A 57,671-nucleotide genomic window follows, 5' to 3' on the forward strand; every position below is an offset into this window, starting at 1 on the left:
CGGTTCCGGCTTAAATCGCCTCCGTTTTCTCTCCGACTGGCCAGGGTCCGGACGTCGGGAACGGCCGGAGGCTGAGAGCGTCGGGAACGCATCTCAGCCGACCCAGGACTGGGAGATAAAACGGAGGTCTGCCGCTTCAGCGGTCGATTTATTTGGCCGGGAGTCCGGGGGCTCGGGGGAATGACGATGATTCTCCCGAGACGTTCACCGGTTCGGTGACTGCATATAAAACAGGGCTGGAAGTGAACGGAACCTTCATCATTTCTTCATAGAGCATCGTGCCGATCTACTCAGCGATAATGTTCCCCAATTTACCCCAGCAGCTTCAACAGCGTTTGCCGCTGCTTCTCGTTAATATCCAGCGGGTTCTGGTAACCGATATTTTCCGTGGCTCGGGTATACAGCGCGACCAGCCAGTCATAAACATAGCTGGCGTTGCCGCGTGTGGGTTGCTCGCCGAGCTGCGTCAGTCGGCGGCTGATATCCGCCTGTGCGGGAGGGGCAAACACCGCCAGGCCCTTGTTCACGCGGCTTGCCGGGCGGCCAGAAACGGGCACGCTGGCGTAGCCCAGCCAGGCAATGAAATCACCCAGCACCGTGCTGGCGCGGGAGATATCCAGTTCAAGCCCTGAATCACCGTTTTGCATACTGCGCTCCAGCATCAGCGGCACATCCAGCCGATAGCTGGCGACGATCAGCACATCGCACAAAGCCTGAAGCTGCACGCTGTCAAGGCCAAACTGGTGCGCGGCCTCGCGGCGATGCCCCAGCAGGCGCAGGTGGTTAACCCAAAGCTGATGCACGGCACGGGCATAGCTAATGCCCTCGCTCTGCGAGGCTTCATGCTCGGTGCCGTCGGCAAACAGGTCTATCTCCAGCGCAAAGCCCTCCGGTTTGGGTTGATGCTGCTGTTGATGCTGTAGCCAGCGCTGCTGCAACGCATCGCGCGATGGCACAAGGCTTGCCAGTAGATTACCGTGCTGGGTCGCTCTGGCCTGCAGGGCGCGTACAAGATCTTCGGCCTGCTGGCGGGCCTGTTGGGGGGGGATTTGGTGTGCGTCACTAAAGCGCTGAAACAGCGCAACGGTCTGTGCATCCAGATCGTTTCGTAGGGCAGTAATGCGTTGCTCACGGCGTGTGGAATTTAGCGCATCCGTCAACCATTCCAGCAGGCGGTGCATATTTCTGCTGTCGAGCGCCTGTAACGTTCCCCAGCGTTTCCCCGGGTAGCCGACCAGTCGCTGTACGCCGTCATCAAGGCTGGCACCAAGGGTAAAGCGGGCGTCGAACGGCGTGATAGCCCAAACCAGCCCGGGTAGCGAGCTGTGCCCGGGACTTTGCGTACTGTCCACCCACCATGCCAGTGCTTTCCCGGTAGGCTGTACTTGACTGCGTTCATTGACGGCGTTGCAAACAAGTAATGTGTCCGGCTGCAGGCGCGTTGTATACCAGGCCAGCCGCTGAGAAGGGATATCCAGTAAATCCACATTCGGCAGCGCGGAAGGCTGACTGAGGGTGAATATGACTTCAGCACACAGTTGCGCCAGGTCTTGTTGCGGCAGGCTTAAGTGTGAGCCTGGAAGATTATCGGACAGCGGGCACACCATTACATCGGCCTGCTCCGGGGCTTCTTCCGGGGCAGCTGGAATTAGAAAACCTTCTGCGGGAAGCAGGAAATTGTCAACGACCAGGCTTGCAGGGGCCAGCACCCGTTCAACGTTGCCAAGATGCTGCAACGCCAGCGCGAGCCGCTTCCAGGTTTCCGTCAGCGCGCTATCTTCACCCCACAACAATGCGAACAGTACAGCCCTGTCTTCTATCGAAAGAGAGGGGGCGAGCTGGGCCATTTGGTAGCATACTCGCTCGTCGAGGTGATTCTGGCGACGCTGCAGGCGGTGGTAACCGTTAAGCAAGTCGGCGATTTGTTCGCTGGTTAACCCCGGCGTCGGCACAGTTTGGCGACGGGACTCCAGTTCGGCCAGGCGCAGGGTGACGGCGCTTGATGTTGCCAGACGAGGGGTTGCGGTTGCGTGGTACTGATTAATAAACTGCTGTGCCAGTTCGGCTTCGCTAAATAGCGTTAACAGCAGTGGATAATTATCCACTTCCGGAGGCAACTGTGAGCTGAAGCGCACGGCCATTGTCACCGGCGTATGGCCGGGGTTAATGTGCGTCAGATAATCCAGACGTTTGTCGCCAAGCTGAATATCAATGCGCCCGTTCGGGCTGCCCTGCAGGGTATTCAACAGGTGATTTTTGCCGTCCAGTGCGTGACCATAAATCCCCAGCGTCAGCGGGGCATCTTCCAATGCGCTGATGCGGCGCTGGCGTTCGCTTAACTGCAGCAGGCGGGCAAGCAGGCTGTCCGCTTCGTTATCCAGCAGCGGGGCATAAGTGCGGGTCATCTGAACCCAGGTCACCAGAGGGGTTAGCGTGGTAGTTAACTGCTTCATTTTTGGTATACGCTCCCGCTATCTATCCAGTAATGCGTCGCCCCGCTGTAGCTTCCTGCGAGGGTATTCAGTTTAAAACTCAGCTGATCGAGAGGGACTTTACTGCCGTCCGACAGCCAGGCTTCGGCCAGCTGGAATGACTCCGCCTCGCGAGTTTGCTTCAGGCGTACGTTCAGCACCCCGTCCCCGGCGATAGATTTCGCCAACTGCGGTGAATTGATCGCCAGGGTATAGAGCGGTGTGGCTGGCCAGCGGGCGTTATCAAGCTGGCGGAAGCCCAGGCAGGCGTTGCCGCGCAGTGGGAAGTGGACTCGGGTGTCCAGGCTTGCCTGCGGGCTGTCGAGATCGATGTCCCGATACCAGACGTTATCCTCCAGCAGGCGGTCATTACCGTCCAGCATCCCCAGGTAGCGCACGGTGGAATAGGCCTGAATATCGGCTGCTTTAAAGTTAAAGCTTGGCAGACGAAGATCCATTGCCAGACTGCACAGCATTGCGCCCACCGCGGCGGTGGATTTCGGGTTGCCGATGCGCCCCTGCTGGCTGAACGGGTACCATTCGTGGGTCTGGTAGTTATCAAGCCAGACGATGCGGTTGACCGGCACCGGCTGCAGGTGGCGCAGCAGCGCCTGCACGCCAGGCAAGCAGCCCGGGCGGCCAGTCACTAACAGCACGTCGCAGCAGTAATGGTTGATAACCTCGCACAGCGCCTGTAGCGGCGCGGTGAGGGTAAACTGGCCCGCCAGCAGCGCATCCTGCAGTGAAGCAATTTCTGCCTGTAGCGGTACGCTCATGATGTCGAACTGCGGCGCGTCGGCTGGCAGCTCATGCTGCACGGCTTGCTGTACATAATTAATCACGTTGCGGGTTGGCATCTGGGTCAGCAGTTCGCCAAAGGTGGCTTCCAGCACCGCATCCGGTTCTTCCGGATCGCTCTCTTCCCAGAATGAAAGTACCGCATGACCGAGTGGAATAAACAGCTGTAACGCGGTTTGCTGGCGCAGCGTGGCGCGCGTGTCCATGCGGCCGGATTCCCCAAACAGCGTAGTCATCAACCCTGGCGCGTCGGCCACGCCCGCTTTGTGGATATGGGCCTGCAAAGCCGGCAGCACGCAGCGCTGGATCACATCCAGCAAAATATCATCCCCGGCGACCTTAAAGCCTTCGCGGAATAGCAGGCGCGGAGCGATTTTCACATTGCTGCCGACGCCGTCGTCCAGCTGGTACTGGGTGATGGCCATATCGGTGGTGCCGCCGCCGATATCAATTGACGCGACGCGCAGCGTTTTGCCTGCGGGTTCGCCCGGCGTCAGGGATCGGTCGGGGCGGGCAAGGCTTTCAAAGAAGCGTCCGGTTTGCCCGGCATAGTTAACCAGCGCTTCGTTATACAGCCAGACCAGTTGGCCACAGGTCGCTTCGTCCCACTCCATCTGTACGTCTGGCACCGGCACGATACTTTTCTTTTTATCGCGTTCGAGGGTGAATCCGTCGTCGGTCGGGTGCCAGTCCATCGCCTTCCACACCAGGCCGACGGCCTCCTGCATACGCTGGCGGAATAGCTCGCGTTCGGGCTTTGGCATGGCGGAAGGCAGCGTCAGGATCAGGTTACGCAGCTGGCGAGGTGAGGTCGGGTGCCCCATGCTCTGGCGGGAACCGATGCTGTTGATTTGCATCAGCGCCTGGGACAGAAGCTCACACAGCATCAGGGTCATCAGCGAGCTGCGGCTGTACTGCGGGGAAAATACCGGCAGACGCTCATCCATTGGCAGGGCGTACAGCGGCTGTCCATCGTCGTTCATCAGGTTCATCAAAGGGAAGGCGGTGGCTAGCGGCTCACGCTGGGTTTTTACGCCCATCTGGCTGAAGCGCCAGTCCTGGCTGGCTGGCGTCACGTCCCACAGGTAGCGACGCGGGCTGGAGATCCCGCTTGCACCTTCGGTACCCAGGCGAGCGCAAGCCATACGACGGGCCTCATCGCCCACGCGGGCAATAGATGGCCAGACGAAGGCGTCGTCACGCCCGCTTTCGACGGAGAAGTGCTGCTTGCCGAACTTTGCCTCGCTGAATTCCAGGCGGCTGGTAAACATTGCGTCGTTGATCAGCTGTGGTTCGCTCAGGGAACGGATTTGCAGCTCTGCGGTCTGGCGCAGGCCGTCGTTCTCTTCACCGTGATCTTCAATCAGGACGCCGCAAGTGTGGGTATTACCCACGTCGAGCACCAAATCAACGTCAATCGGCGGGGATTGCAGGGTCGCCGTGACGATTTTAACTTCCGGCACCGCCAACTGGTTGCCGATAAGCTCAAGAATATTCAGGTAATGCGCCTGGTATTCAAACGCTTTCATCGCCGCCGCGAGGTCGCGCTCGGTGCGCTCTTCAACGCGGGTGGCGAACTGACTAAAGGCTTCACGCAGCCAGCCGTCCACCCAGGTCTGGTCGAGGAACTCTTTGATCTCGTGGTTATGCCAGGCCAGCGCGAAACGGGCACCGTTACGCACGTCGCTTTCCGTTGGCGCAAGGTGTGCAGCAGGGTGGTCATCAGCGTAAATCTTGCTGTCCAGCGCGATGCTGATCCGCACCGTGTTGCCCGCAGAGTCCGGCGTGTCCAGCACACGAACCTGTACGCGCGCCCAGTTATCCGGGCCGCCAACAAAGGTACGAGGCGGGTTAAAGCGCAGAAATGGCAACGGCAGCCAGGTTTTATCCATCACCCGCAGGGAGTGGCCAAGCGTAATGGTGCTTTCGGGTTTCACCACTTCTGGCGCGGTGCCGTTTTCTCCCGGCAGTGTAAATTTACCCGGGACCACATCGTAGTCCAGGCGTAAAAGCGGACCGTTGGCCGTCTGGCGCACAAAGCGCCCGGCATGGGCGGCGTTAGTCTGCGGCGCAAGGCCGAAATCCAGGAACTGAATGCCGCTGTCTTTGATGAGCGTTACGCTCGGCTTGTAGTGAAAAAGAGTCGCCAGCATGATCAGTTACTCACTTTACGGAAGGTCATCGGTATGACTTTGTCGCCGTCGTAGCGGCCGGTACACTCGGCTGCGCCGTTGCTGCCGGTTTTACAGGTCACTTCCGGCATCGGGTAGCGGGTGCCGTCGCTGCAGCGTGCGCTGCCGCGCGATTTAATCATCAACGCGCCAGACTGATGCAGGCCGGAGAACACCTCGGCTTTACAAACAATGTTGTCGCCGTGCACCAGGCGCACCGTGCCTTTATTGTTGGCAATCTGGTAACGCAGGCTTGGCGCTTTACCGGTGATCGGGTCGCTGAAATTAATCTGTGCGCGCCACGTCCCATTAAGGAATTTGGTGGAGCCAATTTTTAGTGCTTCGGCAGGTAAAATTAACGCATTCTTTGGCACGTCTGCCGCGACGGTGACCGGCTCTGGTTCTGGCGCTGCAACCGGTGTGGGCTCAGGTTTTGCCGGGGCTACAACCTCGGCAGGCGTCAGCGGCAGGGTCGTTTTTGCCACGTCTACGGCCTGGATTGGCGCAGGCGCAATAGGCTGAGGCTGGACTTCGGCCTGGGCTGTTACCACGGGGGCATGCTGGTGACCGGTAAACAACAAGTAGCCGACAGGAACCGCCACGGCCACGGCAATGACGGCGGCAACGGGCAATAGCCAGCGGTGGCGCGGTGTCTGCACAACAACAGGTTCGGGACGCGGTGCCGGTTTATCTTCCGTAGCAGACGCGGTTTTGGCGTTGGTCGCCGCGAGGCTATAAACCGGTGAGTCTTCGGAGGCCTCTATAGCCACAGGGGATTCAAGCAGCGGCTTTTCCGGCTCGCTTAACTCAACCGGCAGCGACTCAGGCTCCGGCATGACTTCTTCAGGGATAAAGGCGATTTCCGGTTCGCGCGGCTCAACGATGCGCAGGCATTCCAGCACCTCTTCCCGGGCGCCCTGGTTGAGGTTTACAAAGCCCCAGAAGGTGATAACCGGCTTGCCGTTAACCAGGTAAACGTGTTGGCTGCCCGGGAACTGCAGCGCTTTTTCCAGCAAAGCGCCAAACAGGCGTATCGACGTTTTTTCGGCCTGCTGGCAACGGGCGCTAAGAGAGGCTACGTTAGATAAGCAATTATCCAGATAGCGAAGGGCGGTGCGGCGCTCTTCATCGCTGGCAGCGGCCCAGCTGGTGACGCTGCCTTCCTGAGGCGCGTACCAGTCTACCCGGTCACCTTCGTCGTTAGGCTGGGGAATGGCCAGTGCATCGGCGACCGCCTGCTGTTTACGAAGGCGTAAGGTTTCGCGTATCTGAAACGCTGAATCAAATACCGCCTGACCGTTTTCGCCCAGCGCGAGAAAGTCATCCAGGCATCCGCTGCGCAATAATGTTTTTGCCACGTCATCAATCCTGCTGTTAACGGCTCACCCGAGAGCCATCTTCACGCTTTACATTTTAACGAAACGCCCCTAAGTCAAACGGCTGAAGAGACGGCAAAATGGGTAAATTATCTGGCTATTAGACAAAATAGGGCCGCAAGATGCGGGCTATACTTACCTGCGGGTAAGTCACTTACCGGCAGGTAACTTCTTGACCATAAAGAAAAAGACAGACACGATGAACCCTGTTTTGCGGCCATCAGGCCGGAGCGTTCCCTCTAACCATGTCGAGAAACATTATGGCTAAAATCGTTGTTATTTACTTTTCCGGGTACGGTCACACTAAACGTGTGGCAGAGCACGTTGCCAAAGGGGCAAACGCCGAACTGATTGCCATTGACAGCAATGGTGATATCCAGGAAGCGGACTGGCAAAAACTAAACGATGTCAAAGGTATTATCTTTGGGGCACCGACCTACATGGGCAACGTGCCGTGGCAGTTTAAGAAGTTTGCCGATGCGTCTTCAAAAGTCTGGTTTACCCGCGGCTGGCAGGACAAAGTGTTCGGCGGCTTTACCAACAGCGCCAGCCTGAACGGTGACAAGCAGGTTAGCCTGCAGTGGATGCAAACCCTGGCCTCCCAGCACGGCGGCATCTGGGTGAGTCTGGGCCAGCTGCCTTCTAACACCCTGGCGGCGACCCGTGATGATGTGAACAATCTGGGCGGCTCCGTAGGCCTGCTGGTGCAGTCTCCAGCCGACGCCAGCGCCGAGCAAATTGCCCAGGGCGACCTGGACACCGCCGTGAAGTATGGCGCACGCGTGGCCGACGTAGCCGCTCGCCTGAGCTAACGTCTCTTCTCTTTGCTAAAGCGCCTGCGGGCGCTTGAGACTGCTGACAAAGTTCATTGCTCTAAAAAGTCCGAACCAAGGTCTAATAAAAACAATGAATAATGTTCTCTGGTTTGCCCCAAACAGTCGAAAACCACGTTTTTCGGCTGTTTGTCATCAATCTGAAGCGCCTGCGGGCGCTTTTGTTTTTGCCTCTTCCTCAATAATTACCCCTGGTTATTGTCAGTGGTATTCGCCAAATAAATACTTATCATGATAATTATCTGAGTGACTATTTATCTGGGAAGTACCTCATGCATGACGATAAGTACGACAGCGTCGATTTTCCTGACCGCCCGCTGGGCATGCGCCTGGCGATGCTGGTACGCCTGTGGCGCGGCATCGTGGATGATGCCGTCGCCTTTACCGGCCTGACCCAAAGCAGCTGGACGACGCTGATGCAGCTCAGCGTGGCGGGAGAGAAAATCACCGTCACGGATCTGGCCCGGGCGCAGGGCATCGACCTGCCGCCTCTGACGCGCACGCTGGCACAGCTTGAGACAGAAGGGTATGTCACCCGCACGCCGGACGAAAAAGACAGGCGGGTGAAATTTATCTCGCTGACGCCCGCAGGCCAAAAAGCGATTAAAGCGGTAAGTGAAACGGTGGAGCGCTGCCAGGCGCAGGTCGCGCAGGGCATTCCGGCGCAGCAATTAGAACAGTTCAGCCAGACGGTAAATCTGCTGGCCGCCAACATGATCAAAATTCGGTAGTTTTTTTACGCCTGGTATTCAGGCGTATTTCTCATTTAGCGAGTAGTTATGACCCCTGAACAACGATTTACCCGCTGGGTAAAAGTGACGCTGGCGCTGTTTGCCGCAATGTTTTGCTATTTCCTGGCCGCCGATATCTGGGTGCCGCAAACCCCAGACTCCACCGTGATGCGCGTGGTGACCCCGGTTTCATCCCGCGTGTCGGGCTACGTAACGCATATCTACGTCAGCAACAACAGCGTGGTGAAGAAGGGCGATGTGCTGTTTGAAATCGATAATAAGCCCTACCAAAACCAGCTTGAGCGGGCAGAAATCGCTTACCAACAGGCGATGCTTGATAACCAGCAAATCGATGCCCAAATCAACGCCGCACGGGCGAAAATCAAAGCCGCCCAGTTGGATGCCGACAATGCCGGGCGCAGCTATCACCGTTACAACGGCCTGAGCAGCGGGAATCTGATCTCAAAACAGGATCTGGACGCGGCCTTTACGCGCTGGCAAAGCGCGGTGCAAAACGTTAACAACCTCCAGGCGGCGCTGGCGCAGCTGGTGATTTCGCGGGGTGAACGCGGGGAGCAAAACGTCACGCTGCAAAAATACCGTAACCTGCTGAACGACGCCCGGCTAAACCTGGATTACACCCGCGTGGTGGCCAGCAGCGACGGCATTATCAGTAATTTGCAGCTGAAAGAGGGCTGGTATGCCGGGGCGGGCGCACCCGCGCTGGCGCTGGTGAACGACAGTCTTGATATCGTGGCCGACTTCAGGGAGAAAAGCCTGAGCAAAACCCAGCCAGACACCACGGCAGACATCGTTTTTGACGGGCTTCCAGGGCAGGTTTTTAAAGCGCGTGTAGCCAGTAAGGACGCGGGCGTCCTGCAGGGGCAGCAGGCCATCAACGGGCAGCTCTCCGCCCCGGAAACCTCAAACCGCTGGGTGAGAGACGCGCAGCGTATGCGCATTCATTTGCTGCTTGAAGACGGAAAAACGCCAGATTTGCCGGCGGGCGCGCGGGCCACGGTGCAGCTCTACAATTCTCCATCCGCTTTCGCTTCGTTTATCGGCGGGATGCAAATCAGGCTGGTGAGCTACCTGCACTATGTTTATTAAATTTATTCTTGGCCCGCTGAAGCGTAATGCGCCGACGCCGTTCAGCGGCAATGATTTCCGGCATATGCTGCGCATCGTGATGGCGGGCTGCGTGGGGATGTTTGTCTACAGCTGGGTCAATACGCAGTATGGGGTGTTCTATGTGGTTTACCCCATCATGCTTACCGGCCTGGTGCCTGTTTTCAATGGGCATATCGCCCGCCAGATGATCGCCAATGCGCTGATTAACTGCGTGGAAATGACGTTGCTGTTTGCGGTGCTGGTGAATTACCCGCTGCCGATGACGCTGATTGTCTTCCTGATGTACATGACGCGCTTCTACCTGATGAGCCGGGGGCCACTCTTCCTGTTTGGCTCAATGGGCGTGGTCTGCTTAAGCGTGATGGCAAACTTCCTGAGCTACCCGACCACCGACATGAGCGACCTGATGTTTTCTAACATCATCGGCAGCCTGCTGGCGGTAGGGCTGTCGGCGCTCAGCTGCTATCTGCTGCCGGACGTTGAACCACGCAAGCCGCCGCCTGTGATTCTAAAAGACGGGCCGAGGGTGATGCATGAAACGCTGCTGGCCTCCCTTACCGCGACCATTTTGTTTACCGTCTTCCAGGTCTATACGCTGAATGATTCCCTGGCCGCGCTGATGGCAGGCATCTTCGCGCTGTTTCCGATGCATTTCCGCGGCGCGATTCTTTCATCCTGGTGGCGCATCGTCGGGGTCATTGCCGGATGTCTTTACGCGATACTGGTGCAGCTGGTTATCTACGATTTTAGCCGCCACCTGATCCTACTGATGCCGCTGATTAGCCTCGGCCTGCTGCTGGCCGCGCGAATTCACGTGTTCGAGAAAGTGGGGCCGGGGGTGGGCTTCTCTATCCTGACGACCCTGGCGCTGATGTTCGGGCAATACATGCACCCGAACCAGGATATCGTTTTTAGCGCGCTGTACCGTATTTCGTCGGTATCGGTGGCAATCGTCGGCACGCTGGCCGTCACCTTCATCATTCATAAGGTGCTGAATAACTTCGCCTCAACGCGCTATATCGTGAAATGACGTTAGGCCTGCTCCGGCCAGTCGCGGGTAATGCCCGGCTGGACAGGGCGCTCAAGGTAGGTCGACAGCACAATGTAGGTTCTGGTCGCCACCACGCCGTTAATCTCATACAGATGGGCGAGGAGGGCCTCAAGCGCTCTGGAATCCTCCGTGCGCACCTTGAGCAGCATGGAGGTATCTCCGGCCACGGAATGGATCTCTTCTACCTCCGGGTAGGCGGAAATTCGCAGCAGATCCGGCGTTTTCCCCCAGCCTTTGGTATCAATATGAACAAACGCCAGCAGGGATTTGCTGATAGCCTTCGGGTCGAGCAGCGCCGCCGTCTGCTGGATCACCCCAGAACGCTTAAGACGTTTGACCCTTTCGTGTACTGCCGGGGCGGAAAGCGCGACCTTTTCGCCGAGTTCGGCATAGCTGATGGTCGCATCCTCCACCAGAGCGCCTAATATTCTTCGGTCTGCGGCATCGAGAACTCGTTCTGCCGCACCGTTCTGCTTAATACCGTCTGTTTCTTTTTTCATATTGCCCCTGACTAATGACGCTGAATTTCATTCGGATAAAATTGGTTTTTATCGAATGTAAGTCAAGTTTAATCATTATTCAGGAAGTGAAATGAAAAATAGCCAGTGTCTGGAGCTGCATCCAGAGCCGTCTCTGTCTCCCGCCAAAGCTGTATATGTGTTAACCGGCTGCGTCGGCGTTATCGGCGCTAATTCCATGGTGCTGGGGCCAATTGCCCCCGCGGTGGCGACATCCATAGGTGCGTCCGTGCCCACGGTGATGATGGCCGCAGCCGCCTTCGGGCTCGGCACGGCGACAAGTGCGCTGTTTTTGGCAAGGCTTATCGACTTAGTCGGCTCTGCCCGGATGCTCAAATTCACCATGACGCTGCTGGGCGTGGCGCTGCTGCTTTGCGCGGCTTCGCCTTCCGTGGCGATGTTTATTGCCGCCCAGCTGATTGCCGGGATCGCTTCGGGTATCGCGCTGCCCGCGATTTACGCCAGCGCGGCCGCCATCGCAGAGCCGGGGCGTGAAAGCCGGACCATCGGCAAAGTGCTGACAGGCTGGACGCTGAGCATGGTGGCGGGCGTATCGTTTTCCGTTGTCCTTACCGAATTGATTAGCTGGCGGGCGGTGTATGTTTCGGTCAGCTGTCTCGCCGCTCTGGCGCTGATCGCTTTGTTCAGGCTGAATATGCAGGATCGCCCGGCGGCGGGCATTGCCCCGTCACCGCTTTCTGCGCTGGGCCTGCCGGGGATCAAGTCATTGCTGGTGGTGTGCGGCGCATTTATGACCGCGTTTTACGGCCTGTATGCCTATCTGGGCGACCATCTTCATCAGGATCTCGGTCTGCCGGTCACCGCGAATGGCGGCGTGGCGATTGCCTATGGGGCAGGGTTTGGCTGTGCGGCGCTGCTAAGCGGAATGGTTGACCGGTTTGGCCCTAAACGCCTGATGCCGCTAATTCTGCTGGTGGCGGCGGGCGTTTACCTGGGGCTGGCGCTGTTTGGCAGCGCGCTGGTGGGCGTTATCTTCCTGCTGTTTGTGCTTGGCCTCGTGAACCACCTGGGGGTGAACTTATTGATTCAGCGCCTGACGGCGATCGACCCGGCCAAGCGCGGCACGCTGATGGGATTGAATAGCGCCGTCACTTACCTGGCGGTGTTTGCCGGCAGCAGCAGCTACGGGTCGCTTTATACCGAACATGGTTTTACCGCTATCTCACTGGTCTCCCTGGCGCTGATGGCTATCGCAGTGCTGACCTGCCTGTGGCGTGATTTTGCCGGGCAGGGCGTGAAGGTTGCGGGCTAAAGCTTCTACGTTATCGCTTTTTTATCTGAGACAAGCCGGCTTGCCTGTGCTAATTCTGAAGCCATTATATGGCTGCAGAGGTCTGAAATATGAGTCAAAGATTGCCGGTCTTGTTGGTGCAAATGGGGCGGCCCCCCGAGGAAATACAGCAAGCCGTAGGGGATCAGCCGGCCTGGTTTGAGCAGGCGCTAAAGCACCCTGATGTCGAACTGAACATCGTCAGGCCGTTTCTGGGCGAGCCTTTGCCCGCGCCAGAAAACTTTCAGGCGGCGGTGATTTCGGGTTCATGGTCGATGGTGACGGAGCATGAAGCGTGGAGCGAGCGCACGGCGGAATGGGTTAAAACCGTTGTTGCCGCCGGTACGCCACTGTTCGGCGTGTGCTACGGGCATCAATTGATGGCTTACGCGCTCGGCGGGAAAGTGGATTACCACCCGCAGGGCAGTGAAGTTGGGCAACTGCCGGTGGCGCTGACAGAAGCAGGGCGAGACGATCCGGCGCTCAGTCATCTGCCTGAGTCGTTCCCGGTCTTTTTAAGCCATGCGCAGAGCGTCCTGACGCTGCCGCCCAGGGCCGTTTGTCTGGCGTCGTCGGCCCACGATCCTCATCAAATCATCCGCTACACGCCCAATGCGCTGTCGGTGCAGTTTCACCCGGAATTTACCGCGACGGTGATGAACAAAATTCTCGCCAGCCGCAGCGAGCAGGCGGCGCTGGGGAACGAAAATAAACAGGCATCGCCGAACGATATCAGTGGAACACCCGAGGCCAGAGCAATTTTGCAGCGTTTTGTATTGCCGTCGGCCTGAACCCTCGCCATAACCGCCACTATTGTATAGAAAACGAGACGTTTGCCATTTGCTTGTCGCTAAGGGCTGTGCTGTTATTACCGTGAGAAATAATAAGTAGCTCAACCATTTGGCAAGCAAATAAAAGGCAAACACTATGTCTAAAGGGAAAACACTGCTCGGCCTGCTGCTGAGCGCGCTCCTCCCGGCAGGAAGCGCGATGGCGGCGGCAAACAGCACGCTGGTCTACTGCTCAGAAGCCTCTCCTGAATCCTTTAACCCACAAATTGCCAGCTCCGGCCCAAGCTTTGTCGCCAGCTCGCAAACCCTGTATAACCGCCTGATTGATTTCAACCTGACCGACAACACGCCGGTGCCGTCGCTGGCGACGGAATGGAAAATCAGTCCCGATGGCAAAACATATACTTTTACCCTGCGGCAGGGCGTGAAGTTCAACAGCAACAAGTTCTTTAAGCCCACGCGCGACTTCAACGCCGACGACGTGGTGTTCTCGGTCATGCGCCAGAAAGACGCCAACAACCCTTACCACAAGGTATCGCAGGCGAACTACGAATACTTCAACGACGTGGGCCTCGACAAGCTCATTGTGGACGTTAAAAAGCTGGATGACTATCACGTCCAGTTCACGCTGAGCGAGCCGAATGCGGCGTTTCTCGCCGACTGGGGCATGGACTTTGCCTCTATTCTGTCTGCCGAGTATGCGGATGCGATGCTGAAAGCCGGCACGCCGGAGCGGGTGGACAACAACCCGATCGGCACCGGGCCTTATGCGCTGCAGGACTACAAAATTGACTCCGTGATTCGCTACGTCGCCAACCCAAATTACTGGAAGGGCGAGGTGCCGACCAAACACCTGATCTTCTCTATCACGCCGAATGTGCAAACCCGGCTGGCGAAGCTGCAGAAGAATGAATGCCAGATTATCCCGGCGCCCAGCCCGGTGCAGTTTGACGCCATTAAGGCGGATAAAAACCTGGCGTTGCACAGCATCGACGGCCTGAACGTGGGTTACCTGGCGTTTAACACCAGCAAAAAACCGTTTGATAATGCGCTGGTGCGTCAGGCACTGAACTACGCGGTGGACAAAAAAGCCATCGTTAACGCCATCTTTATGGGCTCCGGCTCGGTGGCAAAATCACCGATCCCGCCGACCATGCTGGGCTACGACAAGGATCTGAAAGATTACGGCTACGATCCGGAAAAAGCTAAAGCGCTGCTGAAGCAGGCCGGGCTGGAGAAGGGCTTTGATACCGATCTCTGGTCCATGCCGGTGCAGCGCCCGTATAACCCGAACTCACGCCGTATAGCGGAGATGATCCAGAGTGACTGGGCGAAAGTGGGCGTGAACGCCAAAATCGTCACCTTTGAGTGGGGCGAATATCTGGCCGGGATGCGCAAAGGGGAGCATTCGTCTGCTCTGTTCGGCTGGATGTCCGATAACGGCGATCCGGACAACTTCGCTGATACCCTGCTGGGCTGTGGCAGCGTCGCCAGCGGGTCGAACGTTGCCCGCTGGTGTGACAAAAACTACGACGCTCTGGTGCAGAAGGCGAAGCTAACCAGCGCCCCGGCCGCCCGCGCGAAGCTCTACGTCCAGGCGCAGGAAATTTACTATCAGCAGGCGCCGTGGATTGCGCTGGCGAACGGTAAAACCTTCTACGCCACCCGCAGCAACGTGAGCGGTTATACCGTTAGCCTCGCCGGGAGTGATTTCTCCAAAGCGAAGCTGGATTAACCAGTACCAACCCTCACCCCGGCCCTCTCCCTGGAAGGGAGAGGGGGGAAGGCGTAAGCCCTCTCTTTTTATTCCTTCTTCCCTCCGGGGAGAGGGTTAGGGTGAGGGGAAAAACATGATAAGGAACACACCATGACCCATCTTGCAGACGTTATCAGCCGCGTAGACGCGGCGATTGCCGCAGACGTCATCACCCACATGAACGAACTGTTGATTGAACTTAGCGACGACGCAGAGCTGACGCGGGAAGACCGCTATGCCCAACAGCAGCGGCTGCGCATCGCCATTGCCCACAAAGGCAATCACCATAGAGAAGAAACAGAAGAACGCCGCGAGCAGTTGACCCGCAGCGGCACCATTATCTAGCCGGGAGTTATTATGCGTATTGGATTTATCGGGCTGGGCGGCATGGGCCAGCCGATGGCAGAAAATCTGCTGAAGGCCGGGCATCAGGTTGCCGTGTGGAACCGTTCTCAGGCCCCTGCGGAAGCCTTGAAAGTGAAAGGGGCGACAATTGTAGCCACCCCGGCTGAGTTTACCGACAGCGAAGTGCTGATAACTATGCTGGCCGACGACGACACCAGTCGCCGCGTGGTGCTCGAGCAGGGGGCGCTTGCCGCGCTGCCGCAGGGCGCAATCTGGATCAACATGGCCACGGTTTCCGTCGCGTTTACCAATGAGATGGCGGAAAAAGCCAGCGCAACCGGGCATCGCTATATTGCCGCGCCGGTACTGGGGCGCGTGGACGTGGCCGCTGCGGGTAACCTCAACATTCTTACCGCCGGGCCAGCGGAACTGCTGGACAGCGTGCAGCCGATCTTTGATGTCCTGGGGCAAAAAACCTGGCGCTTTGGCGACAGGCCGGAGCAGGCGGCGGCGGTGAAGCTGGCGGCTAACTTTATGCTGGCCAGCGCCATCGAAGCGATGGGAGAATCATCCGCTCTGGTCGGGGCTTATGATGTTACGGCGGGGGATTTCCTCGGCATGTTGACCAGCACATTGTTTGCCGCCCCGGCCTATAAAAACTATGGCGCGATGATTGCCGAGTCGCGCTACAGCCCGGCAGGTTTTACCATGAAACTTGGGCTGAAAGACGTGCGTCTGGCGCAGCAGGCGGCAGAAAGTAAAAATGTGCCGATGGGCTTTGCTGGCGTGCTACGGGATAACTACCTTGATGCGCTGGCTCATGGCGATGAGCAGCTCGACTGGGCGGCTTTAGCCACGGTTTCCGCTCGCCGCAGCGGGCAATAGCCTTCCCTGGTGGCGAACGCATTGCATTCGCCGCCAAATATATCCCCTTAATTATTCACTCGCACTAAAATAATGCGCCGCAACGGTGCGTTAAATATAATAAAATCTTATTTATTAATTAAAAACCCTTGCTAATCATGGAGTAAAAAATATGGCATCGTAATTGCTTTATTGATTCCATCTTGTATACCAGGTGGGATGCCAGCTTATGTCAGTCGCTTTATTGTCGCAGTGGATCACCGATTACCAGCCGCAGCCGCATTTGCTGTCGGGCGCTTACCAGCAATTAATGGCCAATATCTCACGGCAGGATAATGCGTGGATATATATCGCCAGCGAACAGCAAATTAATGAGCAAATAAAGGCATTGTTGCAGGTTATTCAGGCCGGGGAAAAAACACCGGCGGATTTCCCGCTATTTGGCGTACCGTTTGCGGTTAAAGATAATATTGATGTGGCCGGAATGCCAACCAGCGCAGCCTGCCCGGTATTTACTTATCATCCCGCTGACGATGCCACGGTCATTGCGCGCCTTCGCGCCGCCGGGGCCATTGTGGTGGGCAAAACGAATCTGGATCAGTTCGCGACTGGTCTGGTCGGCACCCGCTCACCGTATGGCGCGGTGGTGAACAGCTTCAACCCCGACTACGTCAGCGGCGGCTCGAGTTCAGGCTCTGCTTCCGTGGTGGCTCGCGGGCTGGTTGGCTTCTCGTTGGGCACGGATACCGCCGGCTCCGGGCGCGTTCCTGCCGGGTTCAATAATATTGTCGGTTTAAAACCCACCAAAGGCTGGCTCTCAACGGCGGGCGTGGTTCCGGCCTGCCGTCTCAATGACTGTGTTTCGATTTTTGCCCACTCAGCGGCGGATGCAGCCCTGGTTGCCAATGTGGCTGGGGGATACGATCCGCTCGATCCCTATTCCCGCAGCAACCCTAACACCGCCCCGGCTCGCTTTAGCCCACGCCTGCGCTTTGCTATCCCAGACCGCCTGAACTTCTTTGCCGACAAACTCAGCGAAGAGGCTTTTCAGCTGGCGCTGGACAGGCTAATGGCAATGGGTGCGGAGCTGGTCGCCGTGGATTTCACTGATTTCACCCGTCTTGCCGAACAGCTTTATAACGGGGCGTGGGTGGCCGAACGTACCGTCGCGGTGAAAGAGATCCTCGAAAAACATCCTGATGCCATGGATCCCACCGTGCGCGGCATCGCTGCCAGTGGGCTGAGCTTCACGGCCTGCGATGCCTGGCAGGCGGAATATACCCGCGCCGAGCTGGCCCGCCGTATTCAGCAGCAGCTTGCCTCGTTCGATGCCCTTGTGGTGCCGACCTCGCCGACGATTCATACGCTGGCTGAAATGCGCGATGAGCCCGTTCGCTACAACTCCCAGTTTGGTACCTATACCAACTTTACCAACCTTGCTGACCTGAGCGCGCTGGCGCTGCCGGCGGATTTCCGTGCCGATGGCCTGCCAGCGGGAATCACGCTTATCGCACCCGCCTGGCACGATGCCGCGCTCAGCCACTTTGGTGCGCAATGGCAGGCGCAGCTTGATCTGCCCGCCGGTGCTACGTCCCAAAAATTGCCCGCTCAGCAGGCCACGACGCCTGCCGATGGCTTTGTGTGTGTCGCTGTGGTGGGGGCGCATTTACGCGGGATGCCGCTCAATCATCAGTTAACCAGCCGCAATGCCGTGTTCGTTGAAGAAACCCATACCGCGGATACCTATCGCCTGTTTGCCCTGGCCAATACCCTGCCGCCGAAGCCTGGCCTGGTTCGCGCCACGGAAGGGCAGCCGATTGCCGTTGAGCTTTGGGATATCCCGCTCGCACGCTTCGGTGAGTTTGTTGCTGAAATTCCCGCGCCGTTGGGTATCGGCACGCTGGCCTTGCAGGACGGGCGCAGCGTGAAGGGCTTTATTTGTGAACCGTGCGCGACAGAAGGCGCCACGGACATTACCGCGTGGGGCGGCTGGAAAGCCTGGCTTGCTCGTCAACCTGGCGCTTAAGGAGAGGAATATGTTTAGCAAAGTCTTAATTGCCAACCGCGGCGAAATTGCCTGTCGTGCTATGCGCACGCTGAAAAAAATGAACATCACCAGCGTGGCCGTTTATTCCGACGCAGACGCCAGCGCGCAGCACGTCATTGATGCCGACGAGGCGATGGCGCTAGGCGGAGATAAAGCCGGCGACACCTATCTGAATATCGAAAAAATACTGGCGGCGGCACAAGAGAGCGGCGCAGAGGCGATTTTCCCCGGCTACGGTTTTCTTTCCGAACGCGCCGAATTTGCCGAGGCCTGCGAAGCGGCTGGAATCGTATTTATCGGACCCACGGCGCAGCAAATCAGCGATTTCGGCCTCAAGCACCGCGCCCGTGAGCTGGCCTCCGGCGTGGACGTGCCGATGACGCCGGGCACCGGGCTGCTGACATCACTTGCGGAAGCGCGGCTGGCGGCGGCGGAAATCGGCTATCCGGTGATGCTAAAAACCACGGCAGGCGGGGGCGGGATTGGCCTGACCCGCTGCGACAGCGAATCAGCATTGCTTGAAGCTTGGGAAAGCGTGAAACGCATGGGCGCGCAGTTTTTCAGCGACGATGGCGTGTTTATCGAGCGCTTTGTCGACAAAGCGCGCCACCTGGAAGTGCAAATTTTTGGCGACGGGAAGGGCAAGGTGGTGGCCCTGGGAGAGCGTGATTGCTCGCTGCAGCGCCGCAACCAGAAGGTGGTCGAGGAAACGCCCGCGCCTAATCTTCCACAGGCAACTCGTGAGGCGCTGCACCGTGCGGCGGTGGCGCTGGGTGAATCCGTTCATTACCGCAGCGCGGGAACCGTGGAGTTTATCTACGACGCAGCGCGGGATGCGTTCTATTTCCTGGAGGTGAACACTCGCCTGCAGGTTGAGCACCCGGTGACCGAGTGCGTAACCGGTCTGGATTTGATCGAGTGCATGGTGCTGGTGGCGGCAGAGGCTTCCCCGGACTGGCAAAAAATGGCCGCAGCGCCGCAGGGCGCGGCTATCGAAGTTCGCATTTACGCCGAAGACGCGCTGAAAAACTTCCAGCCTTCGCCGGGCGTATTGACCGACGTTTATTTCCCTGAAGGCGTGCGGGTTGACGGCTGGGTCAGCACCGGCAGCGAAGTTAGCGCTTTCTACGATCCGATGATCGCCAAGATCATTGTTTACGGTGCAGACCGCCTGCAGGCGTTAAGTAAACTGAACGACGCGCTGGCGGCCACCCGGCTGCACGGGATCGCCACCAATCTGGACTATCTGCGCCAGATCGTTCGCCTGCCGGAATTTAAGGCCGGGGTGATGTGGACCCGCCTGCTGGATAGCGTGAGCTATCAGGCGCAGGCCGTGGAAGTGCTGGAGCCTGGCACCTGGAGCAGCATTCAGGACAGCCCCGGTCGTCTCGGGTATTGGGATATCGGCGTGCCGCCGTCCGGGCCGATGGATGATTTTGCCTTCCGTCTGGCGAACCGCATCGTCGGTAACCATCCTTCCGCCGCCGGGCTGGAGTTTACTCTGCAGGGGCCGACGCTGCGCTTCCACAGCGAGGCCACCATCGCGCTGACCGGTGCGCCTTGCCCGGCGATGCTGGATGACCAGTCGGTGACTTTCTGGCAGCCCACCGTAGTGAAAGCCGGGCAGATCCTCACTTTGGGCAGAGCGAGCAGCGGCTGCCGCACCTATCTGGCGGTACGCAACGGCTTTGACGTGCCGGTGTATCTCGGCAGCCGTTCCACCTTTGCGCTCGGCCAGTTTGGCGGGCATGCGGGGCGCACATTACGCGTCGCGGACGTGCTGGCCATTTCTCAGCCTTGTCTGCCAGCCTGCACTACACCTGCGCCGATTAGCCTGCCGCAGGCTCCGGAACCCGCGCTGATCCCGCAGTACGGCGAGGTATGGGAGATTGGCGTGCTTTACGGGCCGCACGGCGCGCCGGACTTTTTTACCCCGGAGTCGATGGAAACCTTTTTCAGCGCTGAATGGCAGGTTCATTACAACTCTAACCGCCTCGGGGTGCGCCTTGTGGGGCCGAAGCCGGCGTGGACGCGAGCCGACGGCGGCGAAGCGGGGCTGCATCCTTCCAACGTTCACGACTGTGAATATGCCATCGGTGCGGTGAACTTTACCGGCGACTTCCCGGTGATCCTGACGCGTGACGGCCCAAGCCTGGGCGGGTTCGTCTGCCCGGTGACGATTGCGAAAGCGGAATTGTGGAAAGTCGGGCAGGTGAAGCCGGGCGATCGCATTCGTTTCCACGCCATCAGTTTTGAACACGCGCAGTCGCTGGAGATTGCCCAGCAGGTGGCGGTGACCAATCTGTGTGCCGGAGCCAGCCTGCCGGATTTGCACCCGTCGATTGCGCCAGGCGCGACGACCAGCGCGGCGATCCTGGCGGAAATTCCTGCTCAGGGTGCGCTGCCGGCGGTGGTTTACCGCCAGGCGGGCGACAACTATGTGTTGATCGAATACGGCGATAACGTGCTCGACCTGGCGCTGCGCCTGCGTATTTATCTGCTAATGAAGGCAATTAACCAGGCGGCGCAGGCGGGTATCGAGGAACTCTCTCCTGGCGTGCGTTCGCTGCAAATTCGCTACGACAGTCAGCGTGTTTCCCAGAGCCAGCTGCTGACGCTGCTGCTGTCGATTGAAAAACAGCTTGGCGATGTGACCCGGCTGAAAATTCCTTCACGCATCGTCCACTTACCGCTGGCCTTTGAAGACAGTGCGACGCTGGCCGCGGTGGAGCGTTACCAGCAAACGGTGCGAGAAGACGCGCCGTGGCTGCCGAACAACGTCGATTTTATTCAGCGCACCAACGGGCTGCAAAGCCGTGACGAGGTGAAGCAGATCCTGTTTGATGCCAGCTATCTGGTACTCGGGCTGGGCGATGTCTATCTCGGCGCGCCTTGTGCCGTGCCGCTTGACCCGCGCCACCGCCTGTTGAGTTCGAAGTACAACCCGGCGCGGACCTGGACCGCAGAAGGCACGGTTGGTATCGGCGGGATGTATATGTGCATCTACGGCATGGACTCTCCAGGAGGTTATCAGCTGGTGGGGCGCACGCTGCCTATCTGGAACAAATTCCTCAAAAACGAGCAGTTTGGCGACGAGCCGTGGCTGCTGAAGTTTTTCGACCAGGTGCGGTTCTACCCGGTAAGTGAAGAGGAGTTGATCGCGTTCCGCACGGCGTTTCGTGAAGGGCGTGCTCAGGTTGAAATCGAAGAAGTTGAGTTCGATTTTGCCGAATATAGCCGCTTCCTTGAGGAAAACGCCGACGATATCACCGCATTCCGTAACCGCCAGCAGGAAGCCTTCCTGAGCGAAGTTGCGCACTGGAAAGAGCAGGAAAGCGCGGCGGTGGAGAGCGCCCTGATGGCGGCGGAACTGCCGGCGGAGGAACAGGCCGGCCAGCTCGTCAGCGCCGACCTGAACGGCAATATCTGGAAAATACTCGTTGAGCCGGGCCAGAGCGTAAAGCAGGGCGAACCGCTGATCGTCGTGGAGGCGATGAAGATGGAGCTATTAGTCAGCGCGCCGTGCGACGGCAAAGTCGTGCGCATTCAGTGCCAGCAGGGCCGACCGGTGGGGCCGGGGGATGCGCTGCTGTGGCTGGAGGCGGTGTAGTCCTATGCCAAAGCGACCAGAAGCCGTAGCCGAACGTATCTACCAACAGCTAAAGCAGGAAATCTTCGACTTTCTCCTGCTGCCGGGCGACCGCTTTAGCGAAAACGAAATTGCGGACCGCATGAGCGCCAGCCGCACGCCGGTTCGCCAGGCGCTTTACGCCCTGCAGCAGGAAGGTTATGTCGACGTACAGCCCCGCAGCGGCTGGCAGATCCGGGCGGTGGACTTCGATCATCTCGAAGCGCTTTACGATCTGCGTATTGTGCTGGAGCTGGAGGCGGTGAAGCGACTTTGCCAGCGGGCTGATTCTGTTTTTCCGCTGCCGCTGCAGGCGCTGAAACAGTTCTGGCTGGATGAACCCCCGCTCGACGAGGGCATAAACGTCGCGCCGCACGACGAGACTTTTCATATGACGCTGGTTTCTGCGGCGGGCAACCCTGAAATGGCGAGGGTTCACCGGGAGATCACCGAAAAAATCCGCATTGTTCGCAGGCTGGACTTTACCCGGCAGCCGCGCGTCAGTGCGACGTACGCCGAGCATGGGCAAATTCTGCTCGCCATAGGGAACCGCAACCTGGAGGAGGCACAAACCCGACTACACGACCATATAGCCGCAAGTCAGAAAGAGGTTCGCCAGATAACGCTTCATATGCTGCACCAGGCTCGGCAACTCAAGCTGAGTTAACCATTTATTGTTTCTTCAGGGGAGTCAGACTTATGCAACGTCGTACCTTTGTTAAAGCTTTCGCGCTTTCCGCTTCGGTTCTCAGCTTCGGGTGGGCGTTCGCCGCCCAGGCGGCAGATACCATCAAAGTCGGGATCATGCACTCGCTGTCGGGCACCATGGCCATTTCAGAGACGCCGCTTAAAGACGTAGCGTTGATGACCATCGACGACATTAACGCGAAGGGCGGCGTGCTCGGCAAAAAGCTGGAGCCGGTGGTGGTTGACCCGGCGTCAAACTGGCCGCTGTTCGCCGAAAAAGCCCGCCAGCTGCTGAGCCAGGATAAGGTTGCCGTGGTGTTTGGCTGTTGGACATCCGTGTCGCGTAAATCGGTGCTGCCGGTGTTTGAAGAGCTGAACGGCCTGCTGTTCTACCCGGTGCAGTACGAAGGGGAAGAGATGTCGCCGAACGTGTTTTATACCGGGGCGGCGCCTAACCAGCAGGCAATTCCAGCGGTGGAATACCTGATGAGCGAAGACGGCGGGGCGGCGAAGCGCTTCTTCCTGCTGGGGACGGACTACGTTTATCCGCGTACGACCAATAAGATCCTGCGCGCCTTCCTGCACTCGAAGGGCGTTCAGGATAAAGACATCGAAGAGGTCTACACGCCGTTTGGCCACAGCGACTACCAGACTATTGTGGCCAACATCAAAAAATTCTCCGCTGGCGGTAAGACGGCGGTGATCTCCACCATCAACGGTGACTCCAACGTGCCGTTCTACAAAGAGCTGGCGAACCAGGGGCTGAAAGCGACCGACGTGCCGGTGGTGGCCTTCTCCGTGGGCGAAGAAGAGTTGCGCGGCATCGACACCAAGCCCCTGGTGGGCAATCTCGCGGCCTGGAACTACTTCGAGTCCGTCGATAACCCGACCAACAAGCAGTTTGTCAGCGAGTGGAAGGCCTACGCCAAAGCCCACAACCTGCCGAACGCCAATACCGTGGTGACCAACGACCCAATGGAGGCGACGTACGTCGGCATCCATATGTGGGCGCAGGCCGTTGAGAAAGCGGGGACGACGGACGTGGATAAAGTCCGCGCGGCGATGGCCGGGCAGACCTTCAACGCGCCGTCCGGCTTTACCCTGACGATGGATGCCACTAACCACCACCTGCACAAGCCGGTGATGATCGGCGAGATCGAAAGTAACGGCCAGTTCAACGTGGTGTGGCAGACCGACAAACCTGTGCGCGCCCAGCCGTGGAGTCCGTTTATTCCGGGGAACGATAAGAAATCTGATCTGCCGGTGAAGACCGCCAGCAACTGATTTTTACCCTCAGCTCATTTTTACCCTCACCCCGACCCTCTCCCTCGAAGGGAGAGGGGGAAAAGCGGGAATGCTCTCTTTCTGGAAGGGTGAGGGTTAAATCCTTTATTCCCTCGCCCCTCTGGGGAGAGGGTTAGGGTGAGGGGCAACAGGTTGAAATCAAACAGGAGAACGCCATGACATTAGCAACACTGGCCCGGCTGCTGCTGGTTGTGGCCGCTTTATTGCCGGGGCTTGCCGCCGCCGGTGACGCGGAGACGTTTTCGACCGCGAATCGTACGGCTCAGGCGGAGTTGCTCCAGAACTGGACGCTATCGCCCGATCCTGCTCGTTTACCGCTGCTGAATTCGCTTAAGCAGGAAACGCTGGTCACCGACGGGCATTCGGCTTTTAACCAGACTGGCGCCACGTTGACGCCGTTGGGCGACGAAGCCCAACCACAGGGCGAGACAACAAAGCTGCGCCTGACCAACAGGCTTCGTGTCCTGGTCGCCGGGGCGCTGGCGAGCCATCAATTAATAAGTGACAACGTCACTATGCGTTTAAATGCGGCTAAAGCCTTGCAGAAAGAGGCGCCGCCGGAATTACTCCCGATTCTTCAGCAGCGTATAAACGCAGAAAAAGAGCAAAGCGTGCGGGACGCGCTTGAATTGGCGATTGCACGGCTGGAGCTGACAAGCCCGCAGGCAGAAATTCGCCTGGAGGCGGTTAAGCTGCTCGGCAAGTCCACCGATCCGGATACCGAAGCCTTGCTCAAGCCGTTAACCGACGCGAGCGCGGAGCCGAATGCGGCGGTGCGCCAGGCAGCCGTAGAGGGCCTGCGTAAAATTGAGCATCGCCAGATGCTGGGCGATATCCTCGGCCAGGCGTTTATGGGGCTTTCCCTGGGGTCGATTTTATTGTTGGCCGCGCTGGGCCTGGCGATCACCTATGGCCTGCTGGGCGTTATCAACATGGCGCATGGCGAAATGCTGATGCTGGGCGCGTACTCAGCGTGGGGCGTTCAGACTGCATTCCAGCAGTTCGCCCCGGCGTGGCTGGCGCTTTATCCTTTGGTCGCGCTGTCGGTGGCCTTTGCGATTACTGCCGGGATTGGCATGGCGCTTGAGCGCACGATTATCCGCCATTTGTACGGTCGCCCGCTGGAAACGCTGCTTGCTACATGGGGCATCAGCCTGATGCTGATCCAGATCGTGCGCATGCTGTTTGGCGCTCAGAACGTGGAAGTGGCTAACCCGGCCTGGCTGTCGGGCGGCCTGCAGGTTTTACCGAACCTGATCCTGCCGTGGAACAGGTTGGTGGTGCTGGGCTTTGTGCTGCTGGTGCTGCTGTTTACCTGGCTGTTGCTGAACAAAACGCGGCTGGGGATGAACGTGCGGGCCGTGACGCAAAACCGCGCGATGGCGGCGTGCTGCGGCGTTTCTACCGGGCGTGTGGATATGCTCGCTTTTGGACTTGGGTCTGGCATTGCCGGGTTGGGTGGGGTGGCGCTTTCTCAGCTGGGTAACGTGGGCCCCGAGCTTGGGCAGGGCTATATCATTGACTCCTTCCTGGTGGTGGTGCTGGGCGGCGTCGGGCAGCTTGCCGGGAGCGTGGCCGCGGCGTTCGGGCTCGGCATCTTTAACAAAATCCTCGAGCCGCAAATCGGTGCGGTGCTGGGAAAAATTCTTATTCTGGTGCTGATCGTCCTGTTCATTCAGAAGCGGCCACAGGGGCTGTTTGCGCTCAAAGGGAGGGTCATTGACTGATGAGTATGCCGCTGACTTTAACGCTCGGGCGTAAAGCCCCGCGCCTGACTTTGGTGTTGGGCACCTTGCTGGTTGTATTGCTGCTGACGCTGCCATTCCTGACGCTGCTGCCGGCAGGCAATCCGCTTAGCCTGTCGACCTATAGCATGACGCTTGTCGGCAAGATCCTTTGTTATGCCACCGTCGCGGTAGCGCTGGATCTGGTCTGGGGCTATGCCGGTTTGCTCTCTCTCGGGCATGGGCTGTTTTTTGCCCTCGGTGGTTACGCTATGGGGATGTACCTGATGCGCCAGACCGCGGGTGACGGGCTGCCGGGTTTTATGTCGTTTCTCTCCTGGAGCGAGCTGCCGTGGTACTGGTGGGGCACGCAGCACTTTGCCTGGGCGCTGCTGCTGATTGTCGCGGTGCCGGGCCTGCTGGCGTTTGTCTTCGGGTTCTTCGCCTTCCGCTCAAAGATTAAGGGCGTTTATTTCTCGATCATGACCCAGGCGCTGACCTGGGCGGGGATGCTGCTGTTTTTCCGCAATGAAACCGGCTTTGGCGGCAATAACGGCTTCACCGGGTTTACCACGCTGTTAGGGATGCCGGTGACGGCAACCGGCACGCGTATTGGGCTGTTTATCGCCACCGTTTTGCTTTTGGTAGCAAGCGTTGGGCTTGGCTTCTGGCTGGCGCGGAGCAAGTTTGGCCGCATTCTGACGGCAGTCCGTGATGCAGAGAACCGCCTGACTTACTGTGGCTACGATCCGCGAGGCTTCAAGCTGCTGGTATGGACGCTGTCTGCGGTGCTGTGCGGCTTAGCCGGGGCGCTGTACGTGCCGCAGGTCGGCATCATTAACCCTGGTGAAATGTCACCGACCAACTCTATCGAGGCCGCTATTTGGGTGGCGCTGGGCGGACGCGGGACGCTGATCGGCCCGGTATTGGGCGCAGGGCTGGTGAACGGGGCTAAAAGCTACTTCACGATGGCGGTGCCGGAGTACTGGCAGCTGTTTCTCGGCCTGATTTTTATTCTGGTGACGCTGTTTTTACCGCGCGGGGTGATTGGCCTGCTGCGCAGAGGAGAGAAATGATGCAGCCTGCCGAATCTTTGTTTACCCGCCAGCACCCCACGGATCGCTTTCGCGAGCAAACCGACCCGGTACTGGCGCTGGAAAATATCAACGTTAACTTTGATGGGTTTCAGGCATTAACCAATTTGTCGCTGAATATCGGCGTAGGTGAGCTGCGCTGCATAATTGGCCCGAACGGCGCGGGAAAAACTACGCTGATGGATGTGATCACCGGCAAGACTAAACCGCAAAGCGGTAAAGCCTTTTACGATCAATCTATCGATCTTATGCGGCTTGAGCCAATTGAAATTGCCCGCCGTGGCATTGGCCGTAAGTTTCAAAAGCCCACTGTTTTTGAGGCACTCACAGTCTTTGAAAACCTGGAGATTGCGCAGAAAAACGATAAATCCGTGTGGGCAAGCCTGCGGGCAAAACTCAGCGGCGAGCAGCGCGATCGCATCGACGAGATGTTAATCACGTTGCGGCTTACCGGGGAACGCCATCGCCGGGCGGGGCTGCTTTCTCACGGGCAAAAACAGTTTCTGGAAATCGGTATGCTGTTGGTGCAGGAGCCGCATTTGCTGCTGCTGGATGAGCCTGCGGCGGGCATGACGGATGCCGAAACAGAGTACACGGCGGAGCTGTTCCGCAGCCTGGCGGGCAAGCACTCGCTGATGGTGGTTGAGCACGATATGGGCTTTGTTGAAACCATCGCCGACCACGTCACGGTGCTGCATCAGGGGCAGGTACTGGCGGAAGGCACGCTTCGCGAAGTGCAGGCCAACGAGCAGGTTATCGACGTCTATCTAGGCCGTTAAGGAGCAAAGATGCTGCAGGTGAATGAACTTAACCAGTATTACGGCGGCAGCCATATTCTGCGCGGCGTCAGCTTTGACATGCGTATTGGAGAGGTGACTTGTCTGCTCGGGCGCAACGGCGTGGGGAAAACCACGCTGCTAAAATGCCTGATGGGGCTAATTCCAGTGAAGGGCGGAAGCATCAGCTGGCAGGGGAAAACGCTGACCCAGCGTAAACCGCATCAGCGCGTGCAGGCAGGCATTGCCTATGTTCCTCAGGGGCGAGAAATCTTTCCACGCCTGACGGTGGAGGAAAACCTGCTGATCGGGCTGTCGCGCTTTTCCGGCCGAGAGGCTAAAGCCGTACCGCAAGAGATTTACCAGCTTTTCCCGGTGCTGAAAGAGATGAAGCTCAGGCGCGGCGGCGATCTCTCCGGTGGGCAGCAGCAGCAGCTGGCGATTGGCCGTGCGCTGGCCTGTAAACCTCAACTGCTGATTCTGGATGAGCCAACGGAAGGAATACAGCCGTCGATCATCAAGGAGATAGGCCAGGTGATTCGGCATCTCGCCGGGCGGGGTGATATGGCTATTCTGCTGGTGGAACAGTTTTACGATTTTGCCGCGGAGCTTGCCGATAATTACCTTGTGATGTCGCGCGGAGAAATCATTCAGCGTGGCGACGGCAGCGCGATGGAACAGGAAGGCGTCAGAGGGCTGGTGGCGATATAAGTGGTCTGCCAAAATTTAATGATTGTGGTACTTTTGGCTGAACCTCTGCGCGCCTATAGTTTTCGATATTCACTTTCATATTCCTGAGGTTAGCATGTCTTTTACCGTTAACAATTTCCAGCAGCCGATTGGCCATTCTCTTCCTGACTGGCAGCGCCGCCCGCTGCCGGAACACGTCACCTTAAACGGGCAGTTTTGCCGCCTTGAGCCGCTTAGCGCGGTTCAGCATGGGGCTCAGCTGTGGCAGGCCTGGGGTCAGGCTGAAGATGCGCGTGGCTGGACTTATCTCAGCGTCGGCCCCTTCGACACCGAAGCCGATTTTATTCAGTACATTGCCGGGGCAGCGCAAAGTGCAGATCCTTTCCATTTTGCCGTCGTGGATAACGCCAGCGGCAAGGCGCTGGGCACGCTGTCGCTGATGCGGATTGACCCGGCAAACGGCAGCCTTGAGGTCGGCTTTGTGGTGTTTTCCCCGCTGCTACAGCGTACCGTTCAGGCTACGGAAGCGCATTTCTTACTGATGAAGTATGCCTTTGAAGTGTTGGGTTACCGCCGCTACGAGTGGAAGTGCGATAGCCTGAACGGACCTTCCCGTCGTGCGGCGCTGCGGTTTGGTTTCCGCTTTGAGGGCGTATTCCGCCAGATGGGGATTTACAAAGGGCGCACTCGCGATACGGCCTGGTTCTCCATCACCGATGGTGAATGGCCGCTGGTGAAGCTCGCTTTTGAGCGCTGGCTGTCCCCGGAAAATATGACCAACGGCGTGCAGCATACAGGGCTGGCGGCTATTCGCGATGCACTTAGCCGCCAGAAAAGCGAACCCGCTCGTCGGGTAGACGTGCGCCCGTTAACGGCGGACGACCGCGAGGCGTGGCAAGCACTCTGGCAGGGCTACCTGACCTTCTACGACGCACAAATAAGTGACAATGTCACGGATTTAACCTGGCAGCGCATGCTGGATGAGCAAGAGCCGGTATGGGGCTTGGGCGCCTTCGACGAGCAGGGGAACATGCTGGGATTCACCCACTTCCTCTATCACCGCAGCACCTGGTCAGCAACCCAGTACTGCTATCTCGAGGATCTGTTTGCGGCCCCGCAGGCAAGAGGCAAAGGCGTTGGCCGGGCGCTGATTGAAGCGGTACGCCAGCACGCAGAGGCCAACAACAGCTCGCGCCTTTACTGGCATACCCATGAAACCAACGCCACGGCGCAAACCCTGTACGACAAAGTGGCGCGGAAGTCCGGCTTTATCAAATACGAAAAGGCCGTGTAATCAACAGCGCCTCGTCAGGCCGTTATGGGCTGGCGGGGCGCCGTATTCATGCCGATCACGACGGCGTAGTAAGCCAGTAAAATCGTCCCCATCAGCACCACGAACAGCATGTAAGGCGGCAGCCAGCTCAGCAACAGCCCGGTGACCAGCGGGTTACAGGCCCCGCCAAGCCAGCCGAGCTGCTGGGCGGCAAAGTAGCTTGATTTCAGCCCCGGCGGCGCGATGTTGTCGATAAGCATGTATTCCCCCGGCGCGTAGATAAGCTCCCCGATGGTAAACACCAGCGAAGACAACCCCCACAGCCACAGGTTAGTGCCTGAAATCATAAAGCCGCCGAGGCCGCAGACGAAAAAGAGTGTGCCGTAGAACATCATCTTTTTGATGTTATCGGGGCGAATGTTTTTCCCCAGGAAGTACTGGAAAGCGACAACCACAATGGCGTTGACCGACAGCACGACGCTAACAACTTTTTCCGCCAGCCCCGTATCACCGATAACTATCGCATACTGAGAGAGGCAGCCTGCGAAAGCGCCATATACCAACGTTCCCAGAAATGCCGACGCGGTAAACCACATGAGCTGTTTGTCGCGCAGCATGACGCGCGGAGAGGGCAAAATCTTGTCTTCCGATTCAGAAGAGGCGCTGGCGTTAACCGGCTGGCTTTTCACGTAGCGGCTAATCATCAAAATCGGCAGCAGGGCGGTCATGGCGGAGAGCCAGAACGGCAGGTTGGTACTGTACATCACCACGAAGGTGCCAATCGGCGGGCCGACGGTCCAGCCAACGTTAACGAAGGTATAGTTGAGAGAGAATATTTTGGGCTTCAGGCTGACGTCCAGCGTGTCGGAAAACCATGCCTTCACCACCACGGAAAACACCGTGTAAGAGCAGTTGATAATGGAGTAAAACAGCACCACCAGCCCGGCATTGTGCACCAGTGGGATAACCGTAAAGCCGCCGAGGAAAATGACGATAGCGAGTAGCATCGCCTTTTTCTTATCGAATTTGTCCGCAAGAATGCCAAACCACAGGCTGAATAACACCCCGGCCACCAGCGCGAGGGTAATTGCCAGGCCGATATCTTTCAGCGCCATATGGTATTCGCGTGAAAGATAGATGGTCATAAACGGCAGCGTCAGACCCCGCCCGATAGTCAGCAGCAGCGAAGAAATAAGTAACACAGTTGTTGCAAGTTGTTTGCCGGCAAACAGATTTCTTAGGGCGGTCATGGTGGTCTGTTTTAGTCATGGTGAGGTCAGAGAACGAAAGATTTATCACGAAAAATCAGCCTGGTATAGCAACCAGATCTGGCGAAAGCACGATACAACACATCTGTACTCCTGACAAAAGGGGGGATCTGTATCTGTTTGCTGAAGCGGATAAGGTTTATTTTTTTACAAATCGATAATAAATACAGGGGCGGGATAATGACGCGTAAAGATGGGCTGCTGGCGTTGCTGGTGGTGGTGATTTGGGGCGTGAATTTTGTGGTTATTAAGCTGGGGCTGCACAATATGCCGCCGCTGATGCTGGCGGGTCTGCGTTTTTTGCTGGTGGCGTTTCCCGCGCTGCTGTTTGTAGCCCGGCCAAAGCTCCCGTTTCGCCTGCTGGCGGCCTATGCGCTGACCATCAGTTTCGGGCAGTTCGCCTTCCTGTTTACCGCGATTAAGTTTGGTATGCCTGCAGGGCTGGCTTCTCTGGTGCTGCAGTCTCAGGCGTTTTTCACCATCATTCTGGGCACGTTTTTCTTTGGCGAACGCCTTCAGGCCAAACAGTTGGCGGGGATTACCCTCGCGGTATTCGGCGTGCTGGTGCTGATTGAGGGCAGTTTTGCAGGGCAGCACGTTGCGCTGCTAGGCTTTATGCTGACGCTGGCCGCGGGAATGAGCTGGGCGTTTGGTAATATCTTCAACAAAATGATTATGCAGCACGAGCCGCGCCCGGCGATCATGTCGCTTATTGTCTGGAGCGCGCTTATCCCGGTGCTGCCGTTCTTTGCCGCAAGCTGGCTGCTGGATGGGCCAGAAACGATACTGCAAAGCCTGGTGAATATCGACAGCACGACCGTTCTTTCGCTCATCTACCTGGCGTTTATCTCTACCATCGTGGGCTACGGCATTTGGGGAACGTTGCTGGGGCGTTACGAGACCTGGCGTGTTGCGCCACTGTCGCTGTTGGTGCCGGTGGTTGGCATGGCCAGTGCTGCGCTGATGCTTGGGGAAAAGCTTACGGTGATGCAGCTGCTTGGCGCGGTACTGATCATGGGGGGGTTATACATCAACGTCTTTGGTTTGCGCATCAGGCGTTCGGTGAAAGGGCTTTCATCCTGACGTTTGCGGCACCCGCCCAGATCGGGCGGGTTAGCCTTGATCTTACGAACCGGCGTTACCTTGGTAGTACGGAGAACCCAGTTGTTCAGATCGTTCAGCAGCGGTGTGCTGTGGGCCTTTAGACAGCTGACCGCCGGAGCAGGAGATCATGTTGCCGTAGTTAGCCTGGGTGGCGTTGAAGCTACCAGACTGCTCCGCAAGAGCGTTTGTCGATGCCAGCGCCAGAAGAAGGGCGGCTGCGGAGATGAATTTCATATTTCCTCGATTACGTCTGTAAAACAGGCGGCGATGCATTAATTACACAAGCTACAGTACTGATTGTACGGATGCAGATACTTGCCTTCTCCGGCAAGACGCGTGACTCGATACTTATGCGGCGGTACCGAGAAGTAGTTCTTAAAGGTGCGAGTTAACGTCTGTTGTGACTCAAACCCATAGCGCTCTGCCAGATAAAGTATCGGTTCGTTGCTCTCTTTGAGCTTGAGCGCGATTTCGGTCAGCTTACGGTTACGGATGTACTGGCCCAGCGAGTGGCCGGTCTCTTTCTTAAACATCCGCTGCAGATGCCATTTGGAGTAACCCGAACGCTGAGAAACCTTCTCCAGCGAGAGCGGGGTTTCCAGGTTATCTTCTATCCACCCCAAAATGCTATGAATCGTAATCGCATCGTTGTTGCGTCTGGACATCGTTTCACCTCTTTGCAGGTTTACGGCAATACCTTTGTTAACAGGCGATAAAGCGTGTCGACTTCGTCGTCCGTCAGGTTTTTTGTGAGTTCTTTATGGAGGCTAAGCCCCACCAGGCTTCGGCACTCTTCACACAGCGCAACGCCTTCAGGCGTAAGCTTGATCAGAACGCCTCGCTTATCGTTGGGATTCGGCAAACGCTCAATCCAGCCTTTGCATAGCAGGCGGTCAAGCATTCGGGTTAACGCACCGAGGTCAACGGAAAGCACTTTTTTCAGCTCGACCGGGGTAATGCAAACTTCGAAGTGAATAGAGCACAGCACCTTAAACTGGGTAGCGGTAATATCCAGCGGGGAGAGCGAGTCGTTTAACAGGCGATCTTTGTGCTGGTTCACCATATGGATCAACCGCCCGAGGGGGATGATTTCGTTAAACAGATCACAGGTGCTTTTCACTATGTTTGCCCAGGCAAGTAGATTAGTCACGGCAGATATTATTGCCGAGGCAAGTATAAGTCAACGCGATGATTTAGCCGATGCCACGAAAAGCTAAAACGCTTCACCCGCCGTCGGTAAACTGCGTGCTGCTATACTCAAACCTGCTAAGCCCGCTCGATAAAGGACAAAAAAAGGATAAAAATATGATGGATTTACTCAGGGCCATCGGCCTTGGCCTGGTGGTGTTACTGCCGCTGGCTAACCCGCTCACCACCGTGGCACTGTTCCTTGGGCTTTCCGGTGACATGAATAGCCGGCAACGCAATCGCACTGCACTTATGGCTTCGGTGAATGTGTTTGTCATTATGATGGTGGCGTATTACGCCGGTCAGGTGGTGATGAATACCTTCGGGATTTCAATTCCGGGCCTGCGTATTGCCGGGGGGCTGATCGTTGCCTTTATTGGTTTCCGCATGCTGTTCCCGCAGCAAAAGGCGCATGAATCACCGGAGTCGAGAAGCAAGTCGGAAGAGCTGAGCGAAGAGCCCGAAGCGAATATCGCTTTTGTGCCGCTGGCGATGCCAAGCACGGCGGGGCCGGGTACCATCGCGATGATCATCAGTTCGGCGTCTACCGTGCGTGCCGGTTCGGACTTTCCCGCCTGGGTAGTTACCGTTGCGCCGCCGCTGATCTTCCTTGTCGTGGGCCTGATTCTTTGGGCAAGCCTGCGCAGTTCTGGCGCGATTATGCGCATGGTAGGTAAAAGCGGTATTGAGGCAATTTCCCGCCTGATGGGCTTCCTGCTGGTGTGCATGGGCGTGCAGTTTATTATTAACGGCGTGCTGGAAATTATTAAGACTTATCCGGCCTGATTTGATATGGTTTAAAGCAAAACGCCCTCGTGATGAGGGCGTTTTTGTTAATGCGTCGGCCGGGGCTGCTCTTCCAGCGCCACCGGCCAGCGGCGAAACACAATTATTGACCAGAACAGCGCGACAAGCGCCGGAATTGCGCCAATGAAGCCGATATCCGCCATGGAAATATGCAGGCTGACCTGATTGCCCACCAGCGCGCCCGCGCCGATGCCGATATTAAAAATACCCGAGAACAGCGACATCGCCACGTCGGTGGCATCCGGCGCCAGGGCCAGAACCTTCACCTGCATCCCGAGGGCAATAATCATAATTGAAATGCCCCAAAACAGACTGAGCCCGGCGAGGGTTAGCTCGCTTTGCGCCGCGGGCAGTAGAAGGACCAGGCAAGCTGCCATCAGCGCAATCGCGCCGGAAACCAGTCCCGAAGCATATTTATTCCCCCATTTGCCAAACAGCACGCTGCCGATGATACCCGCGCCGCCGAACAGCAGTAAAAGCAGCGTAGCGAAATTGGCACTGAGCCCGGCAATCTGCTGGACAAAAGGTTCAATATAACTGTAAGCGGTGTAATGCGCGGTAACCACCACGGCGATTAACGCATAGATGTTGACCAGCGCCGGACGGCGGAACAGCTTAGGTACGCTGGAAAGTGAACCAGAGTGCTCACTGGGCAATTTGGGCAACAGTTTTATCAGGCAGAACAGCGTAATGGTCGCGACAACGCCAATGACAAAAAAGGTGGTGCGCCAGCCAAAATACTGCCCAACAATGCGCCCAAGAGGTAAGCCCAGCACCATTGCCAGCGCGGTGCCGGTGGCGAGTAAGCTCAGCGCCTGCGCTTTTTTGCCTGCGGGCGCCATGCGGATAGCCAGTGAAGCAGTAATGGACCAGAAAATGGCGTGGGCGAAGGCGATACCGATACGGCTGATGACCAGCACGGTAAAGTTCCAGGCGAGAAACGACAGCACGTGGCTTGCAATAAACAGCAGGAAAATATAAATCAGTAGTCGGCGGCGCTCAACCTGGCTTGTCATCAACATGAAAGGCAGCGACATCAGTGCAACCACCCACGCATAAATAGTCAGCATGATCCCGACCTGTGCGGTTTCCATGCCAAAGCTTTGGGCGATATCTGACAGCAGGCCAACCGGCACAAACTCGGTAGTGTTAAAAATAAAGGCGGCAACCGCGAGAGTTACGACCCGTAGCCACGCCGTTTTGCGTGAGACGGTAGTGATTGTCATAAGGGAATGCGCAGGTTAATAAGAGGAAGGAATGGCCAGATCATAAAACCATCAGATCGGCGGCACAACCCATTTTGTGATTTATGTCTCATTTTCAATGATGCTGGAAAAAAGCCGGAAAAAAAGCAGCGTGGTACGAATGAGTGTGTCATGGTAGACGGGGAGAAAATAACAATGAAAAGCAGGAGTTATTACAATGCAAGCAATTGACTTTTATATGGTAGATGCCTTTGCCGACACCACCTTTGGTGGCAACGCCGCTGCGGTCTGCCCGCTTAGCGAGTGGCTACCGGATGAAACGCTACTGAAAATGTCACAGCAGCACAATCAGTCGGAAACGGCTTTTTTTGTCACCACCGATGGGGGTTTTGAGCTGCGCTGGTTTACCACGCAGGGTGAAATCAATCTTTGTGGTCATGCTACCCTTGCGGCTTCCCACGTTATTTTCGAGCATCTGGATTACCCGGAGCCGATTATTCATTTCAGCACGCGCTTTGTCGGCCCGCTGACCGTCACGCGTAATGGCGAATGGCTTACGCTGGACTTCCCCGCATGGGAAACGCAGGAGATTGCACCGCGGCCAGACGTGCTGGCAACGCTTGGAATTAGCGCATGCAAAGAGCGCATGCAAAGAGCTGCGCGTTGGCAGAGATTACGTTGTTGTACTGGAAAGTCAGGCTGCGGTCGAAGCTATTGAGCCTGATATCAACGCCATGATCCCGCTGGAAAAAATGGTCTGTATCACCGCGCAAGGTGAAGGTGAATATGATTTTGTCAGCCGCTTCTTTTGCCCGGGCGAATCGGTGCCAGAGGATCCCGTCACCGGCTCCACCCACAGCATGCTGATCCCTTACTGGGCTGATAAGCTGAACAAAACGCATCTGCTGGCACGGCAGGTCTCTTATCGCGGCGGCGATTTGCGCTGCCAGTATAAAGGCGAGCGTGTGCTGATTGGCGGCAAAGCCGTGACCTATCTGATTGGCAAAGTGCTGTTGCGCTAGGGGGCTATTACCCGCTGGAATATATTATACACTTTTGTTATTGGCTCTCGCCGTAGCGGGAAAGGAATAATGATCGCTTCGTAAAAAATTAAGAAGCGTAATTACCATGATGTTAAGTGGCCTGATATGCGGCGCGCTGCTGGGATTTGTGATGCAGCGCGGCCGTTTCTGCCTGACCGGCGGTTTCCGCGATATGTATATCGCTAAAAATAACCGCGTCTTTTATGCCTTACTTATTGCCATCTCCATTCAGAGTATCGGCGTCTTCGCCATGATAGCCAGCGGTCAGTTCAGCTATGACGCGGGCGCTTTCCCGTGGTTTGGCACCGTCTTTGGCGGCTATGTCTTTGGCATCGGTATCGTTATGGCCGGTGGCTGCGCAACGGGCACCTGGTATCGCGCGGGAGAAGGCCTGATTGGCAGCTGGATCGCGCTGTTTACCTATATGCTCACCAGCGCGGTGATGCGCTCCAGCCATTTAACCGGCTTTAATAAAGAAGTGCAGGCGCTCAGCACGGAGCACAACTCCATTCCCGACACCTTCGGGCTGCCTGTATGGCCGTTTATCGTGCTGCTGGTGGCGGTGACAGCCTGGGTGGTTATCAAGGAGCTGCGCAAACCGAAGCTGAAAATCGCCTCGCTGCCGCCGAAGAGAACCGGGCTCGCACATGTATTGTTTGAAAAGCGCTGGCATCCGTTTGTGACCGCCATTCTGATTGGCCTGATAGCGACCCTCGCCTGGCCGCTGAGCGTGGCAACCGGGCGTATTTTTGGGCTGGGTATTACCTCGCCAAGCGCCAACATCATGCAGTATCTGGTGGCGGGGGATGACAAGTACCTGAACTGGGGGGTGTTCCTGGTGCTCGGGATTTTCATCGGCTCGTTTATTGCGGCAAAAGCCAGCCGCGAATTCCGCATTCGTGCCGCTGACGCGAAAACGTCCGTTCGTAGCTTTGGCGGCGGTATTCTGATGGGCTTTGGCGCCAGCATCGCAGGCGGTTGCTCCATCGGTAATGGCCTGGTGATGACCGCGGTAATGACCTGGCAGGGCTGGATTGGCCTTATTTTCATGATCCTTGGCGTGTGGACCGCGTCCTGGTATTTATTCGTACGTCCGCAGCGCCAGGCCCGAACACAGGCCGCGTCGGCGTAGCTGAAAGGAGAGTTGTATGACCGTTAAAAAATTAGATGTTGTGAATCTGGTCTGCCCGTTCCCTCTGATTGAGGCAAAAGCGGCGATGGATAAGCTGAACAGCGGCGACGAGCTGGTTATTGATTTTGACTGCACGCAGGCCACCGAGAGCATCCCGCAGTGGGCGGCCGAAGAAGGGCACAGTATTTCTGATTACCAGCAGGTGGGCGACGCCAGCTGGAGCATCACCGTAAAGAAAGGCTGATGATGTTTGCCCCCGTTTACGGGGGCTATTCCAGCAGAGAAATAAAGGCTTCAAGCTGGCGAGTTTTGGCATCACGCCGCCACAGCAGCCAGGTATCCAGATAACGCTTCTCTTCCGGCAGCGGCCAGGTGCTCACCTGATGGCTGCCTGGCATACTCTCCAGCATGCTTCTCGGCATTAGCGCCAGCCCGGCGCCCGCAATCACGCAGGCCAGCATCCCGTGATAGGACTCCATTTCGTGGATCTTGCCCGGCATGGCTTGGCTGTCGTGGAACCAGCTCTCAAAATGGCGGCGGTAGGAGCAGTTTGCCCGAAACGCATAAATACTCTCGCCGTTGACGTCTGCGCCGCTGTGAATGGGGGCGTGGTCGGCCGGGGCGACGATGGTCATCTCTTCTCGATACACCGCCACGCCTTCGAGAGACGGATGCAGCACGGGGCCGTCAACAAAGGCGGCCGAGAGTCGACCTTCCAGGACGCCATCAATCTGGTCGCCTGAAGGCCCGGTCGCCAGCGAAAGATGAATTTTCGGATAGCGCTGGTTAAAGTGAGCCAGCAGGCCCGGAATGCGCACCGCCGCGGTACTCTCCAGCGAGCCAAGCGCGAGTGGCCCCTGAGGCTCATCGCCGGATACCACCATTCTTGCTTCCTCTACCAGAGCAAGAATGCGTTTGCTGTAGGCCAGGAAACTGTGGCCGGACGGGGAAAGCTTTAGCCGCTGATTCTCACGAATAAACAGCGCCACGCCTAAATCGGCCTCCAGCTGCTTAATGCGGGTAGTGAGATTGGACGGAACGCGGTGCACCTGCTGCGCGGCCGCGCTGATGCTGCCGGTTTCCGCAACGGCGTTAAACATTTCCAGCTGGGTCAGATCCATAGCTTTCTCAAATCGTGAAGGGTTTGCTTAGTATTATTCATTTTTAAACTTTGCGCCTCAAGGCTACTGTTAACATATCATTCACCTGTTGAGGCACCACCATGCAATCAGTAACCGGGCAAACCCACGCCATTTCACGCAATCCCGCTACCGGTGAGCGCATTGCGATTTATCCTTTCGAGAACGCAGAACAGATTGATGCTGCGCTGGCGCGTAACCATCGGGCGTTTAACCAGTGGCGGACCACACCGCTAAATGGACGTGCGCAAAAACTGCGTGACCTGGGCGCTGCGGTGCGTCAGCACGGCGAAGCCATGGCGCAGATGATCACCGCCGAAATGGGCAAGCCGATTTTGCAGGCGCGCGCAGAAGTGTCGAAATCAGCCAATCTTTGCGACTGGTACGCAGAGCATGGCCCGGCGATGCTGGGTGCGGAGACGACTCAGGTTGAAAACAACAACGCGGTTATCGAGTACCGCCCGCTTGGGCCGATCCTCGCGGTGATGCCGTGGAACTTCCCGCTGTGGCAGGTATTGCGCGGTGCGGTGCCGATTCTGCTGGCCGGGAACAGCTATATTCTGAAACATGCGCCAAACGTAATGGGCTGCGCCGACATTATCCGCCAGATGTTTACGGATGCCGGGTTCCCGTCGTCGTTGTTCGCGTTGCTTAACGTCACGCCGGAGGGGGTAAGCCAGGCGATTAACGACCCACGCGTTGCCGCCGTAACGGTTACAGGCAGCGGTAGAGCCGGGGCGGCTATTGGTGCTCAGGCCGGTGCTGCATTGAAAAAATGTGTGCTGGAACTGGGCGGTTCCGATCCGTTTATCGTTCTTAACGATGCAAACCTGGACGAAGCCGTAAAAGCCGCGGTGGCCGGGCGCTTCCAGAACACCGGGCAGGTTTGTGCCGCTGCGAAACGCTTTATTGTTGAAGCCGGGATCGCCGCAGCTTTTACCGACCGCTTTGTTGCCGAGTTAAAAAACTATGAGGTTGGCTCGCCGCAGGAAGAAGCTAACCGCATCGGGCCAATGGCGCGTTACGATCTGCGAGATGAGCTGCATGAGCAAGTGACAACGTCACTTAAACAGGGTGCGAAACTGCTGACTGGCGGGGACAAATTGCCCGGCGAGGGCAACTACTATGCGCCAACCGTGCTGACTGATGTGACGCCAGAGATGACCGCTTTCCGCCAGGAGCTGTTCGGCCCGGTGGCCGCGATTACCGTCGCCCGCGACAGCGAGCATGCCCTTGAACTGGCAAACGACAGCGATTACGGACTTTCCGCCACGGTATATACCGCCAATGAACAACTTGCGCTGGAGATGGCTTCCCGCCTTGAGTGCGGTGGCGTGTTCATCAACGGCTACAGCGCCAGCGATCCGCGGGTGGCGTTTGGCGGAGTGAAAAAGAGTGGCTTTGGCCGCGAACTGTCCCATTTCGGCCTGCATGAGTTCTGTAATATTCAGACCGTGTGGAAGAATCGCCGCTAGTTTCCTGGGGCAGGGCCACCGGAAAGGTGGCCCTGTTTGTCATTGAAATGAAATAATTCTGTCATTTTCGCTCAGTACACTCGCCGCATCGTTGTGTTACTGAAGAAAATCATGAACATAAGCCAAATTTTTCGCCGTTTAAACCCTCTCAAACTTTTCGCCCGACGTCCTCGCGAGTTTGGGTTACTGAGCGGAGTGGTTGGCGTTATCGCACTCTTTTCCGTGCTGCAAATTCTATCCACCGTATCGCTCTCCAATATTCTTCATGAAACTCGCCAGAGCGTCCTTGAAAGTAATCAGCTTCATCAGCAGCAGGTGGTGATGGAGAAAGCCAGAACCTCACTGTTAATGACCAGCGACCTGTTAAACCGGGCTGGCGTCTATTTTATGCAGGATAAAGAAACCGGATCGGTGGGCAGCTGGAACAGCCTGGTCGATGAAGCCGACGTGGCGCTAAAGGCGTCACAGCAAAACTTCGCGGCGTGGCAGCAGCTGCACCCGGCGGGCAGTGAGGCCCTGTCTAACAGCTATCAGCTGTTCTCCGGCGGATTAAAAGAGCAGCTTGAAGGTCTGCAGAAACACGCTTCAATCGACGCTTTCTTCGAAGTGCCAATTCAGGCATTTCAATCCGATTTCAATGAGCAGTATGCACACTATCAAACCGATGGCGAGAAGCAAACCGTGCAGGCCAGCCACTCATTGCTGAGTAGCCTGAGCCAGGCGCAGACGTTGTTTATTGTTGCGCTGGGGATTTTACTGGCGGTGGCGATTGCCGTCTGGTTGGGGGTCGCACGCTGGGTTATTCGCCCGCTGCGGAACCTGATTGAACACCTGCATGTCATGGCGGCGGGGGATTTATCCCGATTGCCCAGCGGACGCAAACTGATCAATCGTGAAATGAAACAATTGCACGGCAGCGTGCTGGAAATGCAGCAGGGGATTCAGCAACTGGTGCTGGAGGTTCGTGAATCGTCCGCGACGTTGTTGAGCAACATCGGTCAGCTTGCCGAAGGCAACAATGAGCTGTCCAGGCAGTCTTCTCAGCAGGAGCAGGAGCTGGAGAAGGTTACGCTGCATATTACCGAGCTGGAGTCCCGCGTACAGGAAAACAGCCAGTACGCTATTCAGGCGAATCAGCGCGCTGATGAAGCGCGTGAAATGGTTGCCGGCGGCGACCAGATGATGCATACGGTGAATATGTCGATGCAGGATATTGTCGCCCGTTCTTCGGAGATGCGCGGCATTGTGGCGATGATTGATAACGTCGCCTTCCAGACCAATATCCTGGCCCTGAACGCCGCCATTGAAGCCGCTCATGCGGGTAATCAGGGAAAAGGATTCGCCGTGGTGGCTCGTGAAGTTGGTCTGCTGGCGAAACAGAGCAGCCAGTCGACAAGAAATATTCAGACGCTGATCAACAATTCACTGCAGGGCATTGAGCAGGGCAGCGAGGCGGTATCAGACCTTGAAACGCAATTGAAAAATGTTATCGCGCTGGTTACCCGCCTGAGTGGACTGCTGAATGAAATCTCCAGCGCTTCCGTAGACCAGGGGGCCAGCGTGCACCATGTCACCACACGGGTCACCACGCTTAACCAGGCTGTTAATCAAACAGGTTTGTTGATTAAGGCGTCGGCACACACATCCCGGCGTTTGCTGGATGAGTCGCAGCGCCTTGAAAGGGCCGTTGCTCGCTTCCAGATGACTGCCTGAGTTCGTTTTATTATCGGCCCGTGGCTCTGATATACTGCCGCCGCTTAACACATCGCTCAGGAGAGCACGGTGCCGGTCCAATTAGATAATCAGTTACTGGAAGAGATCCTCGACCAGGTTCGCCCTTTACTGGGAAAAGGGAAAGTGGCGGACTACATTCCTGCGCTGGCAGAAGTCCCCGGCAATAAGCTGGGGATTGCCGTTTGTACCGTTGACGGCGAATTCTTTAGTGCCGGTGATGCCGCAGAGCGTTTCTCTATCCAGTCAATTTCTAAAGTGCTTAGTCTGACGCTCGCGATGGGGCGTTATGAAGAGCATGAAATCTGGCAACGCGTCGGGAAAGAGCCTTCCGGGCAGCCGTTTAATTCCCTCTTGCAGCTTGAACTGGAGCAGGGCAAACCCCGCAACCCGTTTATTAACGCCGGCGCGCTGGTGGTCTGCGACATGCTGCAAACGCGCCTCAGCGCACCTAAGCAACGAATGCTTGAGGTGGTTCGCCAGCTTTCTGGCGCGGATGATTTAGTCTATGACACGCGCGTGGCGCGTTCTGAATTTGAGCATTCTGCACGTAATGCCGCTATTGCCTGGCTGATGAAATCTTTTGGCAATTTTGAAAATGACGTCATTACGGTGCTGCAGACCTATTTCCATTACTGCTCGCTGGAAATGAGCTGCCTGGAACTGGCAAAAACGTTTTTATTCCTCGCCAGGCAGGGGCATGCGTTGCATCTCGATGAGCCTGTTATTTCCGCGCAACACGCACGGCAAATTAATGCGCTGATGATGACCAGCGGGATGTATGACGGCGCGGGTGAATTCGCTTATCGCGTTGGCTTACCGGGGAAGTCTGGCGTGGGTGGAGGAATCATCGCCAATGTGCCAAATGAGATGTCGATTGCCGTCTGGTGTCCGGAATTGGATGCTTCCGGGAACTCCCTGGCGGGAACAGCCGCGCTGGAAATTTTTTCTCAGCGCATTGGGCGTTCTATTTTTTAGGCCTACTATGGGATCACAGCAGTAATAATCCCGGTACGCGTAGCCATAGTACGCCGACCAGGCTAACGGTGGCCAGCACGGTTAGCATAATGACGGTGATGAGTAATCGTTCCGCCCACGGTGTTTTGCGCATTTCGTCTCCGGGAAAACCTACTTTTAGGGACTATAAGACAGTCACTTTAAACATCGGTTAAACCTGAGGCTGCTAATTATTAATTGGCAATAAGTCTGAATTTTTAGCCACAAATCCTGTTCATGCATCAGGCGAGGGCTGGAGGTGGCAAAAATTTACCTTATGGATAATAGTTGATGCGGTGCGCTAGCTGGTTGAGTGAATTTTCCGCTTTCTCTCAATGCCCTGGGTTGTTGTGTTAGTAAACATGCTAAGCTAATGCTTATTTCGCAATCACCTGATGGCGCTATTTATTTTCAACGGTGAATGAATAAATATGAACCAGGATAGCATCGTTAATCGACCCAAGATTTTATTCTTTTCCCCAGAAAAGATGCTGTTAAATGCTATCAGTGTTTTTGTTCTCACCACACTATTTTACTTCTTTGGGGCGTCGCTAAGGCTGGTTAACGACCTGTCGTTATTTTGGCCACTGAATGCGGTGCTGGCCGCAATCTTTGTGCGCAACCCCTGGCTAAATAAGGCCGTTTACTATTTTATATGTTATGCGGCAATGCTGGTGTATGACGCTTTCACCACGCAGTGGGGGTGGCAGTCAACGATCATCAACTTCTCCAACATGGTCTTTATCATCACCGCTGCGCGTTTATTGTTACGTTATTCTCGTAATATGGACGAGAGCAATTGGGCGCTAAATGCTTTTAATATTTTTAATTTCTCGCTGATTGCCGCCATATTATCCTCGCTATTTGGGGCCGTCGGTTCGTTGGGTATCCACGGGGATTATCACGAAAAGTTTATGCCGCTATACGCCGACTGGGTTAGCGAGCAATTTTCTACCGGTGTGTTGATGCTACCGTGCTTGCTCACCGCAAGTCTGCCTTCATGGCGTAAGTTTTCCGGCATTATACCTTCTGATTTATACCCCCTGTTTGCCGTGGTTATCGCGGTCTGTACGGCCATCATTATCGGCGGAGCCGGCAGCCTCGCGTTTCCGCTGCCGGCGCTTATCTGGTGCGCCATTCGTTATCCACTTCCGGTGACCGCACTGTTAACGCTTATCACCGGGGCAGTGGAGATTGTGCTGGTTGCCCATGCGGCGATTAATCTCCATTCCGATCAACCATTGCTGTTGGTCGATCAGATGTTCTCCGCACGTCTGGGGATTGCAACCATTGCCATTTGTCCACTGATCGTATCCATCAGCGTGGATGCTATTAATCAACTGATTAAGCAGACGTCACTGCGGGCTGACTACGACTACCTTACCGGCGTGTATTCCCGATCTGGCCTGTTCGAAGCGCTTAAGCGCAGAACCCGTCAGCAAAAACAAACCGCCAGTGCTCAGACGCTGCTGTGTGTGATGCTGCTGGATATTGATTTCTTCAAGCGCATCAACGACAGCTGGGGCCATGAATGCGGTGATGCCGTACTGGCTTCCTTTGCCGCTCGGGTGCTGGAGACCGTGGGTGACCGGGGAATGGTCGCGCGTATTGGCGGGGAAGAATTTGTCGTGGTTTGCCGAACCCGCGACCCAAGGCAGGGTTTTGACATCGCCGAGCAGATCCGTAAAACCATTGAGTTGAATCGCTTTCACTACGATCAGCAGTCGTTATTTATTACCGTGAGTATTGGCCTTGCCGAAGCAACGTTGGGGGAAAATACGCTGGAAGCGACGTTTAACAAGCTTATCCCTGAAGCGGATAAGAATTTGTATCTGTCAAAGCGGCAGGGACGCAATAAGACCAGCGCAAGTACAAATGCGACCGAAGCTATCGCGACGTCGCACATTAGTGATTCATAATAGCCATGTTCACTTTCGATTCTTTATCATCGTGTAATATGGCTGCTTAGTTCGCCGTTGCGGGTTCTTTTGCCTGAGAAATGTATGCGTATACCCGATCCTCATAAGAATGCCAGAACTCACGGCTCCCGCTTTGTAAACCGTATGTATATCATGCGTATGCTGGGCACGTTGTTGTGCTTTTTACCCCTATTCTCGGTACTGCATCAGCAGCAGTCTTCTCCGGCGGTGGTTGCACTGCTGGTCATTAACGCCTTTATCTGGCCGCACGTGGCGCTTTTGAAAGCCCGTTTTTCCGGTTCTCCGGTTAACAGTGAAAAGCAGAACCTGATTATCGACGCAGCGGCGGGGGGGTTCTGGATCGCGATGATCTCGCTCAGCGCGCTGCCGTCGGTTGCTATCGTTACTATCCTTGTTTCTGACCGGTTAGCCGCAGGTGGAAAGCCGCTGATGATGAGAGCGATGGGAGCAATGGTGGTCACATTTTTACTCACCTGGCTGAGCCACGGTATGCCGTTTGAACCGGCCGTTTCTGCCCGGACGATGTACGCCACGCTACCGCTTATTTCCGTTTACACCATCGCGCTCAGCATGCTCACCGCTTCGATGGCGCTAAAGCTGCGTGAGAAAAGCCGGGAGCTGGAAAGCATTGCGATGATGGATCCCCTGCTGGGAATCGCTAACCGCCGCCTGCTGGAGCATAAGATAAGCAATGAGCTGGCGCGGCTGCGTATGGCCTGCGGAAGCTCGGCGCTGATGTTTATTGATATCGATAATTTTAAAGAAGTGAACGACCGCTTCGGGCATAAGGTCGGCGACGCTATTTTAATGGCGGTCTCGGACGTGCTGCGCGTGGTTACGCGTTCAAGCGATACCCCGGCTCGCCTCGGTGGCGATGAGTTTGTGGTTCTGATGCCCAACACCTCGCTGGAAGAGGCTGAAGGCATTGCACAGCGGATCCTGCTGGAGTCCATTAACGTCCGCGTTCTGCCGGAAAAAAACGCCTTTTGCACCCTGAGTATCGGCATCGCCTGCGCGACGAAAGAGATGCCGGACGCCGCCGAATGGCTAAAAGCGGCGGATGATGCGCTCTATAACGCCAAACGTGCGGGTAAAAATCGCATTTATGCAGCCTGAATGAAATGTTCATCTAAACTCTAGGCAGAGCTGTTCTTTGTCTGCACAAGGGGGATGAGATGCTGGATACTGCCATGACCGATGAACTGACGGGGCTGTTGAACCGTCAGGGTTTTATGTTTCTGGGGCAGTACGCAACGCGAGGCGCAGACCGCCGCGCGGAGCATCTTTCCGTGGCGTATGTCGTTTTTGAACATTTCGGACACATTAACGACAGCTTTGGACATGAGCAGGGCGATCGAGCGCTGGTCGTTTTCTCCGAGCTGATGAACTCTTCCTTCCGCGAAACCGACCTCATTGCCCGACAGAGCGTTGATGAATTTATCCTGCTGTTTAACGGGACCAGCGAAGAGGGCGCGTTTATCGCGATGCAGCATCTTGATGGCAAGGTTGCGGCGTTTAATCAGCGGGCAGAAAACCCGTGGACGCTGGCTTTCAACTGGGGATGTGTGGAATACGATGTCAGCCGTCATTCCTGCCTTGACGATGTGGTCACCGAGGTGGATCAGGCCATGCATCAAGCAAGAACGCTCAGGACTGAACGCGCATGAAAAAAGGCCCGCATAGCGGGCCTTAATATTTACGGGCGAGCATAGCGATAAACAAAGGCCAGCGCGCTGCTGAGCGAGGCGGCTATCACTACGCCATTCCAGCCAAAGTGATGTAAGGCCAGGCTACCTCCCGCATTGAATGAATATCTGACTCGTTATCCCCGAATGAACGTAGAATGGACGCTGCACGACCGCCGCCCTGATTTCATTGCAGAAGGATTTGACTGCGCAATACAGGTCGGGCAAATCAGCGACACGTCGGTGGTGTCAGTGCTTCTGGCCGAGATCCCGCGCATCGTTGTCGCTGCGCCAGAGCTACAGCCTGCCGCTGAGCAACAGGATGTATCCTGGCTGCAGACGCTGCCATGGCTCGCGCTGAATACGTTTTACCGTAACGAAGTCGCGCTAACCAACAGCAATAATAATTCCTTATATCGCCTGCCCATCGAGCCCCGGCTGAGTACGGACAGCCTGTATGCCATGCGTAATGCGCTGTTATGCGGGATGGGAGTAGGGATTGTCTCATCCTGGGTGGTAGAGGAAGACCTGGCGGCGGGACGGCTTATCCATATGTTTCCTGAATGGCAGGCGCCGGAGTTACCCATTAATCTGGTCTATCCTTATGCCCGGTATTATCCCGCCAGATTACTTAGCTTTATGCAGATCATGCGCACCGCTTTTCACGGCGCGCGCGGCGTAATGCCCCGGAGATAACGTAAACGAACATTCAGGAGTCGCGCTGTGCCCGAGTATCGAATTCGTTCCCTAAAAGCCTGTGAGTTTGCAGCCGTTACAGCAGAATTGACGGACGTTTTAATTGACTGCGTGGAAGGTGGGGCTTCGGTCAGCTTTTTACATCCCTTGTCGCCGGATAAAGCGGCTGCTTTTTGGGGCGATGTCGGGCAAAGCGTAGCGCGGGGTGAGCGAACGGTGATTGTCGCAGAAGATGGGCAGGGACGTATTGTCGGCACCGTGCAGCTGATCGTCAGCCAGCCGGAAAACCAGCCGCATCGGGCGGACGTTGCCAAGCTGCTGGTTCACCGCGCGGCACGGCGCAGAGGAATTGCTCAGCGTCTGATGGGCTATCTTGAAGCCGTAGCCACGACCCACGGCAAATCGGTTCTGGTGCTGGATACCGCGACCGGCAGTGATGCCGAGATGTTCTATCAGGGAATGGGGTGGCTGCGCGTAGGGGATCTGCCGAATTATGCGTTGATGCCGGACGGGAGCCCGTGCTCCACCACGTTTTATTACCGTAATCTGTGATTCATAAGTGACACCGTCACGAAAACGCTCTGTTTTGCGGCTTCTCTGGCGTGGTATAGTGCCTGCAATATGGCAGTTGCAGGCACTTTAGTATGGAAAACACCGCGCTCTGGTTCCGGCAGTTTGGTGAGCCTGAACAGGTTCTGACCCTTGAACACGCTCCGCTAGCACCGTTTGTTCCTGGTACGCTACGAGTGCGCATGCACTATGCGCCGATTAACCCTTCCGATCTTATCCCCATTACCGGCGCCTACCGTCACCGGGTCTTTCCGCCTCGCATTGCCGGCTATGAAGGCGTTGGCGTCGTTGAGCAGGCTGACTCAGCGGAGTGGGTCGGCAGGCGGGTGTTACCGCTGCGCGGTGAAGGAACCTGGCAGCGTTGGGTTGACTGCCCGATTCAGTGGGCCTTGCCCGTGCCGGACGGCATTCCTGATGAGCTTGCAGCACGGGGCTAAATCAACCCGCTGGCCGCCAGGCTGATGTTGGCGAAATGGCCGGTTGCGGGGAAAAAAGTGCTGCTTACCGCGGCGGGTTCGGCCTGCGCCGGTTTACTGGCGCAGTGGGCGAAAAGGCAGGGGGCAACGGCAGTCTATGGCATCTATCGCTCGGCCCAGCATCTTCCGGCGTTACTGAATTCAGGCATTATTCCCCTCAGCAGTGAAGACCATCGGGCAATTGCCGATGCTGCACGTCGGGTTGACAGGGTTTATGACGCGGTGGGGGGCGAATTAGCCACTTTGATGCTCGAACACCTCAATAGCCGGGCGGCGCTGATTTCTTACGGCTTACTGAGCGGTAAAGCCTTTTCTCCACGTGGAAGGAACATTACCGCGCAGCGTTTTCATCTGAGGGATGCGCTGGCGGTAACGCCGGTTGAAGCGTGGCGGGGCTGGTTTACTTCTCTGTGGCAAATACTACCTCAGGCCGAACTGCCTGAGGCTACGGTATATACGCTGGAGGAGTGGCGGCTTGCGCTGGCGCTGTTCAGTGAACCCGGTCGCCAGCGTAAACCGCTGTTGAAACTGTAGCCGTTACTTATCGCCCATGATGGTATTCAGCGTTTCGGCATCCGGCATGCCCTGGTGTTGCTGCAGGCGGCCTTCGGCATTGAGGTAGTAGATTGACGGCGTGGCGTTACCGCCGAGGTCATCCATTAGCGTGAGGTTATCTTTTAATGCTTCGCCGATGACCGGGTCTATCTTGTCCGGTTTTTGCAGCGCAAGCTTCCCTTTGCTGTCCTCGTAGTCGGCCAGCGTTTTGGCAGGATCCTTCGACATTAAAATGGCCGCCGCTTTCTGCCCGCTATCCGGTCGCAGCATGCCCACTAACAGCACGCGGAGCTGGACTTTGCCTGACTTCAGCCACGGCTGGGCCTGTTCCCAGAATTGTGTGCAGTATGGGCAGTACGGATCGGCAAACACGTAAACAATGCGCGGCGCTTTAGCATCCCCGGCGGCTATCCAGCGGTGCTTTTCGAGGTTCTGCCACATCGCTTTCGCCATTGGCGCATAGACAAACTTCTCAACTTCCGCGTCGCTCAGGTTTTTGCCTTCGGCATTGACCAGGTTACCCATGATGGCGTGCTGTTTATCCGGGGTCAGGTAAACGGTGGTGCCTTGCCCCTGATACTGCATAGCATAACCCTGCAGGTCGCCCGGGGCTTTAAATTCGCCTTTCAACTCGAACCCCTGCTTTTCTAATGCCTCAATAGGGGCCGGCAGTTTGCCGTCGGCAGTAAACGCCGAGGCGGTAAAAAGCAGAGCCAGCGAACCGGACAGGGCAGAGATTTTTTTCATCGAGCAGTCCTCAATTAAATGCTATTTTCATCAAAGGGTAACATTCCTTTTCAGGCTAAGTCATAACACTTACTTTCCTTTAAGTAACGGAGCATTTCGGAGATCAACCGATGACGGTCAGACGAGCAATACCTGCTGAAGCGCAGGCGCTGTGGGAGATAAGAAATCAGGCGATTCGTTTTGGTTGCCGCGACGTTTATCCGGAAGATGTGCTGATGGCCTGGACCCCCGATCAAATGCCCGCGGGCTACCGAAACGAGATAATCAATAATCCTTTCTTTGTGGCCGAGAGTGAAAACGGCGTGCCGGTAGCCACGGGGTTTCTGGATCTGAAAAATGGTTCGGTCGAAGCGGTATTTACTTTGCCTGCGTATACAGGACGAGGTTTGGCAAAGCAGATTATTGGCGCCATCAAGCAGGAAGCCAAAATGCGGGGGATTAATACGCTAACGCTTTCTTCCACGCCAAACGCCCGCGACTTTTATCTGACGCAGGGGTTTAGCGTAGTGAAAGAAAGTCTTTATCCGATGTCACGCGGTAGCGTGTTGCTCCGCTGCTTCGAGATGATTTGCGAGCTGTAACCTGTGGCTGCTGTCGGAAGGGCAGCGAAAACCTGTAGTTGTTGAAGCCGCCCTCTGGATGGCCACAAGCGAAGCTCCTCAAATTATTCTGCCGAAAGCTATCAAAGCCCTCCTGTCTCTGGCCAGCGGCTTTTTAGCGAGTTCAGCGGATCCTGAAAACTAAAAATGTGAAAGGTGCCTTCATGAGCGACCGCATCGATTATCAGATTGAAAAATACAGTTTTACGGAGATTGACGAGACGCCGCGCCTCAGCCGCCAGTGGGAAGAGGTCAGGGAGGAATACCAGAAGGAGCCACAGGATGCGGAACAGCGGCTGCGCCTTGCTTTGCTCAACGTGGACTACGTCACCAGCTTCGAACTGCCTTTTCGCCTGTTGCTCCTGCGGGCACCGCAGCTAATCGACCAAATGCGAGCCGAGTTCCAGCTTAGCCAAAAGAGCGTTACCATCAACGGCAGCAGGCGCGGCGAGGTCTACAGCATAAAAGCGGATCTCAGCGCCGTGCCTGATGCTTTCCGCTACCGCTTCTCTAACCGGATACGCAGGATTGAGCCTGGAGGAAACCCGGCAACGGCTTATCAGCAGATAGCCCTGCAGGTAAGATCGCCAAGGGAGCGGCTTAAAATTGCGCTGGAGGCCGGGTTGCAGGTGAATGCGCTGGATGGCCTATTTTGGCTTGGCCTGCAGCGTATTGCCGCCGATATCTCCGTATTGAGGCAGTCAGGTATGGGGATCGTTACGGTGGAACACAACGTGTTCGATAGCCTGACGGGCAACACCAGAATGATCCCGGCCTATCACCTGAAGCCGGATATGCTCCCGACCACACCATGAGGCAAACGCTGGCCGAACTGTGTCGCTCTCCTGGCGTACGCCTTACCCTTAAAACATCCGCTGTCCTGACCAGATATTTTTTACCGGGTTATGTATAGACTCATTTAATGAAGGGGAGGATAACGCAACAATCGTCGTTTTCCTTCCCTGAAAATCGGTCGTGGTTATTATTTTTCTTACTTTTAATACCGTGGATGGTGCAACAAGTGAATAATTAGGTAAGAAATTGTTGCCCGCAAATTTCTTAGGAACATCCTTGTCCACTACAAAGATAACTTTGTCGCCATCATCTGTCGCAGAAATATCTTCCGCCCAATTACCCCACTCCTTAACCGTATCATGGGGGGATAAAGACGTGGACAAAAAAGCTTTATCCATTACTAAATCTCCTTTTTTTATCTGGTCTCCATAGACACCACTCGGCGTCTTAATTGCACGGTAGGTATAATCTTTATACTCCGACAGAGCATTGAAATCCTCTAGCAACCGACTGGCTTCTTGACTTGCCAGGATTCCATCCTGTTCTGGATTATCACCGTGCCGTAAATAGTTATTTATCCGAGCATAATTTCCATTACCGCCTTCTGCATATTCTTTTAGCGGTTCACTGTCACTAATATTGGGGGCAAACTTCTCAAGTTTTGCTATAAGATTAGCTCGTTCGGTTTCACTTATTTCCCGGTTAGTACGAATAATATCCTGTAAATTGTTGAGCTCTTTTTTCAACCCGCTTTCGCCAAGCCAGCGTCGCACCACCGCAATCGCTCCGCGGCCGGAAAGCCCCTGTTGCTGAATACGTAACAGGCGCTGTGAAGCTGAATCCTGTGATTTACTGTCTGCAACAGTCCTCGATGGTACAGGCTCAGATGTCTCTGTCTTTCCGGCAGGCAGTGAAGCGGCTTTAACCTCTGATATTTTAGGCCGTGAGCGATTTTCTGCCAGTTCCTGAGCGGGTACCGGGTTAGGCGAATCTGGCACTGATTTTTCCCCAGGGAGGGTATCCACGGCTTCAGACGCAGCCGTTTTTCCTTGGGACGTTAATCCCGGCCCTGACAATGCAACTTTCAGCGTACCAGCGGCGATTTCCCCCATTCCCTCACTGACTTTCCCCCCGGATATATCATGAACACCTGTACCAATCTCTGTGAGGCCCGTCGCGAAGAAGGCGGCATTTACGGTGGCTTCTGACAGGGGGGAAACGGCAGCAAGTGGTGCCAGGAAAAACATTACCTTGTTGATATCACTGAGGCGCTGTTTGAACATTTTCTCCCCAGCATCGGCATCCGAGACAATCAGGGTGTCTGCGTCCGATTTCAGCCGTTCTGTCTGCCGGCGGGCCATGTCGTTAAAAGGGGCATCCAGCACTTTTCCTTTAAGCTGTATGGTGTCCTGGAGGTTGAGATGGCCACGTTGTAATTCAGACATGGCTTTTTCCACGCCGTATGCTTTCACATAATTGCGGAAGGGGTGGTCCGTCCGACCGTCTGAGACAGAAAAATGTGCCAGAAGCGCCTTCATTTTTTGCGGGGAATGGCCGTGCCCCGCAATATACTCTTTAAGCTTTTCCGGTGAACTGAACTCAATAAGCGGTGGGTGCTGGCCGGGTTTCCAGAGCAATAAGTGATGTGTTTTCTTATCCCGGATTGTCATTAAATCGGTGGAGGGTTTACCGTTGATTTCAAGCAGTCCGATTTCAACACTGTCATCCGGGCGGGCGTTTCTGATCGTTGCGGCGTCGAGTGACGACCAGCTTGTGGCGTCCCCCAGCCGGTCGTCTGGTACTCCACTGGCCCGGGCAGCAAGCTGCATGGCGCTGTCACTTAACCTTCCTGACTGATACTCAAGTTTCCAGGTTTTGATGAATGCGGATTTATTAAGGAAGGCCTTGTCGTCCTGATATCCGGGTCTGCTGCTGGCATGGTTAATCTGTTTCAGGTAGTAGCCTTTAAAATCGACGTCCCAGATAACTTTCAGCCACCGGGCCGGATCCAGCGGCGAGCCAATGCCAGTCACCTTTTTCCCCTTGCTATCGAGCAGAATAATTTTTTCAGTGGGTGAGGTTTTCAGGTCAAACCACGATTTATTCTTCTGCGGATTAAGCAGCATCATTTCTGTCAAGGTCAGTCTGGAATGCTCACCGGTTCTGCTGTCGATAATCAGCATATAGCTTTTGTCCGGGTCAGCGCCTGGATAACCGAGTTTTATCAGTTCTTCCCGCGCAAGGTGGGAGGCGATATCGTGGGGCACTCCTGCACTTCTGAACCGGCCACCGACTTCATCCACCGTTCTGTTGGCGGCCATCTCTCTGGAGAGCGTTTTAAAGGGACGGGAAGAGACTGGTGGCGTTACGGAGGGAGCGTGATGAGGGACCGGATGGTCGGCTGCGGGGGCCGGACCGGCAGGTCCGGGCAAGCTGATGGTGGGTTGCATTCATACTCCTTTTATGTCTGAGAAGATATGCTAATTAGTCGGTTAGCCCGCCTTTATGGTTCCACTGATGCGGGTACACGGATGGCTGGCAGTAGAACGGAAAGTCATCAAATTTGGGCGCAGACCTTCGGTGAACAGAAATGCCGTGCAGGTACCTCACCAGAAAGGCATAGTGGCAGGGGGAAGCGTGGCTCACGCTACGGTTTTAAAATGATTACTGAATAGCTGGCCATAATTGAATATGACAGTGGAGAGACAAATGAAAGGATGCATTATTATTTTAGCTTTTATTACTGGCGTGGCTAATGCCGCTAACGTGATGCCAGGCAAGTACACAATTGATTCGGATAATCAGTTAATATTAGCGAACGGAAACATTAAGGCTGTTGGCCATGTTCATGCTGTAAGTGGAGATATGACAATTGATGCAGAAGAAGCCATTTATCATCGTGAAAATCCCGATGAGACTTATATAACAGCGACAGGTGGTCCAATAAAATACAATGGAATAACTGAGGATGGAAAACCATTTTTCGGGACGTCTAAAAAACTCAAATATACGCCAGAAACAGGAGAAGTGATCCTGAGCGATGACGCCTTTGTCCAACAGAATGGAAACACATTATCGGCAGAAGTCATTACCTACAACACTATTACAAAAAAAATGATAGCCTCTGCAGCGTCCGGTAAAAGGGTGAGAAGTGTCATTTATCCTGACAAGGTATCACAAAACAAAAAGTAACAAGCCCTCAATTGATATACTCGCTGCTTCACAAAAATTTCCCCCCACGGCCAACCGTGGGGTTGCCAATCTTTTTCAGCCCTGCCGCCGCTCAGAGCCATTCAAACGCTTTTAAGCCAACACACGTACCCCTGATTTCGCCCTCACGCCTGATGACATAATGTGGCTGATAGACCAGGACCACCCGTTTTTTCCACTTCATCTTCAACGGGAAGTAAATTCCATGCGCAAAATATGAAAAACTTATCGCACTAAAAAACTAAACCATAGCATAGTTAGTAAAACCTTAGTATGGAGGTCTCTATGTTATTTCATGTCATAAAAGTGGTTGATATTGCTCAATGTTTTTTTCTTGTCGCTTGTATCATGATGAAATCATTAATAAAAGATAAAGGCCTATACCATGAGATGATAATCACATGTCTGGTTTACTTTATTGAGAGTCACATGATGGAGTTACTCTCCCGCAGCATGCAGGTATAGCCATTATCAAACAGAGGGACCACGACGGCTGAATAGTAGGGCGACACCTGCCATTTATGAACATCTGGCCGTTACGCCAGAGCCTGGCGCAGCGCGGCTAAATTTTGTGGTGTTTTAACTGCACTATGCGCAGGCCGCTGAAGCCAATAGCCAGCAATGTAGCGCCAGCGGCAATCCAAAGGCTGACGCGAACCGCCTGTGGCTGCTGCCATATGACGCTGCCGTATACTGCCAGAATAATGCCGACGATCGCAGCGCCCAGGCACTGACCAAAGGTTCGCATGATAGCCAATATGCCCGAGGCGTAGCCGCTGTTTTCACGTGAAGCATTCGCCATCATCTCCCGGTTGTTAGGGCTCTGAAAAATGCCAAAACCAATACCGCATACCAGGCTACGCAGACCAATATCCCATGCCTGCGCGTGGGACGGGAGTAGGGCTAAAAGCACCAGACCAAGCGTAAATACGCCTAAACCGGCGGTGGCAATGAGCGCCGGGGAGTGGCGGCCTGCATGCGGGGCTGCGAGCATGATACCAACCGGCCACGGCGTAAAGAGCAGCGCTGATCCTAAGGCGCTGTAACCGTAAACGTTCTGGAATAAAAACGGCAGGGCGACAAAAGTGATCCCTTGCCCAATAAACGACGCCAGGGAGGTCATGGCCGCCAGTGAAAAGCGTGGGGAGGCGAACAGTGTCAATGGGAGCAGGGGTTGGGGCGCGCGACGTTCCCGCCAGATAAAGGCGACACCGGCCAATACAGACGTGACACTGTAACATAAAGCAGCAATATGCCCCTCAGATTTCGAGACGCTGTCGGCGGCCATAATCACTGAACCCAGTAACAGAGCAGAAAAAAGCGCCCCCGCATAATCGAACGGCTTCGGGTTAACGGCAGCTATGCCCGGCAAAACACGCAGGCTTAGCAGGAGAGCAACGATCCCCAGCGGCAGGTTAATGGCGAACAGCCATTTCCAGCCGAGCGTAGAGAGCAGTGTCCCGCCGAGCAGGGGGGCAATGGCCGTGCTGGTGGCGATTAAAAAAGCGTTTAGCCCAAGGATCCTGCCCAGCAGGCGGTTAGGGAATACTGATCGCAGAATTGCCGGAGATAGACTAAGTACCGCAGCGCCGCCAATGCCCTGCAGCACCCGCATTAAAACCAGCATCTCGAGCGATGTGGAGAGCGCACAGCCCGCAGACGCGAGGGTAAACAGGCTCAACCCAAAGACAAAAACCTGCCTGAACCCCTGTCGGGATGCCAGGGCGGCGAAAATAGCCAGCGTCATCGCTGCCGCGAGCAGATAACCATTCGCGACCCAAACAGCATCGCTCGCGGATACTCCGAGAGCTTTGGCGATGCCTGGCAGCGCAATGTTCACCATGGATCCATCAAACACCGCCATTGTCACGGTTGTCATGACGGCGAGCATAGCCATCAGGCGCTGACGAGCCGCCAACCCTTCATCACCAGGCTGGCTTGAGAATAATTCCATCGTTTTTCCTTACCGCCGTGCGGCAATTTTTATTAAGTTGTCAATACAGAAAATATAGTGATACTTGATGAAAGGCGGAAGACGCAGCATATGCAGTTAAATGCTGCACAAAACGCCATATCTGTTTACAGGGAGCCTGGATGAACGAGCCTGACCTGAATCTATTATTGGCGCTGGACACCTTTCTTGCGGAAAGGAGCGTTGCTGGTGCCGCCCGGCGGCTTGGCTTAAGCCCTTCGGCGATGAGTCGAACACTTAGCCGCCTGCGAACGGCAACGGGCGACCCGCTGTTGGTCAGAGCAGGGAGAAACATGGTGCTTACGCCGTATGCCGAAGCTATCCGTGAGCGAGCACGAAACGCGGCGCTGGAGGCCCGAGCGTTGCTGAGCCCTTCAACGGCAGAACTGACGCTGTCTGCTCTGGATTACGCGTTTGTCATCAGAGCTAACGACGGCTTTATAGAGGCGTTTGGCCCGTCGCTGATCGCCGCGGCGGCGGAACAAGCGCCGCTGGTTCAGCTATGTTTCGCGCCAAAACCTGAGAAAGACTCCCGGCACCTGCGTGAGGGGCTGGTCGACCTTGAAATCGGTGTCATGGGTGAGATGGGCCCAGAAATACGGCTGCAGGCGCTGTTTCGTGACCGTTTTGTCGGCGTGGTTCGGGCCGGTCATCCGCTTGCAAACATCGCTGAGGTAACCGTCGAACAGTACCTCTCATATGGTCATGTGGTCGCTTCCCGCCGTAGCCGTGTGACTCATGGGCCAGTAGATGATGCGCTGAGAGAAAAAGGGCTAACTCGAAAAATTGCCGCGATGGTGCCGGGTTTTCCGGCTTCGCTAAAAGTGGCGCAGACGTCCGATCTTATCGCTCTGGTGCCCGCTTCCTTTCTGATTAATCAGCCCGTTCATGATAACGAGGGCGAGAAAGCCAGGCTCGCGATGTTTGAATTACCGGTCAGTACGAGAACGATCACTGTTTCGCAGATGTGGCACCCGCGCTCAGAGGTTGACCTCGCACACCGTTGGCTACGGCAGCTCGTGTTAAGCGTATGCCGCAGTCTGGTACCCCATTAGCAAAAAAAGCCCCCCGTGGTTTATCTTTTTCATTGAAAATCCGATAGATAATAAAGGAACAACAAAAAAGAGGATAATCGTATGATTTTAAATGCAGCGACATTTTCACAAGCCCTGACTGCGGCAGGACAGGGCAATGAAACGGGTCCCGGGAATGACATTGCGGCACAAATAAAAGAGGTGACAAAACAAATCTCCGACCTGTTCCAGCGAATCAAAGACGAAGGCCCTGGGATGTCTAAGGAGGAACTTAAAATTATACAGGACCAGATGCAGATGCTGCAGCAGAGGCTTGCCGAGCTGATGCAAAAACAGGCAGAAGCGCTTCAGGAAAAGCAAAAATCACTCTTTCTGCTGAAAGTTTAATTTTAGTCACTTTAGGCGGCAAGCGCTCCGGAATGATGGTCATGTTGACGCCGAAGCTCGCGCTGACGGAGGCTATGGATACTTTTATCGGTGTCAGAATACAAAGCGCCAGAATGATGTGTTTCATATTAATACAATGTATTTACAGTTATTTAAAATCAACGAATTGGTCAAATTATATCATATATGCTCATCCCAGGGGAACATTTGTCGGCATACCGTCTCCTGAAACGTGTCTCACGGCGAGAAGCAAAAGCGGTATAAATCCGGTAATTTAATGATATTTAAGGCAAGAGGAATATTTTATGAAATTCACGTCATTACTGGCTTATCTGTTACTCTCAGCGTCAGTCACCTGGTCCGGCACGGCGCTGGCAGCCAGCGAACAAGAGATGAATGCACGGCTGGAACAGTTGTTGAGCTCACATCAAAATTATCACGATTTTTTCAATAACTTAAAGGCGCAAATTGCAGCTAAAAATAAACCCGAGGTTGCAAAACTTGTTGCATATCCGATAACCGTTAAGCTGGGCGGGAAAAAAGTTCAGATTAAAAGTCAGCCACAG

At 55.8% G+C, this 57,671-nt stretch carries 48 protein-coding genes, 3 pseudogenes and 1 riboswitch (1 of these 52 running past the window's edge); of the genes and pseudogenes, 38 read left to right on the forward strand and 13 right to left on the reverse strand.

The window, feature by feature from the left end:
• Positions 1-311: 311 nt before the first annotated feature.
• Genes VGM55_RS18115 through VGM55_RS18125 form a run of 3 tightly spaced genes read right to left on the reverse strand, consistent with a single transcriptional unit; the run spans position 312 to position 6,798 of the window.
• Entirely contained in the window at positions 312-2,453 is a 2,142-nt protein-coding gene (locus tag VGM55_RS18115; protein WP_331636218.1) for a virulence factor SrfC family protein, read from the reverse strand.
• Positions 2,450-5,422, reverse strand: a complete 2,973-nt coding sequence (locus VGM55_RS18120; RefSeq protein ID WP_331636219.1) for a virulence factor SrfB — start codon at positions 5,420-5,422, stop codon at positions 2,450-2,452. Before VGM55_RS18120 ends, VGM55_RS18115 begins: the two co-directional genes overlap by 4 nt.
• A 2-nt stretch (positions 5,423-5,424) precedes the next feature.
• Positions 5,425-6,798, reverse strand: a complete 1,374-nt coding sequence (locus VGM55_RS18125; protein ID WP_331636220.1) for an SrfA family protein — start codon at positions 6,796-6,798, stop codon at positions 5,425-5,427.
• A gap of 278 nt (positions 6,799-7,076) precedes the next feature.
• On the opposite strand from VGM55_RS18125, the gene VGM55_RS18130 reads away from it, so the two are divergent.
• From VGM55_RS18130 to VGM55_RS18145, 4 genes are all read left to right on the forward strand, one after another.
• A complete protein-coding gene (locus VGM55_RS18130; RefSeq protein WP_331636221.1) occupies positions 7,077-7,628 on the forward strand; it encodes a flavodoxin family protein in 552 nt (183 codons plus the stop codon).
• 293 nt (positions 7,629-7,921) lie between these two features.
• Positions 7,922-8,380, forward strand: a complete 459-nt coding sequence (locus VGM55_RS18135) for a MarR family winged helix-turn-helix transcriptional regulator (RefSeq protein WP_331636222.1) — start codon at positions 7,922-7,924, stop codon at positions 8,378-8,380.
• Positions 8,381-8,428: 48 nt separating this feature from the next.
• Positions 8,429-9,490, forward strand: a complete 1,062-nt coding sequence (locus VGM55_RS18140) for an HlyD family secretion protein (protein WP_331636223.1) — start codon at positions 8,429-8,431, stop codon at positions 9,488-9,490.
• The gene (locus VGM55_RS18145; protein WP_331636224.1) at positions 9,480-10,541 is read left to right on the forward strand and encodes a DUF2955 domain-containing protein; all 1,062 of its coding nucleotides are present in this window, start codon (positions 9,480-9,482) and stop codon (positions 10,539-10,541) included. Before VGM55_RS18140 ends, VGM55_RS18145 begins: the two co-directional genes overlap by 11 nt.
• A gap of 2 nt (positions 10,542-10,543) precedes the next feature.
• On the opposite strand, the gene VGM55_RS18150 is transcribed toward VGM55_RS18145, so the two are convergent.
• The gene (locus tag VGM55_RS18150; RefSeq protein ID WP_154185623.1) at positions 10,544-11,062 is read right to left on the reverse strand and encodes an Lrp/AsnC family transcriptional regulator; all 519 of its coding nucleotides are present in this window, start codon (positions 11,060-11,062) and stop codon (positions 10,544-10,546) included.
• A 91-nt stretch (positions 11,063-11,153) separates the two neighbouring features.
• On the opposite strand from VGM55_RS18150, the gene VGM55_RS18155 reads away from it, so the two are divergent.
• The 14 genes from VGM55_RS18155 (at position 11,154) to VGM55_RS18220 (ending at position 29,372) form a co-directional block, all read left to right on the forward strand.
• Positions 11,154-12,353 (forward strand): MFS transporter, encoded by a 1,200-nt coding sequence (locus VGM55_RS18155; protein ID WP_331636225.1) that lies wholly within the window; start codon positions 11,154-11,156, stop codon positions 12,351-12,353.
• Positions 12,354-12,442: 89 nt separating this feature from the next.
• Positions 12,443-13,162: a glutamine amidotransferase gene (locus VGM55_RS18160; RefSeq protein ID WP_331636226.1), complete on the forward strand. Its 720-nt coding sequence runs from the start codon at positions 12,443-12,445 to the stop codon at positions 13,160-13,162.
• 136 nt (positions 13,163-13,298) lie between these two features.
• Entirely contained in the window at positions 13,299-14,897 is a 1,599-nt protein-coding gene (locus VGM55_RS18165; protein WP_331636227.1) for an ABC transporter substrate-binding protein, read from the forward strand.
• A 138-nt stretch (positions 14,898-15,035) separates the two neighbouring features.
• Positions 15,036-15,101, reverse strand: a riboswitch (Fluoride riboswitch).
• Complete coding sequence (locus tag VGM55_RS18170) at positions 15,087-15,263, forward strand: DUF2526 family protein (protein WP_331636303.1); 177 nt, start codon at positions 15,087-15,089, stop codon at positions 15,261-15,263. It overlaps the preceding riboswitch by 15 nt.
• Before the next feature lie 12 nt (positions 15,264-15,275).
• Positions 15,276-16,148, forward strand: a complete 873-nt coding sequence (locus VGM55_RS18175; RefSeq protein ID WP_331636228.1) for an NAD(P)-dependent oxidoreductase — start codon at positions 15,276-15,278, stop codon at positions 16,146-16,148.
• A gap of 208 nt (positions 16,149-16,356) precedes the next feature.
• Positions 16,357-18,153 carry an allophanate hydrolase gene (gene atzF, locus VGM55_RS18180; protein WP_331636229.1) on the forward strand — a complete coding sequence of 599 codons (1,797 nt, stop codon included), beginning with the start codon at positions 16,357-16,359 and terminating at the stop codon, positions 18,151-18,153.
• A gap of 10 nt (positions 18,154-18,163) precedes the next feature.
• Positions 18,164-21,784 carry an urea carboxylase gene (gene uca, locus VGM55_RS18185; protein WP_331636230.1) on the forward strand — a complete coding sequence of 1,207 codons (3,621 nt, stop codon included), beginning with the start codon at positions 18,164-18,166 and terminating at the stop codon, positions 21,782-21,784.
• Positions 21,785-21,788: 4 nt separating this feature from the next.
• Positions 21,789-22,469: a GntR family transcriptional regulator gene (locus VGM55_RS18190; protein ID WP_331636231.1), complete on the forward strand. Its 681-nt coding sequence runs from the start codon at positions 21,789-21,791 to the stop codon at positions 22,467-22,469.
• Positions 22,470-22,501: 32 nt separating this feature from the next.
• Complete coding sequence (gene urtA / locus VGM55_RS18195; protein WP_154185605.1) at positions 22,502-23,773, forward strand: urea ABC transporter substrate-binding protein; 1,272 nt, start codon at positions 22,502-22,504, stop codon at positions 23,771-23,773.
• A 176-nt stretch (positions 23,774-23,949) separates the two neighbouring features.
• Positions 23,950-25,521, forward strand: coding sequence for an urea ABC transporter permease subunit UrtB (gene urtB / locus VGM55_RS18200; protein WP_331636232.1), 1,572 nt, complete (start codon positions 23,950-23,952; stop codon positions 25,519-25,521).
• A complete protein-coding gene (urtC, locus tag VGM55_RS18205; protein WP_331636233.1) occupies positions 25,521-26,594 on the forward strand; it encodes an urea ABC transporter permease subunit UrtC in 1,074 nt (357 codons plus the stop codon). The genes urtB and urtC overlap by 1 nt, the downstream gene beginning before the upstream one ends.
• On the forward strand, positions 26,594-27,391 hold the full coding sequence (gene urtD, locus VGM55_RS18210) for an urea ABC transporter ATP-binding protein UrtD (RefSeq protein ID WP_154186280.1): 798 nt from the start codon (positions 26,594-26,596) through the stop codon (positions 27,389-27,391). The genes urtC and urtD overlap by 1 nt, the downstream gene beginning before the upstream one ends.
• A gap of 9 nt (positions 27,392-27,400) precedes the next feature.
• Positions 27,401-28,099, forward strand: a complete 699-nt coding sequence (urtE, locus tag VGM55_RS18215) for an urea ABC transporter ATP-binding subunit UrtE (RefSeq protein WP_331636235.1) — start codon at positions 27,401-27,403, stop codon at positions 28,097-28,099.
• Positions 28,100-28,193: 94 nt separating this feature from the next.
• Positions 28,194-29,372 (forward strand): GNAT family N-acetyltransferase, encoded by a 1,179-nt coding sequence (locus VGM55_RS18220; protein ID WP_331636236.1) that lies wholly within the window; start codon positions 28,194-28,196, stop codon positions 29,370-29,372.
• A gap of 14 nt (positions 29,373-29,386) precedes the next feature.
• Here VGM55_RS18220 and VGM55_RS18225 read toward each other — a convergent pair whose 3' ends face one another.
• Positions 29,387-30,601, reverse strand: coding sequence for an MFS transporter (locus tag VGM55_RS18225; RefSeq protein WP_331636237.1), 1,215 nt, complete (start codon positions 30,599-30,601; stop codon positions 29,387-29,389).
• 198 nt (positions 30,602-30,799) lie between these two features.
• On the opposite strand from VGM55_RS18225, the gene eamA reads away from it, so the two are divergent.
• Positions 30,800-31,702: an O-acetylserine/cysteine exporter gene (eamA, locus tag VGM55_RS18230; protein WP_331636238.1), complete on the forward strand. Its 903-nt coding sequence runs from the start codon at positions 30,800-30,802 to the stop codon at positions 31,700-31,702.
• A gap of 42 nt (positions 31,703-31,744) precedes the next feature.
• On the opposite strand, the gene VGM55_RS18235 is transcribed toward eamA, so the two are convergent.
• From VGM55_RS18235 to marR, 3 genes are read right to left on the reverse strand one after another with little or no spacing between them, the layout of a single operon-like run.
• Positions 31,745-31,957 carry a multiple antibiotic resistance regulatory periplasmic protein MarB gene (locus tag VGM55_RS18235; protein WP_154185591.1) on the reverse strand — a complete coding sequence of 71 codons (213 nt, stop codon included), beginning with the start codon at positions 31,955-31,957 and terminating at the stop codon, positions 31,745-31,747.
• A 38-nt stretch (positions 31,958-31,995) separates the two neighbouring features.
• A complete protein-coding gene (marA, locus tag VGM55_RS18240) occupies positions 31,996-32,388 on the reverse strand; it encodes an MDR efflux pump AcrAB transcriptional activator MarA (RefSeq protein ID WP_154185589.1) in 393 nt (130 codons plus the stop codon).
• Between the two features lie 20 nt (positions 32,389-32,408).
• On the reverse strand, positions 32,409-32,843 hold the full coding sequence (marR, locus tag VGM55_RS18245; RefSeq protein WP_331636239.1) for a multiple antibiotic resistance transcriptional regulator MarR: 435 nt from the start codon (positions 32,841-32,843) through the stop codon (positions 32,409-32,411).
• 185 nt (positions 32,844-33,028) lie between these two features.
• Between marR and VGM55_RS18250 the strand changes: the two genes are divergently transcribed.
• Positions 33,029-33,697, forward strand: coding sequence for a MarC family NAAT transporter (locus tag VGM55_RS18250; protein WP_154185587.1), 669 nt, complete (start codon positions 33,029-33,031; stop codon positions 33,695-33,697).
• Between the two features lie 47 nt (positions 33,698-33,744).
• On the opposite strand, the gene VGM55_RS18255 is transcribed toward VGM55_RS18250, so the two are convergent.
• Positions 33,745-34,944: a sugar transporter gene (locus tag VGM55_RS18255; protein WP_154185585.1), complete on the reverse strand. Its 1,200-nt coding sequence runs from the start codon at positions 34,942-34,944 to the stop codon at positions 33,745-33,747.
• Between the two features lie 196 nt (positions 34,945-35,140).
• On the opposite strand from VGM55_RS18255, the pseudogene VGM55_RS18260 reads away from it, so the two are divergent.
• The 3 genes and pseudogenes from VGM55_RS18260 to tsuB all read left to right on the forward strand — a co-directional run bounded on the left by VGM55_RS18260 (position 35,141) and on the right by tsuB (position 37,342).
• Positions 35,141-35,945: pseudogene (locus VGM55_RS18260) on the forward strand (PhzF family phenazine biosynthesis protein).
• Positions 35,946-36,051: 106 nt separating this feature from the next.
• Positions 36,052-37,098, forward strand: a complete 1,047-nt coding sequence (tsuA, locus tag VGM55_RS18265; RefSeq protein ID WP_331636240.1) for a thiosulfate utilization transporter TsuA/YeeE — start codon at positions 36,052-36,054, stop codon at positions 37,096-37,098.
• Positions 37,099-37,114: 16 nt separating this feature from the next.
• Complete coding sequence (gene tsuB, locus VGM55_RS18270) at positions 37,115-37,342, forward strand: thiosulfate utilization sulfurtransferase TsuB/YeeD (protein WP_331636241.1); 228 nt, start codon at positions 37,115-37,117, stop codon at positions 37,340-37,342.
• A gap of 25 nt (positions 37,343-37,367) precedes the next feature.
• Here the strand turns inward: tsuB and ptrR are convergent, their stop codons facing one another.
• Entirely contained in the window at positions 37,368-38,219 is an 852-nt protein-coding gene (gene ptrR / locus VGM55_RS18275; RefSeq protein WP_154185579.1) for a putrescine utilization regulator PtrR, read from the reverse strand.
• A gap of 101 nt (positions 38,220-38,320) precedes the next feature.
• Here ptrR and sad point away from each other — a divergent pair, with 101 nt between their 5' ends.
• The 9 genes and pseudogenes from sad to VGM55_RS18320 all read left to right on the forward strand — a co-directional run bounded on the left by sad (position 38,321) and on the right by VGM55_RS18320 (position 48,340).
• A complete protein-coding gene (gene sad, locus VGM55_RS18280) occupies positions 38,321-39,712 on the forward strand; it encodes a succinate-semialdehyde dehydrogenase (RefSeq protein WP_331636242.1) in 1,392 nt (463 codons plus the stop codon).
• Between the two features lie 111 nt (positions 39,713-39,823).
• Positions 39,824-41,425: a methyl-accepting chemotaxis protein gene (locus VGM55_RS18285; protein WP_331636243.1), complete on the forward strand. Its 1,602-nt coding sequence runs from the start codon at positions 39,824-39,826 to the stop codon at positions 41,423-41,425.
• Between the two features lie 69 nt (positions 41,426-41,494).
• On the forward strand, positions 41,495-42,421 hold the full coding sequence (gene glsB, locus VGM55_RS18290) for a glutaminase B (protein ID WP_331636244.1): 927 nt from the start codon (positions 41,495-41,497) through the stop codon (positions 42,419-42,421).
• Between the two features lie 449 nt (positions 42,422-42,870).
• Positions 42,871-44,358, forward strand: coding sequence for a GGDEF domain-containing protein (locus VGM55_RS18295; protein WP_154185573.1), 1,488 nt, complete (start codon positions 42,871-42,873; stop codon positions 44,356-44,358).
• A gap of 84 nt (positions 44,359-44,442) precedes the next feature.
• A complete protein-coding gene (locus tag VGM55_RS18300) occupies positions 44,443-45,495 on the forward strand; it encodes a diguanylate cyclase (RefSeq protein ID WP_331636245.1) in 1,053 nt (350 codons plus the stop codon).
• 59 nt (positions 45,496-45,554) lie between these two features.
• Positions 45,555-46,046, forward strand: coding sequence for a GGDEF domain-containing protein (locus VGM55_RS18305; protein WP_331636246.1), 492 nt, complete (start codon positions 45,555-45,557; stop codon positions 46,044-46,046).
• Positions 46,047-46,175: 129 nt separating this feature from the next.
• A pseudogene (locus VGM55_RS18310) lies at positions 46,176-46,760 on the forward strand (substrate binding domain-containing protein); the annotation flags it as partial.
• Positions 46,761-46,787: 27 nt separating this feature from the next.
• Positions 46,788-47,312 carry a GNAT family N-acetyltransferase gene (locus VGM55_RS18315; RefSeq protein ID WP_331636247.1) on the forward strand — a complete coding sequence of 175 codons (525 nt, stop codon included), beginning with the start codon at positions 46,788-46,790 and terminating at the stop codon, positions 47,310-47,312.
• 92 nt (positions 47,313-47,404) lie between these two features.
• A pseudogene (locus VGM55_RS18320) lies at positions 47,405-48,340 on the forward strand (zinc-dependent alcohol dehydrogenase family protein).
• Positions 48,341-48,343: 3 nt separating this feature from the next.
• Here VGM55_RS18320 and dsbG read toward each other — a convergent pair.
• Positions 48,344-49,108, reverse strand: a complete 765-nt coding sequence (dsbG, locus tag VGM55_RS18325) for a thiol:disulfide interchange protein DsbG (RefSeq protein WP_331636248.1) — start codon at positions 49,106-49,108, stop codon at positions 48,344-48,346.
• A gap of 110 nt (positions 49,109-49,218) precedes the next feature.
• On the opposite strand from dsbG, the gene VGM55_RS18330 reads away from it, so the two are divergent.
• Both VGM55_RS18330 and VGM55_RS18335 read left to right on the forward strand, forming a co-directional pair.
• Complete coding sequence (locus VGM55_RS18330; RefSeq protein WP_154185567.1) at positions 49,219-49,689, forward strand: GNAT family N-acetyltransferase; 471 nt, start codon at positions 49,219-49,221, stop codon at positions 49,687-49,689.
• Between the two features lie 182 nt (positions 49,690-49,871).
• Positions 49,872-50,522 (forward strand): DNA-binding protein, encoded by a 651-nt coding sequence (locus tag VGM55_RS18335; RefSeq protein WP_154185565.1) that lies wholly within the window; start codon positions 49,872-49,874, stop codon positions 50,520-50,522.
• 48 nt (positions 50,523-50,570) lie between these two features.
• Here VGM55_RS18335 and VGM55_RS18340 read toward each other — a convergent pair whose 3' ends face one another.
• Positions 50,571-52,952, reverse strand: a complete 2,382-nt coding sequence (locus tag VGM55_RS18340) for a dermonecrotic toxin domain-containing protein (protein WP_331636249.1) — start codon at positions 52,950-52,952, stop codon at positions 50,571-50,573.
• Positions 52,953-53,211: 259 nt separating this feature from the next.
• Here VGM55_RS18340 and lptA point away from each other — a divergent pair, with 259 nt between their 5' ends.
• Positions 53,212-53,694 (forward strand): lipopolysaccharide transport periplasmic protein LptA, encoded by a 483-nt coding sequence (gene lptA, locus VGM55_RS18345; protein ID WP_331636250.1) that lies wholly within the window; start codon positions 53,212-53,214, stop codon positions 53,692-53,694.
• A gap of 580 nt (positions 53,695-54,274) precedes the next feature.
• Here lptA and VGM55_RS18350 read toward each other — a convergent pair.
• Positions 54,275-55,666 (reverse strand): MFS transporter, encoded by a 1,392-nt coding sequence (locus VGM55_RS18350; RefSeq protein WP_331636251.1) that lies wholly within the window; start codon positions 55,664-55,666, stop codon positions 54,275-54,277.
• Positions 55,667-55,806: 140 nt separating this feature from the next.
• On the opposite strand from VGM55_RS18350, the gene VGM55_RS18355 reads away from it, so the two are divergent.
• The 3 genes from VGM55_RS18355 to VGM55_RS18365 all read left to right on the forward strand — a co-directional run.
• On the forward strand, positions 55,807-56,739 hold the full coding sequence (locus tag VGM55_RS18355) for a LysR family transcriptional regulator (protein ID WP_154185557.1): 933 nt from the start codon (positions 55,807-55,809) through the stop codon (positions 56,737-56,739).
• A gap of 81 nt (positions 56,740-56,820) precedes the next feature.
• Entirely contained in the window at positions 56,821-57,105 is a 285-nt protein-coding gene (locus tag VGM55_RS18360; protein WP_331636252.1) for a FlxA-like family protein, read from the forward strand.
• Positions 57,106-57,497: 392 nt separating this feature from the next.
• On the forward strand, positions 57,498-57,671 hold the 5' portion of the coding sequence (locus VGM55_RS18365; RefSeq protein WP_331636253.1) for a hypothetical protein. Its footprint extends 189 nt past the window's final position; only the first 174 of its 363 coding nucleotides appear in the window; its start codon is at positions 57,498-57,500; the stop codon falls past the right edge of the window.

The organism is Cedecea sp. (assembly GCF_036500665.1).
In the GTDB taxonomy this organism is placed as follows: domain Bacteria; phylum Pseudomonadota; class Gammaproteobacteria; order Enterobacterales; family Enterobacteriaceae; genus Cedecea.

What these genes read in the sequence shown, in the direction of transcription:
- VGM55_RS18115 (WP_331636218.1), bottom strand. Translation starts at nt 2,453, where the DNA reads ATGAAGCAGTTAACTACCACGCTAACCCCTCTGGTGACCTGGGTTCAG.
- VGM55_RS18120 (WP_331636219.1), bottom strand. Translation starts at nt 5,422, where the DNA reads ATGCTGGCGACTCTTTTTCACTACAAGCCGAGCGTAACGCTCATCAAA.
- VGM55_RS18130 (WP_331636221.1), top strand. Translation starts at nt 7,077, where the DNA reads ATGGCTAAAATCGTTGTTATTTACTTTTCCGGGTACGGTCACACTAAA.
- VGM55_RS18135 (WP_331636222.1), top strand. Translation starts at nt 7,922, where the DNA reads ATGCATGACGATAAGTACGACAGCGTCGATTTTCCTGACCGCCCGCTG.
- VGM55_RS18140 (WP_331636223.1), top strand. Translation starts at nt 8,429, where the DNA reads ATGACCCCTGAACAACGATTTACCCGCTGGGTAAAAGTGACGCTGGCG.
- VGM55_RS18145 (WP_331636224.1), top strand. Translation starts at nt 9,480, where the DNA reads ATGTTTATTAAATTTATTCTTGGCCCGCTGAAGCGTAATGCGCCGACG.
- VGM55_RS18150 (WP_154185623.1), bottom strand. Translation starts at nt 11,062, where the DNA reads ATGAAAAAAGAAACAGACGGTATTAAGCAGAACGGTGCGGCAGAACGA.
- VGM55_RS18155 (WP_331636225.1), top strand. Translation starts at nt 11,154, where the DNA reads ATGAAAAATAGCCAGTGTCTGGAGCTGCATCCAGAGCCGTCTCTGTCT.
- VGM55_RS18160 (WP_331636226.1), top strand. Translation starts at nt 12,443, where the DNA reads ATGAGTCAAAGATTGCCGGTCTTGTTGGTGCAAATGGGGCGGCCCCCC.
- VGM55_RS18165 (WP_331636227.1), top strand. Translation starts at nt 13,299, where the DNA reads ATGTCTAAAGGGAAAACACTGCTCGGCCTGCTGCTGAGCGCGCTCCTC.
- VGM55_RS18175 (WP_331636228.1), top strand. Translation starts at nt 15,276, where the DNA reads ATGCGTATTGGATTTATCGGGCTGGGCGGCATGGGCCAGCCGATGGCA.
- atzF (WP_331636229.1), top strand. Translation starts at nt 16,357, where the DNA reads ATGTCAGTCGCTTTATTGTCGCAGTGGATCACCGATTACCAGCCGCAG.
- uca (WP_331636230.1), top strand. Translation starts at nt 18,164, where the DNA reads ATGTTTAGCAAAGTCTTAATTGCCAACCGCGGCGAAATTGCCTGTCGT.
- VGM55_RS18190 (WP_331636231.1), top strand. Translation starts at nt 21,789, where the DNA reads ATGCCAAAGCGACCAGAAGCCGTAGCCGAACGTATCTACCAACAGCTA.
- urtA (WP_154185605.1), top strand. Translation starts at nt 22,502, where the DNA reads ATGCAACGTCGTACCTTTGTTAAAGCTTTCGCGCTTTCCGCTTCGGTT.
- urtB (WP_331636232.1), top strand. Translation starts at nt 23,950, where the DNA reads ATGACATTAGCAACACTGGCCCGGCTGCTGCTGGTTGTGGCCGCTTTA.
- urtC (WP_331636233.1), top strand. Translation starts at nt 25,521, where the DNA reads ATGAGTATGCCGCTGACTTTAACGCTCGGGCGTAAAGCCCCGCGCCTG.
- urtD (WP_154186280.1), top strand. Translation starts at nt 26,594, where the DNA reads ATGCAGCCTGCCGAATCTTTGTTTACCCGCCAGCACCCCACGGATCGC.
- urtE (WP_331636235.1), top strand. Translation starts at nt 27,401, where the DNA reads ATGCTGCAGGTGAATGAACTTAACCAGTATTACGGCGGCAGCCATATT.
- VGM55_RS18220 (WP_331636236.1), top strand. Translation starts at nt 28,194, where the DNA reads ATGTCTTTTACCGTTAACAATTTCCAGCAGCCGATTGGCCATTCTCTT.
- VGM55_RS18225 (WP_331636237.1), bottom strand. Translation starts at nt 30,601, where the DNA reads ATGACCGCCCTAAGAAATCTGTTTGCCGGCAAACAACTTGCAACAACT.
- eamA (WP_331636238.1), top strand. Translation starts at nt 30,800, where the DNA reads ATGACGCGTAAAGATGGGCTGCTGGCGTTGCTGGTGGTGGTGATTTGG.
- VGM55_RS18235 (WP_154185591.1), bottom strand. Translation starts at nt 31,957, where the DNA reads ATGAAATTCATCTCCGCAGCCGCCCTTCTTCTGGCGCTGGCATCGACA.
- marA (WP_154185589.1), bottom strand. Translation starts at nt 32,388, where the DNA reads ATGTCCAGACGCAACAACGATGCGATTACGATTCATAGCATTTTGGGG.
- VGM55_RS18250 (WP_154185587.1), top strand. Translation starts at nt 33,029, where the DNA reads ATGATGGATTTACTCAGGGCCATCGGCCTTGGCCTGGTGGTGTTACTG.
- VGM55_RS18255 (WP_154185585.1), bottom strand. Translation starts at nt 34,944, where the DNA reads ATGACAATCACTACCGTCTCACGCAAAACGGCGTGGCTACGGGTCGTA.
- tsuA (WP_331636240.1), top strand. Translation starts at nt 36,052, where the DNA reads ATGATGTTAAGTGGCCTGATATGCGGCGCGCTGCTGGGATTTGTGATG.
- tsuB (WP_331636241.1), top strand. Translation starts at nt 37,115, where the DNA reads ATGACCGTTAAAAAATTAGATGTTGTGAATCTGGTCTGCCCGTTCCCT.
- ptrR (WP_154185579.1), bottom strand. Translation starts at nt 38,219, where the DNA reads ATGGATCTGACCCAGCTGGAAATGTTTAACGCCGTTGCGGAAACCGGC.
- sad (WP_331636242.1), top strand. Translation starts at nt 38,321, where the DNA reads ATGCAATCAGTAACCGGGCAAACCCACGCCATTTCACGCAATCCCGCT.
- VGM55_RS18285 (WP_331636243.1), top strand. Translation starts at nt 39,824, where the DNA reads ATGAACATAAGCCAAATTTTTCGCCGTTTAAACCCTCTCAAACTTTTC.
- VGM55_RS18295 (WP_154185573.1), top strand. Translation starts at nt 42,871, where the DNA reads ATGAACCAGGATAGCATCGTTAATCGACCCAAGATTTTATTCTTTTCC.
- VGM55_RS18300 (WP_331636245.1), top strand. Translation starts at nt 44,443, where the DNA reads ATGCGTATACCCGATCCTCATAAGAATGCCAGAACTCACGGCTCCCGC.
- VGM55_RS18305 (WP_331636246.1), top strand. Translation starts at nt 45,555, where the DNA reads ATGCTGGATACTGCCATGACCGATGAACTGACGGGGCTGTTGAACCGT.
- dsbG (WP_331636248.1), bottom strand. Translation starts at nt 49,108, where the DNA reads ATGAAAAAAATCTCTGCCCTGTCCGGTTCGCTGGCTCTGCTTTTTACC.
- VGM55_RS18330 (WP_154185567.1), top strand. Translation starts at nt 49,219, where the DNA reads ATGACGGTCAGACGAGCAATACCTGCTGAAGCGCAGGCGCTGTGGGAG.
- VGM55_RS18335 (WP_154185565.1), top strand. Translation starts at nt 49,872, where the DNA reads ATGAGCGACCGCATCGATTATCAGATTGAAAAATACAGTTTTACGGAG.
- VGM55_RS18340 (WP_331636249.1), bottom strand. Translation starts at nt 52,952, where the DNA reads ATGCAACCCACCATCAGCTTGCCCGGACCTGCCGGTCCGGCCCCCGCA.
- lptA (WP_331636250.1), top strand. Translation starts at nt 53,212, where the DNA reads ATGAAAGGATGCATTATTATTTTAGCTTTTATTACTGGCGTGGCTAAT.
- VGM55_RS18350 (WP_331636251.1), bottom strand. Translation starts at nt 55,666, where the DNA reads ATGGAATTATTCTCAAGCCAGCCTGGTGATGAAGGGTTGGCGGCTCGT.
- VGM55_RS18355 (WP_154185557.1), top strand. Translation starts at nt 55,807, where the DNA reads ATGAACGAGCCTGACCTGAATCTATTATTGGCGCTGGACACCTTTCTT.
- VGM55_RS18360 (WP_331636252.1), top strand. Translation starts at nt 56,821, where the DNA reads ATGATTTTAAATGCAGCGACATTTTCACAAGCCCTGACTGCGGCAGGA.